Below are 54,017 nucleotides of genomic sequence, written 5' to 3'. Positions count from 1 at the left end.
CAAGCAATAGCGCCATCGTCGAAAAGACGCAAAGGCCACTGGATTTCATTTGACTCTCCTTGTTGACCGCCCGACGAACGCTCGAGCCTTTCAAAACGGTACCGAACACATGAACCGGAAAGTTCGGTACCGACAAGGACAGTCTGCGGCGAGAGACCTTAAGCCGTCGTGAAGCGAAAACCGACGTGGATGTCTTCGCACTTACAGGTAGAGGGTACAACTGGCAAATCGGGCGTCGGTTACTACCCAACTTTGACAAGCATCGGACGAGGCCTGCATTGCTCGTCGCAGGTGGTCATGTGTGTGGATGCCAGCTCGGCTCGAGGCGCGCACTTGATGACCGCGCCGCAGGCGGACTGTCTGCAGGAGCACGGCGCAATCCGCTTACAGAGACCTTGAGCCCTTGCCCATCCGTTCGATTGAGCACAGAGAGCTCAGCGTGATGCTTTGCCGCCACCTTTGCTGCGATGGCTAACCCCAGCCCGCTGCCCTGTCCAGTTGTATTTCCTGCACGATAGAACCGGTCCAACACGCGCTCAAGGTCGGCCGTCGGTATGCCAGGTCCGTTGTCGACAACCTCCAGCGTTACTTCGGCATCGCTCGCGCAAAGTCGAACATCGACTTGCCCGCCAGGTGAGGTGTACCGAATGGCATTGTCGACGAGATTTGTGAGCATCGTTGTCAGTGAGGTCTCGTCTCCATTCACGACGATTGGGCTTTCCATCGCCGCAGGACCAGTACATTCCAGACCCAGGTCAATTCCCTTGTGTTCTGCCAGCACGGAGAGTTCGCCGACTACATGGGCAGCCACACGACGAAGGTCGACATGTCCCGCGCGCGCGCTGGCCTCGGCATCCTCACGCGCAAGGGTCAGCAACTGCTGGACGAGATGGATTGCGCGATTCACCCTTTCCTCCAGTTTGCGCAGCAGGTCCTCGTCGCTCAGTTTCGCGTGGTCCCGTCGTGCAACCTGAATCTGGAGCTTCAGCGCCGTCAACGGAGTTCGAAGTTCATGTGCCGCGTCCGCAACGAAAACGCGCTGCGCATGCAATGCACTGTCGAGACGTACCAGTAGGTCATTCAATGCCTCAACCAGCGGCTCGATTTCAATCGGTATGGCATTGGCCATATCGATGGGTGCCAACGTTTCAATCGAACGAGTTGCCAAAGACCTGGAGATGATATTCACAGGCCGCAACGCTCGCTTCACAACCAGCAAGACCAGGGCGATTTCAAGTGGCAGAATCGCCAACAATGGCCAAAGCGTCCTTGACGCCTGTGTCAATGCCGACTCGTCACGGACGGACATGGGCTGTCCAACCTGAACAAAACGGGAAGCCTGCTGTAGACCGAAAACCCGATAGTGACGCTCACCCACTTCGATGGACTGAAATCCCGCGTGCTGGCGTGGCAGCTTTGCGCTTGGGAGCGATTCATAGGTCAGATGGTTTGACGCGTCCCAAATCTGGATGACGACGCGGTCATCCTGTAATCCCTCGAAGTCGCCAGACTCTCTATTCGCCAATTCTGTATCGGCCACCGACTGCGGCAAAGAGATGGCGACGGAACGCAGTTCGTAGTCAAATAGCTCGTTCGCCTCTTCCAGCGCGCTTCGGAAGATGCCGTATCCCGCAAGAGCGCTCATTGCACCGAGCCCCAAAATCAGGCCAACCAGGAGTTGTGTGCGCACCGACCTCATACTGTCCCCGCCAGTCGATAGCCGATACCTCGAATGGTTACAATCTGCTCAGCACCGAGCTTTTTTCTGAGATTGTGGACGTGTACCTCGATGGTATTGCTCTCTACCTCCTCGTTCCAGCCATAGAGCTTCTCCTCCAACTCTGCTTTGCTATATACCTTGCCTGGCTCCTCGATAAGCGCGCGCAATAAACTGAATTCGCGGGAGACCAGTGGGATGGCTGCGCCACGAAGCGTGACCTCGTGCGCGACCTCATCCAGTGTGAGCGCACCGTGAACGTACACGGGTCGGGATTTCCCGGCGCGTCGCCTAAGCAGGGCACGCACCCGAGCAGCCAGCTCATTCAAATCGAATGGCTTGATAAGATAGTCATCGGCACCAGCGTCCAGCCCCGAGATTCGGTCGGTCACCGCATCCTGCGCCGTCATGATGATGACCGCGGCGCTTCCGCCGCTGGCTCGATAGCCTCTCAGAACGGTCAGGCCGTCCTGCTTCGGCAGTCCCAGGTCCAACAGGACGAGGTCATACACGTCGTTTGCGAGTGCCAGTTCCCCTGCTCGACCATCTTCTGCCCAATCGACTGCATGACCGAGACCCCGCAATGCGTCAAGAACGCTCTCGGCAATCATCGTGTCGTCTTCGACTATTAGTAAGCGCATGTGTGGTCTCCTCGACTGAAGAGTGTGCATCACGCGAGCTTAAGGTTTTCTTATGCGGGGGCGGAGTCGGACGCATGCAGCCTGTCTGCCCAAACGGTCCCGAACGCAGAAACTGTCGGGGATTCGACAGCCGGGCTGTCGTAGGATGCCCAGGCGCGGAAACGCGCATCGCTCCGTCCGATACAACGGCGAGCAGCGTCAGCGAAAGATCGGAGTTTCATCAGACTTCGAGGCAATTTTTCGCGGCACCTACAGCATGCGTCGGAGCAGGCGGTCCTTGAATCCGATTTGATGCACGAGAACAGCGAACACGTGCAACCCAATCAGTATTAGAAGAACCGTGGCGCTTGCGCTGTGCCACTCGCCGATGGACGCACCCAATGAGTCTGGCGTCGCAAGCTGTGGCATATCCCACACGCCGGCTAACCTGACGGCCCAGCCTCGGCCGCTCGCGTTTAACCATCCGAGCAGGGGAACGAGCAACAGAAGCGAGTACATCAAAACGTGAACCGCCGCCGCCAGAAACCGGAGTGCGCCATGCTGGTCAACGGGGCCTGGCGAGCGGCGCATTGCAACCCATACAAGCCTTGCGGCGAATATGGCCAGAAGCGACGTCCCGATGCCAATGTGCCATGCGACCAGACCAGCCGGGGTCTTCACTGAATCAGCGTCCGGCATCAACCATCCAAGGCTGAACTGCGTCACCAGAAGCAGCAAGCTGAGCCAATGAAGTACCCGCGAAACCGCGTCGTAGCGGGCCGGCGTGTCGCGGAAGCTTACTGTGTTTTGAGTATTCATTTTTTGACTGAATCAGAACCGGGAAAAGAAGGCGTCGCGTCGGACGTTCGAACAGCGGGTTCTTCCTGCACGAACGCACGACAGAATGGCCGTGACACGGTGAATGGGAAGTGCGCTTCGCCGACCCGCCTGGAAACTTAGTCACAAGAGCTTGTGATAACCAACCCGCCAATTGTTCTCACAGCATCGAGCACAGGCGACACCATCACGCTCTTTCCGCTGGCGTGAGGTCACGCCCACAGGATGCTGCATGCATTGGGCTTAAGGGATACTTAAAGGATTCGAAAAAAATCTGCTGTCGCACGATGAGCGACGTGTTCAGCTGAAAGCGTCTGCTCTCGGCGACGGGCAGATATCGTCTGGCGCTCAGAGATAGCGTTGGCCTCATTGGCATTCGACGCGAGGAAGGCCGTCTTGCGTTGTGAGCTTTCGTGTCCCCAGAACCTGTCAGCGCAAAGGCAGAGGTGCGGGAGCCGGCCCGCAGTCAGACGGCACATGCGACGACATCACCTTCGCTATCCATTCGACATCACCTGATGCGTTAGCGTGCGTCCAACGCCGAATTCGCGTTAAGGAGGAGTTAAGGATATCTGCCTATTCTGAACGCAAGCACTAGACGAAACGTCAGAGCCCGCCACAAACAGGCATCACGTTGCAAATGATGCCTCTCGCTGCCGTCAAGGCTGACGGACAGACAAACATTTCAAGAGCCGATGGTTCCGTCACAGGGACCATAACGAAACATGGTGCACCGGTCCGTATGAAAACTGGTCACTCGCAAGCTTTGGGAGAAGTTCCCCCCGCCAAGTTTGTCGTCCAGACAACGACATGCGCCCAAGCCTGCCGACCGACCAAATATTTTTGGAGAACCATCAATGAAAACGCTTGTATCTGCCATCATCTTTGCGTCCGCTCTCGCCATTCCGGTAATGTCATTCGCTCAGCAAACGAACGGCCCCTTGACGCGTGCAGAAGTACGCGCCCAGCTCGTCACCGCCGAGCAGGAAGGCCTGATACATCAATCAAATTCGCAATATCCAAAAACGGCTCCTGCGTCGTCAAAAACCGCAACGGCATTCGACATCTCGGGGTACGGCCCAACTGCCAGCGGTTCGTCGCAAACAGTCAGTCCGGCGATGGCTTTGAGACCTTCGTTGTATTCTCATCACTAACCTGCGGGTGACTGCGCGCTCGACGTTCGCCACAAAAACGTACCCATTGCAGCAAGGGAGTGTCCGCATTGCTTAATCGCACGCGGCACGGCGCGCTCAATCGATTTGTGGCAGGCCTTGCCCACTATAGCGTGGCATGACGTCATTCGTCCTGTCCGCATTGAGGCCCTCTGTCGCAATCCGAATACCATATAGAAATCCGAAAATCTGAAAAACATGCTCAACGCAGGGGCCGTTTTAAGGCTGGCTTAATTTTGCTCTGCGAGCATTCCAAAATATCCCCCCTGTTGAGCCGTCAGAGTACCGGCGGCGTTTTTTTGATGCAGGACGGACACCGCCGATGCGGCCTGTAGATGCTATGCGCGCCTGCCTGCAATAGAGCGCAGCAATCTCAAGCTTTCGACCCCGGCGCTGTCGTCCAATGTTCGCGCGCCTAAAACCGCACATGCGTCGCCAGCCATATCCGCAACGCCCGTCGGCGAGCTGAGAATAATCAAGGTTCGGCTACTGGTTGCCCGTTTCGACCACTTGCCTATCGTCCAAGAACAGCCAATTCGTGGCGGCAGAGCTTGAGATTTCCTTACGTGACAGGCGTTTCGAAAATGGTGCACGGATACGGGCGCCCGCAAGAGGACTACCGCGACCACGCACATTCCGGGGACTTCGTTGAAACTCCTACCATCATGATGCCAGCTGAACAGCGGACTTCAACGCTAACTGATACACGTCACAATCGACAGGTCTCCACGGGTCGATTGGTATGCCTCGCCGCAATCATCGGAGCATGCACGTTTGCAGCTCATTGAAGGTGCGTGACGCGGATGCGGAGCGACACGGGTAATCGCGCTGCCGGATTCGATGAGGACATGCGATGCACAAGCCGAATCAGGACCCCGGCGACCCGTTCGCCTCGTTGCGAGCAATAGCCAGTCGATACGACGACGTGCACGAGGGCCCAATGTTCTGGTGTCCGGGCTTCTTTATGGGCACAACGATGGTCGCCGGCGTCTACGACAACCAGATACTGCTCAGGCTACCGGAAAATCGAGTAACCGCGCTACTGGAAACCCCTGGCTGCTCCCAATTCAAACCATACGACCGGGAGCCCATGCGGCAATGGCTGGTATTTGGCGTAAGCAGCCCGGCGTACCAGATGCTCCCGGAACTCTTCGAGGAGGCAGTGTCATTCGCATAGGTGACGTCCCACAGCAGCAAACGGCGCCGCAATGTGCCAAAAAGAAAATAGTTTCGCCAGCAATCCTGACGTCAATTTACGTCGCTCCATCACCGACGCAATAACCGCCACAGCATCCCGCATGGTATCCGCAGGGGCCGATGGCAGCGTCAGCCGTATCGGCAGCAACATAGCCGACTGCCGACACGACCCATGCGAAGCCGGCTGTGTAGCGCGACGCAGTCAACAGGGTGCCCCGAGTCTTGCTGTTTTGCTGGCTATCGCAACGCGAGCGGCGCAACCATGTTGGGTCTTGAATGTCGAATATCGAACTAGCGCTTATCGCTGGTTAGACAGAAATGCTGACCACTGCGCGCATGAAGAAGTGTGCTGGGCCGGGGATTCGGACTCCTGCCCGACGAGTGGCACGAGGGACGGATGCTTCCGCTACCCACAGCGACAGGTCAACCGTCCCTTTGACTTGCTGCCGCCCGGCCAGGAAGGCCGTTGGTTTATGGCTGGATATGCGATGAGTTCCAAAGATTCAGATGTCGTCAGCGTGATTCCTAGCGCGCTTAGCATCGTCGCCATGGCGTATGGCACTTATGGACTCGCGTCGCATCAGCATCTACATATCATGTATCTGATGCTCGCAGCGCTCGGCATAATCGCCTGCACGCTGTTTGAAGACAGATTGCCGCCTGAATCTTAGCCAATCGACTCGCGGGCGAATTGAACGGGCGGCAACATTTCGTATTGCTTGCACACGACCCGCGAGTGCAATCGCAAGGCCGTCCAAAGAATGCGTCCAGATACTGCGCGCAACCCGTTACTGCCGGACCAGCGTGCGTGCCGGCAGTAACGGGTTGCCTGAGCACCCGATGCCGTAGCACTTCTTTCAGCTTGAGCGCGCTCTCCCCGCGTTTACACTGATTCCCGATTTAAGTCTGCTTTAAGCCTACTTTCATAGATTGGACTACAACCCGACGAAAATCACGATGTGTCGCAGCGCAACGTAGCGCGGTAATGCTGCGGGGTTGGACCTGGTCAGATTCCGCGGATGCGGCCTGGTGAATATACGTGTGATTGCGGCGCATGCATTCAAGCTGAAAGTGGACGCAGTCAGGCGTGTTCAGCCGTCCGTTCAAACGGGAGAGCAGGTCCGAAGTTGGGGGAGTCGAACCTTGCCGACCGACAAGGTGCCGACAGTTGGGACCCGGTTCCCGCCGGGTCCGCTTTTACTTTCGGCGGTACGTGCAGCAAGGGGGGTGAGTATCCGGTCTACAGAAACAATTGGAGCGAGCGATGGGGTCTTGTGAGCCGCAATTCAACGTCATCCGGCACTAACGTCGTTGTCCCTTGGCCCCGCGACATTCTTTCATTGCTCGCAAGCGGCCGGGGACCTCACCATCGCTTATTCGCAATCATCGAAATTTACGCATCAGTTGACGGAAGCCAAATTGTCGGCGCGGTGCTCGCAAACAACGATGCATGTCCGTCATACAGGAAAGCAGTTGCTACTGAGAGAATGCCATGAAAGCCCCCCATACAAGAGATGCTGCGAGCGCGAGTCCTTACACACTCCAGAACGTCGACGCCGCAATCGCCGATATTGAGCAGGTCTTATGCGCAGAAGGCGCCGACTCTCTTTTTGTTCAGGCTTACTGGCGCGGCCGTGCTCTTCAGGCATGTGCGACGCCGGGGCTCGCGCCAACGCAACTTGAGCGGCTACAGCGCTTGCTTGGCCGCCTCCCGACCAACTCAAAGGTATCGAGTGCCGGTAGCACGTTGCCCGAAAAACATTCGTCCGAACCGCCTAAAATATAACCGACACGGCGCGGCCGCTCGACGTCCGAAGTCTGTAGCAATCGTTTCAAGGGCGTGCGCGAGTATGTGCGCCGATGTCACGTATTCAGAGCTTACGCCTGGGACTTCAGGTCGCGCACTTTTTGTCCCTTGCTAACCAGCCGCGTGTGCCGTTCAACGAACCGAACGCGCAATGTCGGTTGTCCGCGGAAAATGTTCATAACATTTGCGGGAAACTGTTCGGCATTGCACGAGCGTTTGTCACCCAAATTGCAGCAAGGCAAGCAGCCTCTTAACAGGAGAGCAAGGGACCGGGCAGCAACCGGTGAGCGGGAATTTCTCGTTAGCGAACGTGAGATGTCGGCAAATGCTGTAAGACCCGCGGCTCGACAGCGGACATGTCTGCATGCAGGCCGAACGACTGGAAGCAAGGCAATAGCCTACTTCCAGAGAAGGAACAAAGGCCACGGCTCCCCGACAGAACAACAACCCTCGACGCATGCACAGCAGCAACTCAGGTTGGCTGCCGTCTCAGCTTCACGCGCTCAACCAGCTCGAAGATGGCCATGCCTGCTAGCATCGCGACGACAAAGCCCCACGCCTTGGGAAAGCCAGCACCCAGCGTGACTAGCGCTGGTCCCGGGCAAAACCCCGCAAGCCCCCAGCCCACGCCAAATATCGCGCTTCCCAGCACAAGTCTGCGCGTTACGGTAGTACCGGCAGGAATCTGCACGGGCAACCCAAGCAGCGATTTTTTTCGCCGTTTTGCAAACCGGAAGGCAATGGAGGCGACCGCTATCGCACCGAGCATCACAAATGCGAGTGACGGGTCCCATCGTCCAGCGATGTCGAGAAATCCCAGCACCTTCGCCGGATTGGCCATGCCGGACACCATCAGGCCGACGCCAAACAGGAGCCCGGACAGTAACGCGGTGAGCAAACCCATCTCAGCCTCCCAGCAGATGTCTGGACACGAACACGGTCAGAAAACCGCTTGCCATGAATGTTGCCGTCGCGACAAGCGAACGGATGGACCCGCGCGAGATGCCGCAGACACCATGGCCGCTCGTGCAACCGCTCGCGTAACGCGTGCCGATGCCAACAAGAAGTCCCGCGGCGAGTATTTCGCCCCACCCAGCCTGGATATCGGGCGCTATCGGATTACCAAGCAAGCCTGCCAGCACAGGTGCCCCTACAAGCCCTGCAAGAAAAGCGACACGCCATCCCGCATCTTTCTGTGGCGTGCCCAGCAGGCCGCCGAGAATACCGCTGATGCCAGCGATACGTCCATTGAAGAAAACAAGCACAGCGGCGGCGGCGCCAATCACCAGGCCGCCAGTCAGTGACAGGCCCGGCGTGAAACTCGCGATATCAATCGACATGAGCCCTCCTCGTTTTCATTGGGCGCAAAACTGGTCGTACAGCACGTTCATGACCGCAATCGCTTCCTTGCTCGCGATGGAATAAAAGATGCTTTTCCCCTCTCGCCGGGTCTCGACGAGTTCGTTATCGCGAAGTACGCCGAGTTGCTGGGAGAGCGTGGGCTGACGTATGCCCAACTGTTCTTCCAGGTCGCTCACACACAACTCGCCCTGGGACAACTGGCACATCAGCAACAACCGGTCAGGATTGGCCAGAACCTTCAGTAGCGCACAGGCTTTCTCTGCCGAGGCCTGCATCACCGAAAGGTCGATTGGGGCGGACCTCTTCCTCATCTCATCATCCTATAATTTACACACACATATTATATTGAATAATAGATTATTTATGAATAGAATGGGTAGCATCTGAGGAGGTCAGGATGCAGCCCATCGTTCAACCGTTCTTCGACCCGGTCACCGGCACGGTCACGCACGTGGTTTTCCAGTCCGGGCATCCAGAATGCGCAGTCATTGACCCGGTCCTTGACTACGACCCCAAAGCAGGACGCACTTCAACGACGAATGCCGACAAGGTCATCGAGTTCGTTCGCCAGCGCGGCCTGCGCGTGCAGTGGATTCTGGAGACCCACGCGCACGCAGACCACCTGTCGGCGGCGCATTATTTGCGGGGCGAGCTCGGTGGGAAGATTGCGATTGGAGAGCACATTCGCACCGTTCAAGGGGTCTTCAGGAAGCTTTTTAATCTCGAGCCCGGATTTCATGCAGACGGGTCCCAGTTCGACTATCTGTTTCGCGAAGACGAGGAGTTTTCCATCGGTGGCCTGACGGCAAAAGCGTTGTATGTGCCGGGCCATACCCCCGCAGACACGGCCTACCGGATTGGCGACGCGGTCTTCGTGGGCGACACGCTGTTCATGCCGGATGTCGGTACCGCACGCTGTGACTTCCCCGGCGGCGATGCGCACAGGCTATACGGGTCGATTCGAAAGCTGCTGGACCTGCCGGGCAACACCCGGCTCTTCATGTGTCACGACTATCCACCCGAGGGCCGGAAACCCGAGTGGGAAACTACGGTGCTCGCGCAGCGTGCGCATAACATCCATGTGCACGACGGCGTAACGGAAGAGCAGTTTGTCAGCATGCGCGAAGCACGCGACGCAACGCTAGCGATGCCCGTTCTTATCCTGCCATCTGTGCAGGTGAATATACGGGCTGGCGATTTTCCACCTACCGAGGAAAATGGCACCCGCTACCTGAAGATTCCCTTAAACGCACTCTGATTTGAACGCTATTCAGCACCGACTCGTCAGCGGCCCGAGTGTTCAGTTTGAGCTACGGAGACAACGCCGCAGCGCCGGTAAAAGCACGAAATTGCGCGGCCTGGTTAAAGTGTCGCGGCCAAAGGCTTTCTGAAATCGCATCATTTTCGCTTAAGCATCCGTACTTTACCCTGTAGTCACCGTTTGCGAACAGGGCTGTTCGCAACGCGAGAAACTGTGGAGGTACGAATCATGAAATCACTTCAAGCTGTCGTTATAGCCGCCGTGCTGGCGACACCGGTCGCTTCTTTTGCTCAGCAGTCGAATGCACCGGTCACACGAGCAGAGGTACGCGCCGAACTCGTGCAGTTGGAGAAGGCCGGATACAACCCGGCAAAACGCGATAACGCTACCTATCCGGCCGACATTCAGGCTGCCGAAGCACGCGTCGCGGCTGAAAATTCCTCAATGCAGGCCGCTACGCAAGGAGTGGGCGGAGTCACAAGCGGTGCGGTGCAGTGGGGCCAACGCACTTCCGCCTCTACCACTTCGGGCCTACTGTACAGACACCACTGATGTGGTCCGGCTCGTCTGATGGCTGCGTGCAGCTCATGGGGAATTAACGACGAGCCGTAGCCAATTGGCTGTCAACAGTCTCTACGCACTGCGCGAAGTGACCGTCAGCACACGGCAGTGGCGTAGTTCAATGTCGAAATTGCGACAGGTATCGGACCGATGTGGCCTTGACCAACGCATATGTAGCGCTGGTCAAGAGTGCCCCCGTCACGTATCTCACGGTTTCCTGCTCTTCGGCGCCCGGCTTGCGTGTTGCACAAAACTCCGCTTTGCGGCGGTCATTTCAGCTTCGACCTTTCGGAGCGTGGAAGTTCGCGATGCAGTGAATGCGCCTCGCCAGCCAGCTTCTCCAGAATCGGACAGTCAGGACGTGAATCGCCTTTACAATGGGCTGCCAGGTGCCCCAGCGTATCGCGCATTTCCGCCAGTTCCTGAATGCGCAGGTTCAAGTCGGCAATATGCTCATTTGCGAGCCGTTTGACCTCGCTGCTGGACCGGCTACGGTCCTGCCAAAGAGCCAGCAGCATCGCAATCTGCTTCGTGGAAAAACCAAGATGCCGAGCCTGCTGGATGAAGTGCAGCAACTGAACATCCTTGGGCGTGTATACCCGATAGTTCGCCCCTGTCCGCGAGGCAGCCCGAATCAGGCCGGTTTCCTCGTAATGGCGAATCATCTTGGCGGACATGCCCGACGACTTCGCGACCTCGCCAATATTCATCGCTTTCTCCCGTCGACACGGCCATACAACCGGTACAGATTATTTTTGACCTTCCCGTCGTGGAAAGGTCAAGGAGTTTCAATCGGCGACCGCTTTCGCGGTGATAGACTCGCCGGACAACCAGAATCCGCCACAACACGGACGCGCTTCGCACGCTAATCGAACACTGTAAGCCCCGCCGGCACCTTCCAGGCATGGTTTTTATGGCCCTGGCGGCTTAAGAGCTTCGGGCACATCCGTCAAGGCATCCGGTAAGTCGAAGGAAATCAAATCAAGTGGGCGGCAACGCGTCTCGCAGCTCATCGCTCGCAACGGTAGTCGCGTCCATCGCGGAGCAACACCAGATTTCCAAAGGAACAGACTACGCGTTCCTCTGGAAGCCAAAACTGCGCATCCCCGACATTTACGAGCATCCAGCGAACCAACGTGCCTTCGCCAAATTGCTCGACTCATGCGACCCATTGAAGCGATTGCCAAATCGCTTTATGCCATCGGGATACGGCGGACGTCCTGTCCGCCGTCGTTTGGTTCAGGGAGCCGCTTCTGAGGCAGTGCGCACCCGGAAAAAATGCTCTACCGGGAGGACAGCGACGATTCCGTCCTCTCCCGAGACACCCTTTGCGACGTCCATAATTTCCCGCACCAGTGCGTCAACGCTTTCGCTCTGAGTGAAGACTTCAATCTTGATGTGCTCGGTCGTCCAGTCGTCCGAGAAGAGGTTCGGATGCGCTCCGAATCCCTTGACCCGGGTGACGGTAAGGCCATGAATATGGACTGCCGACAACCGCCGCTCCAGCACCTCAAGAATACCGGGCCGAACAATCGCAACAACGCATTTGAGTTCCATGTTCTCCTCCGTGACCAATTGGGGCGATGCTGCAGTCGTCTATCCTTTCGGCGCCCACTTCGCATCAACCGCTGCCTGAATCTTGCCCGCGTCTTGAACTCCAGCCTGCGTCATCTGATACGCAATCTCCGCGGTTCCCTGACAGACCGCACACGTCACCGCCATCTGGTCTTCGAAGCACTGGAGATTGGAACGATGCACACCGCGATTTTCGCAACCGCACCAGCAGTAGAGCTTATTGAGAGTCGCAGGAATCTGCGTTGCGACCCAGTACGCGTGCCTGACATCCTTGTCGGCGAACTGATTCGGATTCAACACGTGAGAGGCATCTGACCTGCCACTCGGGATGATACGCAATCCATCCGAACGCAGCATTCCGACGCGCCAGGCGGATGTCTGCTGTGCTTGACCGGATGGTCCCTCCGCCTTCACTGCCGACGCGGTCTCATACCGCACAAGAGACGGCCCCCAGACCATGGCCAAAGGTATCGCGACAACCATGGCAAGCAGGAACAGCAGGTGCAGTAAAGTTTTTCTGGGCGGCTTGACGCGCTCAGCGGACCTGACCGCTTTCTTTTCGGGTGTATGACGATTCATTCTGTATCTCCCAATTCGCAAACGGGTGTCACGGCTGGAGATGCATCGCCTGGCTGCACGAATGCAATCCGTGCATCATGCTGACATGCATCGCCGTCATGCCGGCCGCACCAAGTACGGCGATGAGGCCGATGACCGCAAAGATGCCGATGATGAAGTTCAATATCGGCTTTCCGCTAAACATGGTTCGCTCCTACGCTGCAGGAGCACGGCACAACGACCATCCATGTCGCACCGGCCCCACGCGACGCCATCAGAAAGATGGCTGAATTACGACTTGCTCCTGTCCACCACGTGACCTGGCTTCTCCTGACTATCGGTGTGCGACTGCATCGCGCGCATCATGAACAGCATCGAAAGCGGGCAAATCAGCGCGCTGGCTATCACGATGAATGTGCCGAGTGCTCCTCTTAACTGAGGAAGCGCCCAGTACCCGAGCGCCAGAACCAATGCGAGAGCAAGGGCAGTCGCCACCATCGTCTTCGTGTTGCACTTCATGGTTGAATCCTTATGGAAATTGGGATGGAGGTTCGTCGTTGAGAGACGAGTTCATTACTTCGATGGTGCCGTTCCAGCCTGGTCGGAGTACTTGAGCATGATGTCGCCCATCGCCCGCATCATCTCGCCATGCATGCGCATTGCTGTCTTCGGGTCCATACCCATGTTTCCGCCCATCATTGGACAGCTGCCCATCATTCCGCCCATGCCCATCATGCCGCCCATCATCGAACCATGTTCCCGGCTCTGTGCAGATGCGCCAGGGTAGTTGCTGGTGCCGCCTCCCGTTGCAGCCACGCTGACAGCGCTGGTTGCCAATAACAGTGTGGACAAGGCTGCCGCACGTAGAAATTTCGTGTTCATGTAACTCTCCGGATTCGGTTTAATCGTGTCACTGCAAAAAACAGCTGAGGACGTACAGCTCGACGGCCGTCACGTTTGCAGCAGGCGTGCGCGAGCCACGGTGAGTAACCGGTCGAACCTGTTCGATTCAGGAGTTACAGCAAGCGCGGCGGCGGGGCCGGCAGTTCAGGAATGAACTGTTCGGTAAGGGAGCGGACGACAGCCCGATAGACAGATGAGGAAGGTGCCGTGATAAATGCATACGTCACGGGTATGGCAGGCGCGCCGCAGACAACGCCACCCATGTTGCCATGGCATACGGGCTGAGCAGTCACAGTGTGGTGGTTCGCACCTTGCTCGCACGCGACCATGTCCGGCACGTGCGAGGCATGCGTCTGCTGATGCTTGGCCGTCGACGACATTGCCGGGCAAAGTGCCGCCTGCGCCGGGTAGCCGAGCAGCGGCAACCACGCAATCAGAAAGCACGCGACGAGTTTGGCCCAGACTTTCATAAAATCCAGTATAGGCGGTGCCGCAGGACGCTGCTACGGTTTGCCGCAAGACTTGTGCGTTGCATCACGTTACCCTCCCCATTGTTTCAGGTGTGCGAGGAACGCGTCTGCGCCGACGAATCCCGCGAGTTGGGCATCGGGCTGCTGCCGGCCGTCCCTGTCATAGAAAATCAGGGCCGGCGGCCCAAAAAGCCCAAAACGCCTCAGCATGGCAGTGTCCTCTGCCGCGTTCCTGGTCACATCGATGCGCAGCAGTTTCCAGTGAGCAAATTCGCTGACTACGCGCGGGTCGGTGAACGTAAAGTGCTCAAGCTCCTTGCAGCTGATGCACCAGTCCGCATAGAAGTCGACCATCACAGGTCGCCCTCTCGCTGCCTGGAGCGCCTGGTCCAGTTCGGCATTTGACCGTATCGTCTCAAACTGTGCGGTCGACTTCCCGTCCACATTGCCGCCTGTCGATGAAGCTCGCATCACGCCACCGAGTGGTGTCAGAACGTCGAAGTTGCCCGATGCAATACCAATAAATTCAGTAACTCCGGCGACCAGCAGGAGCACACCTAAGGCCTTTCCCACACGGAAAATTCCAGGCGCATCGTGCGGTAACGGGTCAATCGCCCGGAGCATCATGCCGCAGGCGGTCAGCAAAAGCGCGACCAGCATCATCAACAGCCAGCCTGGCAGCAGCGAATAGACGAACCACAAAGCCGCGGCGAGCAGCATCACGCCGAGCGCGTTCTGAATCGCAACCATCCAGTGGCCAGACCTGGGCAGGATGCGCGCACCGAAGGTGCCGACGAGCAGCAGCGGAATGCCTATTCCAAGGCCCATCACATACAGGGCCAGTGCTCCGCCGACCACATCGTGGCTGTTGGCGATGTAGAGCAGCGCACCCGCGAGGACCGGTGTCGAACACGGACCGACAATCAGTGCGGAGAGCATACCCATCACGAACACTGGAAAGATGCGTCCGCCGGGCAGACGATTACTCCACGTCGCGATTCGGGTTTGCCAACTGGTCGGCAACTGTACCCGGAACACGCCGAACATACCCAGTGCAAAGACGACCATGAGCAGTCCAAAACCGGCTAGCACCCACGGCTTTTGCGTTACGGCGACCAGCGGAATGCCGATTAGAGCTGCAATGGTGCCGGCGGCCGCGTAGGCAATTGCCAGCCCCTGGCCATAGGTGAACGACAGCAAGAAGCCGCGCCATAAGGACGCCTGCTCCCGCGTTCCGCCGATTACTGCGGTCACTATCGGGATAAGCGGATACATGCACACCGTGCCTGCCATCAACAGACCGGCGAACAGAAAACCCAGCAACTCAGATAGTGAAATGCCATTCACGGGATGCAGATTGATTCCCAATGACGTCGCCGTGGGCGACTGGCTTTCGCCGACGCTCGGGAATTCGGCAGTGTTGCCGGCTGTCGCCACGGGCATAACAGAGCCGTCGGCAGCCACACGATAGCTTCGTGTTTGCGGCGGATAACAGACGCCCAGGTCTGCGCATCCTTGCGATGTGACGGACAGTACGACGCTGGCCGCTATCGCACGAGGCAACGCAATGCGGATTTGCACCGGTCGGTGGTAGACCGTGACCACGCCGAATGTCGGGTCATTTTTCAGCTCGCCGGGCGGCATCTGGTCCGGCTTTATCGGTACGCCGTCAGCAGCAAAGCTGAACCTGTCCCGGTACAGGTAGTAGCCCAGGTGTGTATCGAAATCGAGCACGACCTGTTGTGTCGCACTGAGCGTAACCTTCAGCGGAAATGCCTGGTCAGGCGGCAGTAAATCGGACTCGTCCACCGCGTGGGCGGCGAGTGACGTCAGTACGAATAGCAAGCCGACTGCGATGCGCAACGCGCGATTGAGCGTATCTCCCAGGCGGTAAATGCCCCGCTGAGCGGTGAGTCGTATCGTTCGCATTGCTGGCCTCTATCCTTGCAGCCGACTTGCAGGCCCGCCGTACACGGCAAGCCGACAAGTTCGGTATCAATAATGCATCAAGACTGCTTTTCGAGCTTCACAATCGTCAGCGTCCCGTTGACGTTTTCGACGCGGACCTTGACCTTGTCGCCCTCGTGAACCCGCTTGACCATCGCGGCATCCTTCGCCTTGAATGCCATGGTCATCGGCGGCATTCCTACGTTTTCTAGGGCCCCGTGTTTGAGCGTGACCATACCGGTCGCGGCATCCACCTTTTTGACTTCCGCGTCAGTCAGCGCTGCGTTGGACGCTGACGTCTTCATCGACATATTCATGCCGGCCATGTCATCGACGGCGAACGCCGGCCCAGAAAACGCACCAATTGCGCAGAGAGCAACAGAGGTCATAAACAGCTTCTTCATGGAGTTTCTCCAGTTTGGGTAGAGGGCACTTTCATGCCGTGAGGGACTGCATGGGACAATCGGGTTTGGTCCAGCTTTCTGGCGCGACGACGCTGCAGCAGGAACCAGGCTGCAGGGATAACAAACATCGAGAGGATGGGGGCCGTGACCATGCCGCCTACCATCGGCGCTGCAATGCGCTGCATGACTTCCGAACCGGCGCCGTGTCCGACCATGATGGGAATGAGACCAGCCAGCACGACAGCAACCGTCATCGCTTTCGGCCGCACGCGCAACACGGCGCCTTCGCGAATCGCATCGAACAGAAGCGCCTCTGTTAGCGGTTCACCATCTTCCAGCCTGCGATTGAGCGCACCCTTCAGGTAGAGCAGCATCACGACACCGAACTCGGCTGCGACACCAGCGAGCGCGATAAACCCGACTGCGGTTGCGACCGACACCGCGTGGCCCAGAATCCAGATGAGCCAGAACCCGCCGACCAGAGCGAACGGAGCCGTCGACATCAGCAGGAGTGCATCAGCCGCGGAGTTGAAGGTCAGGAAGAGCAGCACAAAGATGACGACGAGCGTCACGGGAATGACCGTGCGCAGCTTTGCCGCTGCGCGCTCGAGGTATTCGAACTGGCCGGACCACGCAATTGAATAGCCCGGTGGAAGCGTCACCTTCTCCGCAACAGCGCGTTGCATTGCCTCGACCGCTGACTGCAGGTCCGTATTGCGGATATCGACATAGACGTAGCCGGAGAGCCGCGCGTTTTCGCTGCGAATCATCGGTGGACCGTCGGCAATCGTGATGTGCGCGACATCGCCGAGCTGGATTTGCGCACCACGGTCCGTGACGACCGGCAACTGTCGAAGCTTCTCGAGTGAATCCCGGATTTCGCGTGGATAGCGGATGTTGATGGGGAACCGCTCGCGGCCAGCAATCACCTCGCCGACGTTGTCACCGCCCACTGCCGAGGACACGACTGACTGGATGTCCGCCACGGCGAGCCCGTAACGTGCTGCCGCCAGCCGGTCGATGTCGACGTCAATGTAGCGGCCACCGTTCAGCCGTTCGGCCAGTGCGGACGTGACGCCCGGTACATTCTTCACGGCTGATTCAACTTGTGCCCCGATTCTGTCGATTTGAGAGAGGTCGCTGCCTGAAATCTTGACGCCGACCGGCGTCTTGATGCCCGTCGACAGCATGTCCAGTCGATTGCGGATGGGCGGCACCCACACGTTCGACAGCCCCGGCACCTTGACGGTGCGGTCCAGTTCGTCGACCAGCTTCTCCGGCGTCATGCCGGGGCGCCACTGGCTACGCGGCTTGAACTGAATCGTGGTCTCGAACATCTCGAGCGGTGCCGGGTCAGTGGCAGTGTCGGCACGGCCAGACTTACCGAAGACGGTCTCCACCTCTGGAACCGTCTTGATGAGCCGGTCAGTCTGCTGCAGCAGTTCGCTCGCTTTCTCGGCCGAGATTCCCGGAAGCGCCGTCGGCATATACAGCAGGTCACCTTCATCGAGCGGCGGCATGAATTCGCCGCCGAGCTGAGACAGCGGAATCACCGAAGCGGCCAGCGTGACCAGCGCCAAACCAATGGCAACCCACGGCCGCCGCAGCGTGGCTTCCAGCAATGGTCGGTACAGTCGAATCAGCACGCGATTGATGGGGTTCGAGTTCTCGTGAGGAATACGACCTCGAATCAGATAGCCCATCAGCACGGGCACCAGCGTCACCGACAACCCGGCAGCAGCGGCAATGGTGTAGGTCTTGGTGAAGGCCAACGGAGAAAACAGCTTGCCTTCTTGCCCCTCGAGCGAGAACACCGGGATGAACGACAGGGTGATGATGAGCAGCGAGAAGAACAGTGCGGGCCCCACCTCCGCTGCCGATGTCGCGATAAGGTCCCAGCGCTGTGCGGTCGTGATTGGTTCGCCCGGATATTCGTGGTCGTACGCCTCCAGATGCTTGTGGGCGTTCTCAATCATCACGATGGCCGCGTCAATCATCGCGCCGATGGCGATTGCGATGCCTCCCAGCGACATCAGATTGGCGTTGACACCCTGATAGCGCATCACGATGAATGCGACCAGCACCCCAAGCGGGAGCGACAGAATGGCGACAAACGCACTGCGCAGGTGAAACAGGAACACCGCGCAGACCAGCCCAACGATGATGAATTCCTCGATAAGTTTGTCCTTCAGGTTGTCCACCGCACGTTCGATGAGCTGTGAGCGGTCATAGGTCGTCACAATCTCCACGCCCGCCGGCAGCGACCGTTTCAGGTCAGCGAGTTTCGCCTTCACTGCATCGATGGTCGTCAGCGCGTTCTTGCCGGAGCGCATGACGATGACGCCGCCTGCGACTTCTCCCTGGCCATTCAGCTCGGCAATACCCCGCCGCATCTCGGGCCCGATTTGAATCCGGGCTACGTCGCCGAGCAGAACCGGCGTACCGGCATCGTTCGTGCGCAATACGACGTTGCGAAAGTCGTCGAGCGTATGCAGGTAACCAGACGAACGGACCATGTACTCCGACTCGGCCATCTCAATCACCGAACCGCCCGACTCCTGATTGGCCTTGCCCAGCGCGTCGGCCACCATCGCCTGGGTGATGCCGTACGCTCGCAGCTTGTCCGGGTCGAGCACAACCTGGTACTGGCGCACCATGCCACCGATGCTCGCGACTTCAGACACGTCCGGCACTGACTTCAGTTCGAACTTCAGGAACCAGTCATTCAGTGCGCGCAGTTGCCCAAGGTCGTGTTGCCCGGTTGTGTCGATGAGTGCATATTCGTACACCCAGCCCACCCCCGTTGCATCCGGTCCGAGTGAAACAGTCGCTCCCTGCGGCAGGCGGCTTTGCACCTGATTCAGATATTCGAGCACGCGTGAACGTGCCCAGTACTGGTCGGTCTTGTCGTCGAACAGCACATAGACGAACGCATCGCCGAACGAGGAATACGCGCGGATGGTTTTCGCCCCCGGCACGCCAAGCAGCGTCGTGGTGAGCGGATACGTGACCTGGTCCTCGATGACTTGCGGGGCCTTGCCCGGATACGACGCCTTGATGATGACCTGCGTATCGGACAGGTCGGGCAGCGCATCGAGCGGCGTTTGCGTGACCGAATAGACACCCCACGCCGTAACGAGCACGGTCGCGAGCAGCACCAGAAAGCGGTTATGGATAGACCACCTTATAAGGCGTGCAATCATTTGGCGCCTCCGACTGGCTCGACCTTGGTCAACTGGTATCCGTCACCCGACTGCCTGAAGACAAAATGAACAGTCTGGCCAGGCTTCACGTCCGGAAACGCCGTCGGCGACGGTTTGCCGAATGCCATCGTCATCGCGCCCCAGCCCAGAGCTGGAACGGGTTGATGTGAAAACGTAATGTCTCCGGCCGTCACCTGTTCGACCTTACCTGTGGTGTCGTAGGTCTGTGGTGCAGCAGCAGGTGCTGGAACCGGCGCGCTCGCACCGGTCGGCGCGGTTGCTTCGAGCTTCGGCAGAACGGATTTCAGACTCGCTTCCGAGTCAATGAGGAACTGGCCGGATGCGACGACCTGCTGGCCTTCGGTCAGGCCGTTGGTCACCTCGGTATCGTCGCCGGCATCGTTGCCAACGGAGACCGAGACAGGTTGTAACCTGCCGTCCGAATTCCTGACGATGACGACCGACCGCTTACCCGTGGTGATGACGGCTTCCGAGGGAACCAGCAACCGCGATACCTTTTTTGCGGCGCCGATGCGCGCCCGCATCAGCATTCCCGGCGTCAACCTGAAGTCTGCGTTGTCGATTTCGAGGCGTGCCTGGAGCGTGCGACTGCTCGTGCTGATGCCCGGCAGGATTTCGCGGATGTGTCCCGTGAAATGTTGTGCCGGGTCGCCGGCAAACACAGCGTCCACGCTCATGCCAGGTCGAACCTGGAGGGCAAGTGCTTCGGGTACCTCGACCACGAGCCACAGCCTGTTGAGCCCGGAGACCTTCGCGAGCGTCTGCCCGGGTGACACCATCGCACCATCGCGAACGTTCAGTTCGGTCAGCACACCGGTTTCCGGTGCAGATAGCGTGATGTGCGTCTGTGCCTTGCCGGTGCGGTCGAGATTTGCAATCACGCCGTCCGGAATCGACATGGCCCGCATGCGCGCACGTGACGCCTCAAGCATGCCGTCATCCATGCCGCCACGTTTCAGCGCCAGATACTCTTCCTGCGGCGCCAACCAATCTGGAACGAACAGGGACGCAATCGGCGCGCCTTTCGTTACGCGCTGCATCGGGGCGCTCGCGTAAAGATGGTCGATGTAGCCGGTCACCCTCGACTGGACGACATCAGCTTTCGACTCATCGAACTGCGTAGTGCCTACCGCGTCGAATCCTTCCGTTGTTTCCTGCCGCCGCACGGTTGCGTAGCGAATGCCCAGGTTCTGCTGCAACCCCGGGTCAATCTTGATGCCGTTCGAGCCGCCTTCATCGGCGTAGACCGGCTCTAACTGCATGTCCATGAAAGGTGATTTGCCCGGCTTGTCGAAGTGCTGGTTCGGCACCATCGGGTCGTGCCAGTACAGTACCTTCCGGCCAGTCTTCGGGTCGATTTTGTCGCTGGAGGGTGTTGCCGCAACAGCGCTCTCGCCACCCATCGCCGAACGATGTGTGCCGGCCACATAGCCGACACCTAGCAACGCCGCTGCGGCAAACACCATAAGCGCCGCACGTGCCAGTTGTTTCTTTTGCATGTTGTTCTCCATCACTGACTCACGGACATCGAGGCGGGCACGACCTGGTATTCCAGTTGTGCCCATGTCTGGGATACGTCTCGCTGCAGGTCAAGCACCTGAAGCTGAGCGTCGAGTTGCGCGCGCCTGGCAGCGAAGGTGTCCGCAAGCGAGCCTGTGCCTGCCTTGTACGCTGCAGTCGCGAGTTCAGCGCGCTGGTCCGCGGCGGGCAGCAGGGAATGACTGAGATTCGCGATACGTTCGCGACCGCTGGCCAGGGTTGCCGCCTGCGTGCGGATATCCGCTTCTACCTGCCGCTGCGCGTCCTCGTACATCAGGCGCGCCTTGGTGCCGAGTTCCGCTTTTTCAGCCGCGTCCCGGTTCTGGCGGTTCTTGCGGTTGATGGGCAACGGGATGCTGACTCCAACCGAAACCATGTTCGAGTACGCCCCGCCCCGCTGCTGGTAGGAGACCTCCCACGTCCAGTTGGGACTGCGGTCGCTGTTGGCAACCGCGGTATCGGCGTCGGCTACGGCGATGTCCCGAGAGGCCGCGATGAGCACCGGTTGCACCTCGCGCAACTCTTCGGGCGGCAGGGACGATACGTATGACTGTGGCGCCGGCGGGTCACCGGTCACATCAGAAACGGGAGTTGCCGTCCATCGGGACAGGCCGATGAGTGCGGTCTGAAACGTCTGCTGAGCCTTGAGCAGCTGGTCCCGGGTCTGCGCCAGCATCGCCTGGGCCTGCATCACGTCGGCCGCAGTCGCTTTCGCCCCCCGATAGGAAGCTTTCGTCGCATCCAGCTCATGGGTCATGTGGCCAACGAGCTCCTGCTGCAGCGAGGCGGCTTTCTTCGCATAGACCGCGTTCAGCCACGCCGTGGCCGTTTGCTGGCGCGTGTTCGCGAGCTGGGCAAGATAGCCGGCCCGCTCGCGGTCCACAACGTCGTTCGCCAACGCAGACCGAAGCCGCCGCTTGTCACCCGATACCCATTCCTGCTCGATGCCGATGCGGCGCATCGTCATGAAGTCCTGCCCGATGGTGAACCGTTGCGGTCCGTTCACCGGCAGGTTGTCCACACCCGCCTTCAGCATCGGGTCGGGCAACTGGCCGGCCCGGACGGCCGCCTCTGAACTGGCGCGGACTGAAGCCTGCGCAGCCCCCATGGCGGAAGAACGGTCGGTAGCGGACTGGAGCGCTGCGTCAAGCGTGACGGGTGCTTCCTGAGCGTGAGCGACGCTGCTCGCCAAAGCCAGCGCGATAAAAAGCGTGCGCGCACGCAGTGGTGCACGCCGGTATGACGGCCTGCCAATAGTTAAAAGCATGTTCTAACCCCAACGGCGGAATCCCAAAGGGAATCCACGTCCTGGACGCAGGACGGACCTCACCGCAAACGCGATGAACCTGTCACAAAGGGATTAGATGGCGCGAGGAGGTCGCCAGAAACCGCCCGGTTCACGGACGGACAGGGACTGCGCGTAATGGAAAACAACTGGGCTGGACAGCCCGGCGGGACGAGAAACTTCGGTGCGGGATACCGGGTGATACAGGCTACCGAGCTGGCATTGCGCCGTTACCTTGCAGAACAGGCCTTTGGCTTTCCCTGGCTGCGACGATTTCATGGTTTCGCAGCCAGGCATTTCCGAAGACATCGCACTGCCATCGTCGGAGCCCATGCTCATTTGCATCGGACAATCTCCCGTCAAGCCGCTGGCCGCCAGCCCACTGACGGGAAGCGCGGCGCAGAGCAACAGGAGGAGCAATGCCCGAAGAAATTTCATGGCTGGGATTATAGCCGAGCCATTTTATCCAGGTCCCGGGGAATTTTCCGCCAGCGTCGCTCACCGCACACTGCAGACCGACTGGCGATTGGGCGGAAGGAACGCAAGCGCCCGGCGCCGGCACGGCGCGCGGAGCATTCGCGTCGCACGCTATCGCGGCGGACAGCTCGGTATTTGCACGTGCAGGTTTTGACACGGATAGGAAGTCGGCAATTGCGGCGTCTTACCCGAGGGTGAATCCGGGTCTTGCCCGCTATCGACGACCGGCAGAGTCGACGTGGCGGCGCTCGCGCAGCCAGCAAGCGCGACAACAACTGCTGTCATTGCGATGATGCGCACATAGGCTACGGAAGGCATCTGCATCTTCGGACCAGAAAAGGTATTTCGGCATCTCCGGCTGGGGCTCCCCGGTCTGCGCGTCGCCAGACCTACTCGCGACGTTGCCGTCATCGGAATAATTGCTTTACTGCCGATTAGCCCATGTCGGAGGGTTGGCCCTTATGCGGGCCCGATTGCGCTCAATCGTCGCCTGACCTGGCGGATAGTCGGTGTGACCCGCAGGGACCAGACCATCGCGTCTCGCCTGAATCAGCTCCTGCACTACCTGCTCTCTGGTATTTCCTTGCCGCTGTGGCTGGATGGTCGGAGCCGTCGCATTGGACGTCGACTGACTGGCGCCGCTCGCGGACGGTAACGTGGTCGAAGCGGTAGATTCAGGGTAGTCGTGGTCGGCATCGGCAAATGCGGACGTGGCGAGCGTTGCAGCGATGAGCGTGGCGGCGATAGTTTCGAGCTTCATGTACTCCTCCAGAGCGATGTGAAATCGATAAGAGTCGATTCCGAACGGTTTCTATTCTGGACATTGACGTCTGAACGAGCCGTGACGCAGAAATGACTTTTTAGCCATCCGAACGACAGGTTCAGAGCCATGCATGTTGGCTTCAGCTCGGAAGTCACGAACGCGAATTCCGCTAACGACGACGCACGGGAATTGACGTCCTCCCGCCCTGAAAGACGGGGTCTGCCCGTGTTATCGGATAAAAAAAGGACCCGACGTGCTGTCGGGTCCCATAAAAGATGGCCTTTGCCTGAAGTCAATCGAGGTAGGATGCAGCCTTTGTTGACCCTGCGGCGGTGACCATCTGCGTGGACGTGAGAAACAAACGGTACCGAACGGACTACGACGTACCAGGTAGTGGACTGGAGACGAGCACCGCAGCGGCGACCAGTACCCCTGCCAGTACCACCGATTCGATATGCAACACGGCGGCAAAGCGTTTTAGAGGCTTCACGGGTGACGTCGAGGACGCATTCTTCAACGATGCGAGCAGCTTGGGCATCTCGAAGAAACGGTTGTGTCCGCCGAGGACTGCAGCCACGAACACCAGCGCGAGTTTCAACAACAGAATCTGGCCATAGCCCGATTCCAGAAGGTCGCCTGGCGACCTGACACCGCGCCAGCCGTTATAGGCGCCTGTGGCAAAAAGAATAACCAGCGCAAGCGTTGCGGCATCCGACAAAGACTGGATAAATGCAGCGCTATTTACGCGCTCGCTGCCCGGAGCGCTGCAAAAACGCGGCGCAACAACGTACGTTGTAACCAGCACAAGCCCCACCCACGAACTGATGGCGAGCAGATGTACCCAGTCCGCCCATACCGGCAGGCTGAACAAGCCAGCATCGACAGGATGTCCTCCGTTGCTGCGCGCCAACGCGACACCCCCCAGGGCAAACCAGATAGCCAGAGAAAACCTGATTGATTTCCCAGCCTGGATAAAAGAAAGAATGACCACGCATAGCATCAGCCCGGCGCCAACCAGCCATGCGTGACCAAAGCCGGTCTCGACCAGCATCGAGCGGACAGCGGGCCCAGCCTCAGGAAGGGTGGACTCGCTCATCAACGCACAATGAATCCAGAAGGCGCACGTGCTCGACAGCAGCGCGCCGACGGACGCGATACGCAGGGCGCTAACAAGCCGCTGGCTGACGCCCACCTGCCACGGCGACTTTCGGCGCGCGAGCCACCGGTCACTGAGCATGACGCCGACGGCAACCGCAAAGCTGAGGTTTTGCAGGGCAACGAAAGCCAGCCGCAGGATGCCAAGGAGACCGTCGTTCATCACTTCACCTGGAAAGTGTACGTGCCCTTGGTCTTATGGGCATCATGTGTCATGACAGCCCACCGGACGGAGTAGGAGCCGGACGGCAGCTTCGGAAGCGCAATCGTGAGCATGCGTGGATTGGAAGCGTCGACCTTGGCCATTTCTTTGGTCACGGCGGCGCCGTTCGCATCGGACACTTTCACCGTGCTGAACGTGGACTCAAGGTCTTCGTTGAAAGTAAGCCGAAGCGCATCCGGTGCCGCATCGAGGGTGCTACCGGCCGCAGGAACGGCGTTTTCGAGCTTGCCGTGTGCGAACGCGGCAGCCGGCACCAGTGCGATGGCGGCCGCCATAGCCAGTCCCGTGAGCTGCTTGCGAGTGAATGTTTTCATGTTCTTGTGCATCCTGAATAGTCAAAGTGGTTGTTGCCTGCGTTTTGTCGCAACACCCCGTGAACCCTTACTTCTTCTGCAGCTTCGTCACCGTCAGTGCGCCGTCAATTTCTTCGGCCACGAAATCAATCCTGTCGCCGACCTTGACCTGCGAAATCATTGCCGGGTCCTTGACCTTGAAGACCATCGTCATGGCGTCCATGCCTAGGTTTTCCAAGGGGCCGTGCTTGATGGTCAGCTTTCCGGCCGCGGCGTCGACTTTCCTGATTTCCCCGTGCGACATGCCAGCCTTTGCTTCGCCAGCCTGCTTGGCGCCGCTGCCACCCATGTCCATGTTGCCCATTTCGCCAGCCGCATAGGCCGAGCCCGAAATTGCCAGGGCGCAGCTAACTGCAATCGATGCAAATACGTTCTTCATCACTCTTTCTCCTGCGTTGAAATAAAAAATTGAGCCGGACCACAAAGTCCGACGAGACGGAAAATCAGCTGTCCGGCATCTCACCGGTGTATTCGTAGGCAACGGTTCCTTTGGGGTGTTTGAACCAGCCCGGGTCGCGGTAGTCCTTGCGGCCCAGTCCCTCGCGCACTTTCACGACGGTGAACATGCCGCCCATTTCCAGCGGGCCAAACGGACCTTTACCGGTCATCATCGGCAGCGTGTTGTCGGGCAGTGGCATCTCCATCTCGCCCATCGCGCCACCTGTGCTGCCCATCGCCATGTAGTCCGGTACGAGTTTGTTGATGCGTTTCGCGAGGTCCTTCTGCGGCACGCCAATCATGTTGGGTACGGAGTGCCCCATCGCATTCATCGTGTGGTGGGACTTGTGGCAATGGAACGCCCAGTCGCCGGGCCGGTTTGCAGTGAATTCGATGGCGCGCATCTGGCCGACCGCGACATCAGCGGTCACCTCAGGCCAGCGCGCGGCCGGCGGAATCCATCCGCCATCCGTGCCCGCGACCTCGAAGTGATAGCCGTGCAGATGGATGGGGTGATTGGTCATCGTCAGATTGCCGAACCGGATGCGCACGCGGTCCCCGGCACGTACCGGCAACGGGTCGATGCCCGGAAAGACCCGCGAATTCCAGGTCCACATGTTGAAGTCAGTCATCTCGTTGACGCGCGGCGTGAAGCTGCCCGGGTCAATGTCGTACGCGGACATGATGAACACGAAGTCACGGTCGACCTGCATGACGCTGGGGTCTTTTGGATGAACGATGAAAGTCCCCATCATCCCCATCGCCATCTGGACCATCTCGTCGGCGTGTGGGTGATACATGAAGGTGCCGTGCTTCTCAAGCTCGAATTCGTAGACAAACGTCTTGCCTGGTGGAATGTGCGGTTGCGTCAAGCCGCCGACGCCATCCATGCCCGACGGCAACAGCATCCCGTGCCAATGAACGGTGGTGTGCTCCGGCAGCTTGTTGGTGACGAAGATGCGGACCTTATCCCCTTCCACTGCCTCGATGGTTGGGCCCGGGGCCTGCCCGTTGTAACCCCACAGATTCGCGTTCATGCCCGGAGCCATTTCGCGCACGACAGGCTCAGCAATCAGGTGAAATTCTTTCCAGCCGCTTTTCATGCGCCACGGCAACGACCAGCCGTTCAGCGTGGCAACGGGCGTGTACGGGCGGCCATTGGGAGGCGCGAGCGGTGGTTGCATGGTGGCCTTGGCCATCGTGGGCGCCTCAGGCAACGACGCAGCACCCGCCTTGCTCACCAATGCTGCTCCTAGCAGCGCGGCCCCCGAGCCGCCGAGAAATTTTCGACGTGACACCATTTCATTTACCTTCGGAATCTGTGGGCGACGCCGGTTGCGTCGCGGGTGCGGATGGCGTCTGCGCCGTCGCAAGCTGAGGAAGACGGCCGCCGACCGCCTGCTGCAGGTCGGTTTCTGCAAGCCAGTAGTCCTTCAACGCGTCGATATAGCTGTTCACCGCGCCGACCTGGTCACGCGAATCGGACAGCAGCTCGAACACGCTCGCGAGCATGCCGTTGTAGCGAAGCAGCAGTTCGTCGGAAATCGTCTTGCGGATGGGGACGACTTCGTCGCGATAGTGCTTCGCGACGTCGTAGTCGGTCACGTAGGCCGAATACGACTCCCGGACTTCGGACCGCGCGTTAATCGCGGTCTCGGCGACGCGGTTGACCGACTGCATGTAAATCGCTTCGGCGCGCGCAACCTTCGAACCGCCCCAGTTAAAAATGGGAATCTCGACGCTGATTTCATAGCCCTGTTCATGGCCGTCGGAAGTCGTGAAATTGTTCTGATACCCGACGTCCAGCGCGTTGATGAAACGCGTCGCCTTGCTGAGACCCAACGAGCTTGCGACACTCTGCGTCTGCAGCTTCGCGGCCTGGATGTCCAGCCGGTTCTGCATCGCGAAGCTCTCGAGGTCATTCAGCTCTGGGCGGTTCCTGGGCAAGTCTGGCAGGCGTTCGGGAAGCGTGTACTGCGTCCCGGCGCCCCACAGGCCCATCGTGCGCGTAAGCTTTTCCCGCGCAGAAACCGACTGCTGCCGCGTTCTTGCGAGTTGCGCCACCGCGTCTGCGTAAAACGCCTGCTCGCGAGCGTAGTCGAGTTTGCTGAAGTTACCGGCCTGTTGCATACGCAACGCCAGTTCGGCACCAGCCTCCGCCGAATCCTTCACCTGCGCGGCATATGCCGTAGATTGCCCGGCAGCGACAGCGTTGACGTAGGCTCGTCGCGCGTCGGCGGCAACCTTGAGCATCGCGTCTGTCGCCAGGAGCCTGGTCTGCTCGAAGCGGCGACTCTCGATGCGCGTCGCCAGCGGCAATGTGAGCACGTTCAACAATCCGAGCGTGAACGTGCGATTGATGCTCAGGTCGTTACCCCCGTGAGTGCGGCTAAAACTAAAACCGGGGTTCGGCAGCCGTCCGGCCTGAACCAGGTCCGCCTCAGATATGCCGAGTTCGCCATACGAAGCCTGCAGGCCCCGGTTGTTCAGCAAAGCGATTTGCACGGCGTCGTCCATGCTCAATGGCCTGGAAAGCAGTTCCTGCGTGCGCTTTGCAACCGCGTCCCGGTCCTCGTCGGTCTTCACCAGTACGGCATCTTTCCCCAGACGCTCGGAGGCGGTGGTTGAAACGGTATTGAAGCCACCGTCCTTCGAAAAGGTCGTACAGCCTGCAAGGAAAACCATCGCGCTGGCGACCGCAAGGATGCGGCCGCCCGAAAAGAAATGCCGCGTCATTTCGCCGGTTCCTCGTGTCTGGAGCTGTGTTCGTTCTTCTTGGCGTCGGTGCTGCCGCCCGGCGTGTTGCCGTGGCTCATCCCTTTCATGCCGGATGAACTTGTCACGGAACGGTTGAGCTCCTGCCAGGTAGGCGCCTTCTGGTCGCGGTATGGCTGGTAGCCCGCAAAGGCGGACGGCACGCTGACAGCCGGAACCGATGCGGCAGCGCCGGTCGGGTCTGGAAACGTAGTGGTGGCATGCACAAGCGCTGGCAACAATGCCGCCGCGCTCAGCAGCGCCGCGATAAACATTCGCATGGATTTTTCTCGTCGTCAGTCACCTGGATGGCCGGAGCACGGCCATCAGGGCGAAATTGCACATCGCAGCCAGAGGCCGCGACAAAGGGCTAGGCGAGAGAGGCTTTGGGAGGTCGTTCGATGCCACTCGTCAGAAATGACGCGACATTGACCGAGGGAGGGAGCGGAACCGCAAAATGAGCCATGCCGGCGGGCGTTGCCACCGTAGGAATGGCAGATAATGCTACGCCGAAGCAACAGGACGCGCACGTCGCGCAAGAGTGCGCATGATACACGCCTCCATGCTGATGGGGGTGGTGAGTACCGTCAGCCATCGCCATACCGCGCATATCATGACCGTTAACCGATTCAGGCTCATGTACGTGTTGCGCGGACGTCACTTCGCCCTCGAAATGCGAGGACTCGCATTTCATGGAGATGGCCGCGAACGACTGAACCGGAAGGCTCAGTATCAGCAGCACGATGACGAAAAGTTTGCGCCAATACGACATGGTTGCGAAGTCTAGCACGCAGGTTACTGACGTGTGCACCAAATAGTGCGTGATGCGTTATATGGTCATGAAGACAAAAACTGATGCCCGAAAGTTGGACGGAGCCACGCAGGCACACCTGAGAAACATGGTGGTGCAAGCGGTTCGTGGCGGCATGACGCAGACCGCAGCGGCGAAGACGTACGGTGTGAGCCTGCGAGCGGTGAGCAAATGGATGAAGTTGTCGCGGGAAGGCGGACCGAGCGCGTTGAGGCCTGGCAAGCGTGGCCGCCGGCCGGGAAGTGGCCGGTTGAGTCACCGGCAAGCGGTGAGAATCCGCAAGTTGATCATCAAACAGATGCCCGATCAGTTGGCGCTGCCGTTCTACCTGTGGACCCGCGAATCGGCGGCGCAACTGATCGAGCGAGAGTACGGCATCACGATTTCGGCGACTACGGCTGGACGCTATCTCAAGGCGTGGGGCATGAGCGCTCAGAAGCCGGTCCGGCGAGCGTACGAGAGAAACGATGCTGCTATCGGGCGCTGGCTGAACGAAGACTATCCGCAGATCGCGAAAGAGGCGAAGCAGGAAAAGGCAACGATCTGCTGGGGCGACGAAATGGGGCTGCGTAGTGATCACGTCAGCGGAACGAGCTTCGCTCTCAAAGGGCAAACGCCTGTCGTGCGCGCGACGGGACAACGTTTCGGCTGCAACATGATCTCGGCCATTACCAACCGTGGGGAGCTGAGCTTCATGGTCTTTGAGGGGACGTTCAGGAATGCAACGTTCATCGAATTCATGAAACGCATGCTCAAGCAGGCCACGCAGAAGATCTACCTGATCGTCGACGGGCATCCGGTGCATCGTTCCGTCGCCGTCAAGCATTTCGTTGCCGACAACGCTGAACGTCTGCGTCTGATTCGACTGCCGGGTTACTGCCCGGAACTGAACCCGGACGAGCTGTTGAATCAGGACGTGAAAACCAATGCGCTCGGCAAGAGCCGACCGGCCAGCAAGGTGGAAATGATCCGCCATATCCGGAGCCATCTTCATCGTCGGCAAAAGGAGCCTCACGTGATTCGTAACCTGTTCAAGGAAAAACATGTTCGATATGCCGCTTGATCAACTGCGCACTATTTGATGCACTCGTCAGTAAGTAGACTGTAAGGTTAGGAATGTGTCATTGCGTAACCCCCGCTCTCTAAGGGAGCAGAGACTCGCCGGGTACATGCCCCGAACCTTATCGCCGCGTACGTGACGAAGGGGTGGCCGGGACATGACCAATTTTTCAGGTTGGCTGAAGATGAAAAAATTGTCATTTTCCCGTCATTTTCGATACACCTTCCCGCCACTACGCTGGGTACACTGATTGAATGCTCATAACCGGCGACGACCACCAGGCCGACCTCTCCCATGCGGATACTGATAGTCGAAGACGAGCCAAAAATGGCCTCCTACCTGCACAAGGGACTGACGGAGGCCAGCTACACGGTCGACATCGCCGATAACGGCAAGGACGGCCTCTTTCTCGCTTTGCACGAAAACTTCGACCTGGTCGTCCTCGACGTGATGCTCCCGGAGCTTGGCGGTTTCGAAGTGCTTAAGCGTCTCAGGGCACAGAAGCAAACCCCGGTACTGCTACTGACCGCCAGAGACACGGTCGAAGACAAGGTGGAGGGACTTGAGCTCGGCGCCGACGACTACCTGTCAAAACCGTTCGCCTATGCGGAGTTTCTGGCGCGCATTCGCTCGCTGCTAAGACGTGCGCCGCGTGGCCCTCGCGACGTGCTGACGATTGCTGACCTGGAGGTGGACCTCATCAGGCGCAGGGTTCGGCGAGGTGAGACCCGCATCGACCTTACCGCTCAGGAGTTCGCGCTGCTTCAGTTGCTTGCGGAGCGGCAAGGCGAGGTCCTGACCCGCACGTTCATCACGTCGCAAATCTGGGACATGAACTTCGACAGCGACACGAATGTGGTCGATGTTGCCGTCAAGCGCGTGCGTGCGAAGATTGATAACTCGTTTGATAAAAAGTTGCTGCACACGGTTCGAGGCATGGGTTACGTGCTCGAGGACCGCTCGTGACGACCGGTACGTCCTCGTATTCCCTGCTCAAACGATTGACCCTGGCGTTCTCGACAGTCGCCATCCTGGTCTTCGCGCTGACAGGCGCATTCCTGTACAACGCGCTGTCAACCGAGTTGCAGCGACGCGATGACATCGAAATCAGCGGCAAGCTTAGCCAGTTTCTTCAACTGGCACGAGATGCCGGTTCAGCGCAGGCCGTGCGCGATAAGCCCTCTGTGTTCCACGAGGTGCTGCTGTCTCACCCCGGCGTTTATCTCGCCATATCCGACCGGCAAGGCACCGTGCTGCTTCAGCATTCGGACAGGTCGCCGGTCGACCTGACGGGTACGCCCGCTGCCCACCGCCCGAACACCCCGTATACCTGTGAGCCGCCCGGCATTGGTCCATCCCGCTGTGTCTTTGCCGATGAAACGTTACCGTCCAGCGATTCGGTTCGGGTATTGCTCGTTCGCGCGGCGGCCGACCGACATTCGTTGCTGGAAAGCTACCGGATAGATATCTGGCTTGCGGTGGCCGTCGGCGCGGCACTGGTCGGGGCGCTGGGCTACGCGGTCGCCCGGCGGGGTTTTTCGCCGGTTAGAAGCATTGGGCGTCAAACTTCACGGATTGAAGCTCACAATCTGAGCGAACGGCTCGACATCGAGGGAGGCCCAATCGAGCTTCAGGATATCGCGTTTTCGGTCAATCGCATGCTCGACCGGCTCGAGCGCGCCTTCGTCCGTCTTTCGCAGTTTTCGTCCGACCTTGCGCATGACATGCGTACGCCTCTCGCCAACGTTATCAGCTCATCGCAGGTCACGCTGTCACGTACCCGAACCACCGAAGAATACGAAGCGCTCATCGACTCCAATATCGAAGAGTGTGAGCGACTGCAGCGAATGATTGAAAACATGCTGTTCCTCGCACGCACAGACAACGCGCAACAGCTCATCAAGGTCGCAGAGTTCGACGCGGCAAACGAATTGCGCCGGCTCGCGTCCTACTTTCAGGGGCTCGCCGAAGAAGCGGGTGTGCACATCGCTGTAGAAGGGAATGCCCGGATAGTTGCGGATGGGACCTTGTTCCGGCGCGCCGTCAGCAATCTGGTGTCGAACGCGCTCGACCATGCGTTCGCCGGGTCTTCCGTCGAACTGTCGTCGTTCGACTCGCCGAAATATGCCGTCATCGAGGTAACCAACCAGGGACAGCCTATTGCACCGGAGCACGTCCAAAGGATTTTCGAGCGGTTCTATCGGGTCGACGCGTCACGGCACGGTTCAGCCCGAAATGCGGGCCTCGGCCTTGCTATCGTGAAATCCATCATGGAACTGCACCGCGGGAAAGTCGACGTCGCAAGCAACGGCGAACGGACGACTTTCACCTTGTATTTTCCGCGTCCGGTCGCGGTCTAGGCGGTTCGGACGCGAATCAGCAGCCAGCGCGTCACGCAGGCGCTTGACCTTCCTGCCATGGGAAGGTGCATGCTGAGGGTTCTGATTTGCTACTGGAGGCAAAAATGGAATTCGAGGTTAAGGATATGTCATGCGGCGGTTGCGCCAACACAATTACGCGCGCGGTCACCAGTGTTGACCCGGCAGCCAGGTTGGACATCGATGTCACCACCAGAATCGTGAAAATCGATTCAGCCTTGCCGCCAGAACGTCTGGTCGCTGTGATTGAGGCGGCAGGATTTCACCCGACGGTCAACGCGTAACTACATCGTCCCACGGAGATAGCTGAAATGCGGTTCCCTATTGGCGCCTTACTTTTGACGTTCGCGTTTCAGCTTCCCGCTCATGCTGAAAACGTTATTGTGCTGAATTCGGCCGACGCGAGCGTGAGCCTGATTGACGAAGCAACGCAAAAGGTGGTCGATACCTTCCCGGTGGGGAAGGAACCCCACCATTTAATGGCGACCCCCGACAATCAGTCGCTGATTGTCGCGAACTCCGTGGCCAACAATCTCGTCTTCCTCGACCCGAGAAGCGGCAAGATTCAGCGATGGATGCCTGACATCGAAGACCCGTACCAGCTCGGTTTCTCATACGACAGGAAGTGGTTCGTCACGAACGGCCTGCGGCTCGACCGCGTGGACATCTATCATTACGACGGGAAGAACTTCGCGCTGGCCAAACGCGTGCCGCTTGCAACGATGCCCAGCCACATGATTTTTTCGGCTGACAGCAAAATCGTTTTCGTCACGCTGCAGGTCTCGGGTGAAGTTGCCGCGATTGACTTGGCAACCCAGACTGTGCTCTGGAAGATGCCGGTTGGGAAAGCACCTGCCGGCCTCTGGCTCACGCCGGGTGACAAATATCTACTGATTGGAATGACAGGCGCTGACTACGTGGCCGTCGTCGATTGGCGCGCGCGCAAAATCGTGAAGACCATTCATACGGACAAGGGCGCGCATAATTTCCGGTCGCTCGTCGACGGACAGTACATTCTGGTGTCGAACCGGGTCGGTAACACCATCAGCATCCTGGACCAGAACAATCTCACCAACGTTGGGACCATCACCGGTCTGCTGCCAGGCCCCGACGACATGGAGCTGACGCCTGACAAGCGATACCTGTGGGTGACCTTCCGGTTCACCCGTTACGTCGGCGTCATCGATATGAAAACGCTGAAACTCGTCAACACCATCAAGGTCGGAAAGTCCCCTCACGGCATTTATTTCCATAACCGTGCACCGCTCGTGTAGGAGTTCCCACGCAGGAGATTGCCATGCAGATTGTCACCGCTCTCGGTCATGCGCTGTGGATGGCCTTCACGATGTTGTGGCAGATTTTCTGGGGGCTGAGTCTCGGCTTCCTGTTCTCAGCCGTGATTGAAGTCGTGGTCTCGAAGTCCGAGATGTCGAAGCTTCTGCCTGATGCATCGCCTCGCTCGCTGACGGTTGCCAGTCTGCTCGGCGCCGCGTCTTCCTCCTGTTCCTACGCCGCCGTCGCGATGGCGCGGTCGATTGTGCGCAAGGGCGGCGACTTCACGTCCGCGATGGCGTTCCAGTTCGCAGCGACGAATCTCGTGCTTGAACTCGGCGTGCTGATGTGGGTGCTGATTTCCTGGCAGTTCGCTGCCGCTGAGTTCATCGGTGGCCCAATCATGATTGTCGTCCTGACGCTGCTCTTCCGGTTCTTTCTTAAGGATTCGCTGGAGAACGAAGCTATCGAGCAAGCAGACAAGGGTATCGCCGGCAGCATGGAAGGTCATGCGGCCATGTCGATGGGCGAACAGCACGGGACCTGGAAGCAACGCCTCACATCCAGAGACGGGTGGATAGCTATCAGCCATAGTTACATGATGAACTGGGCGATGCTGTGGCGCGACATCGGTATCGGGTTACTCATCGCTGGCGCGCTCGGCGCCTGGGTGCCGGACAGTTTCTGGCAGAAATTCTTCCTCGTCAGCCATCCAACTGCCGCGATGATTTGGGGTGCGTTTGTCGGTCCCCTGATTGCGGTTGCGTCGTTCACCTGCTCCGTTGGAAACGTGCCGCTCGCTGCAGTACTGTGGAACGGCGGCATCAGTTTCGGCGGTGTCGCCTCCTTCATCTTTGGCGACCTCATCATCCTTCCCATCCTCAACATCTACCGGAAGTACTATGGCGGCCGGATGACGGTGTTCCTCGCTGTGACCTTCTATCTTGCAATGGTCTCAGCGGCACTCACGGTCGAAGCGCTGTTCCAGTCGCTCGGTTGGGTTCCGCCGGAACGGCATACTGCAGTCGTCGACGCAGCCATTACGTTCAACTACACCACCGTGCTTGATATTATCTTCGGTGCAGTCTTCATCGTCTTGACTGTTGCGTTTTTCAGGACAGGCGGTCCCGAGATGATGCGCATGATGGAGAGCGACGGGCACGAACATGGCGCTCATGGACATCACGCCGCGCATGACGACGCGCATCATCAACACCATCACGACCCATCCAACTGATTTCACTGTAAGGAGCTTTAGCATGAAATACCTACATTTCCTCAATGTCATCTCTGTCTGTGCTGGCGTCGCCCTCTCGGGCGCGTCGCTCACGGCCCACGCGCAACAGGGTGCTTCGATGCCCGCGATGAATATGTCCGGGTCGAACTCCGGTGAATCGAATCCGTCAACGCAGGCTTTCAAGGAGGGCAGCGACCAGATGATGAAGAACATGAGCGCGCCTCCCTATACGGGCGATACAGACAAAGACTTCGTCGCCCACATGATTCCCCACCATCAGGGTGCGGTCAGCATGGCAAAGGTCGAGTTGAAGTACGGCAAAGACCCCGCGATGAAGCGCTTGGCAAGAAACATCATCAAGGCGCAGAACGAGGAGATTGCCTACATGAAAAGCTGGCAGGCAAAGCATGGCAAGTAACGCCGTGCGACGCGGGCAGCCAGCGTGAAGCGGAGAAGACCGGCGCGCCTATCCGTTGCGGTCGGGATGAACGCAACGTGCGTGCTCGCATTCGAATGCGAGCTGAGGTATCTCTGAATGCCTGAGTTCCAGTCAAGTAACCTGAGCGCGTGCCTCAATTCTGTTTGACGGACAACTCCGGGGTTGCGAATTTCGACGACAATTTGGTCTTGTCATCGAAGGCGCACACGTCAATGCATGGGGACTTGATTGCCATGCGTCAGGCCGACGCTGGCGCAGGTTGCACTTCAACGGTGACATGCGACAGTCCTTTGAAGCGCTCGAGCACGGTATGGTAGAAGCGAGAATCCCGCTGTGACTCACTGGTAGCAACCGACACTACGGCGCTCATGTGGCCCGGACCTACGCGCCATACGTGCAGGTCAACAACCTTGTCGCCCCGGTCCTCGATAGCATGACGCACATTCTCCGCCATGCGTCGGTCGGGATTCATGTCGAGCAAAATCGCGCCCGTGTCGCGCATCAACCCGTAGGACCAGTTCGCAATCACGAGTGCTCCGATAACACCTGCGAGCGGGTCCATCCAGAGCCAGCCAAACGCTCGCGCCAGTACCAGGCCAATAATTGCCAGCACGGATACCGCCGCGTCGGCCATCACGTGGATGTAGGCGGAGCGGATGTTGTGGTCCCGGGTGGCTGCGTCGTGCACGTCGTGGCCGTGCTCGTGCTCCTCGAACTCAACCTCGTACTCACCGTCCACCATCCGCACGATAGCCTTGAAGGTATGTGGCTCTGGAATCTCGTCCATTGATTCAAGATAGCCGTCGCGGTCTGCGAATGCAAAGACCTGGCGCGCGCCGTCAGGTCGCACCGTTGTCACCAAAACAGTCGACGCGTCCAGTCGCGAACGGTCTGGTGCAGGCGTAATGCGAAAAACGGGGGGCACGCCATCCTCGAAGATTGAAACGGCGAACACGCCGGACGTAGCAAAAATCTCCTGCGCGTCTTCTTCGTGAGCGTGGTCGTCATGACCATGGCTATGTCCGTGACTATGGCCATGGCTGTGTCCGTGGTGGCCGCCGCTCAGCAGCCAAACGCTTGCCAGGTTAACGAGCAGACCGACTACCGCGATGGGAATCGCTTCGCCGAAGTGGATGGGCACCGGCGACAGGAAACGCGAGATAGTCTCGTAACCAATCAGCAGCGCAATCATCGCAAGCACAATGGCACTTGTGAATCCTGCGAGGTCGCCCAGCTTGCCCGTACCGAACACGAACCGCGAATCAGTGGCGTGCTTGCGGGCATAGGTGTAGGCGAGCGCCGCAATCAGCATGGCACCCGCATGGGTCGACATGTGCAGACCATCAGCGACGAGCGCAAGCGACCCGAACATGCTGCCGCCGACGATTTCAATCAGCATCATCGCGCTGCACAGCCCAATCACGGCCCACGTCTTTCGCTCGTTTTGCTCGTGACCAGCTCCAAGAAAGATGTGGTCATGCCCTGCGCCGAACGCGGCGTTTTTGAAATCACTCATTTCCAACCCATCACTTGAAATAGCTGTGAACAACTTCGATAAGCTGTTCGGTCGCACTATCACCCGGCTCCTCGCCGCTTTCCGCGTCGACAAGATGGTTCCTGATGTGGTCCTCCAGCACAACGGCAAGCAGACCATTCATCGCGCCTCGACAACTCGTAATCCGCTGCAGAATGTCTGAGCAGCCGTGCTCTTCCTCGAGCGCCCGCTCAATGGCTTCCACCTGCCCCTTGATACGGCGAACCCTGTTGAGAAGCTTCTGTTTTTCCTGAACGGTGTGACTCATCGCGTCCTCCACATACCCCCACTGGGTATATAATCGTTCAGAGTCTAACATAGGGGGTAGGGGTATTGCACGGTCACGCAAAACTCTCCTCGCTCGCGGATTTCACTGGATACGTCCTGAATCTGGTTATTGTTCGTAACCCTCAATCCATGCACGCACGTCACAACGCCGCTTTCACCGCACTTCTTGCCGCCGCGCTATTCGGCGCAACGACGCCTCTCGCCAAGACCTTGCTCGGCTCTCTCTCGCCGTTCATGGTCGCGGGTTTGTTTTATCTTGGTAGCGGCGTCGGTCTTGCTATCGGAATACTCTTCCAGCGACTGCGCCGCACTGCCGGCGAACGAGAAAACGAAAGCCGGATTCAGCTCGCCGAGGTGCCCTGGCTCCTTGGCGCAATTGCAGCAGGCGGTGTCGCCGGACCTGCGCTGCTGATGTTCGGTCTTAGCACGACACCTGCCGCAACCAGTTCCCTGCTACTGAACCTCGAGGGCGTTTTCACCGCGGTCATTGCCTGGGTGGTATTTCGCGAAAACGTTGACCTGCAGATATTCCTCGGAATGGTCGCCATCGTGGCGGGCGGCGTCACGCTGTCCTGGCAACCCGGCGCCGTCGGCGTGTCGCCCGGTGCACTACTGGTGGTTGCAGCCTGCGTTTCCTGGGCGGTCGACAACAACCTTACGCGCAAGGTTTCAACGAACGACGCGATGGTTATCGCGTGCCTGAAGGGGCTGGTTGCGGGTTCCGTCAATTTGGGCATCGCGCTCTTTACGGGTGCGCACTTACCTGGCGTTGGCAGGATGGCGGCCGCCATGCTGACCGGCTTCGCCGGCTATGGCGTGAGCCTGGTCCTGTTTGTCGTCGCACTACGTAACCTCGGGACGGCCCGAACCGGCGCCTATTTTTCAGTTGCGCCGATATTCGGGGTGGCGCTGTCGCTCATCCTGTGGCCAGAAATGCCATCGCTGCTTTTCTGGCTATCGGCTGCACTCATGGCTGTTGGAATCTGGCTGCATATCCGTGAGCGGCATGAACATCCCCATACTCATGAAGTTCTGGACCACAACCATCGACACAGGCACGACGAGCACCATCAACACATCCACGACTTCGAATGGGATAGCGATAAGGCACACACGCATCCGCACCAGCACGTGCCCATTACTCACACGCACGCGCACGTCCCCGACATTCATCATCGGCATACGCATTGACGCTGCAGCGACAATATTGCGTTCAGCGTACGCCAATGGTCGTGCCGGGCATCATCAGGTCCCCTGTCATGGAACTGCATACAGTACGGAACCGGGGACGCAAAATGGACAGCAAAGGGCATTGGGACGGAATCTATCGCTCCAAGGCGCCTGACGCAGTTAGCTAGTACCATCCGCATCTCGAAACCTCGCTGGGCACTTGTTGGTGCCATATGAGCAGTACGTACAGCAATCCCCGGATTTTGGTTTGAGCATCGTCTTGCAATTTGCGCATTCGAAAAACCAGACACAGGTGTCGGTGGGCATGGTTTCACGCTTCATGTGTCCGCACACGGGACACGTGATGGTAGATTCCAGGACCATCGCATTCATCTCGTTGGACCATTTGATGCCGGGCGGCTATGAAAACGCCTGTATAACAAGTAGTCCAATGACCATTTTCCGGCGCCTCGGCACAGCAGGACCAGCAGCATCGCAGCCCACTCAATGTGCGTAGGCCATGCCTGCGGATACACGAACACCTCGATGACAGTTGTCATGCCGAGCAGGACCAACGCTACGGGTCGCGTCGCCAGGCCGAGCACAAGTAGAACCGGTGTCGTTAGTTCGATTGACACCGCCAGGTAGGCCGCGAATTCGGGAGCAACGAACGGCAGTCGATAGTCTTCCCTGAACAACTCGAGTGCGGCGTTCCAGTCAGCCAGTTTGGTCATCGCCGAGTTCCAGAAGACCGTTGCAACAGCCATCCTCAGTGGAACCGCGAGAACCGTATGCGGCACTCGCTCCAGCCAGCCAACGGCGCGTAGGATGCGGTCAGTCAGTATCGACCGGGGACGAGCGGATTGAGATTCCGGCATCATGTGACTTGCCTCCCAATTGTTTGGCTGGACGCTTCATTCGACAGGCAGACGTCGACGAAGCATCCAGATGCAAGAAGGTGTGCGAGCCAGACGGATGTCTCCGCGTCCGACGTGTCGACCAGGACATCGTGCAAGAACCGCCCCGCAAGCAAGGCAGCCGTGAACCGGTATTGCCAAGCTGCTATCCGGTCCACCTCGACGCCCGAAGCCCCTCGGTGGACATACAGCCAGACCGGGCCAGCGGCAAGATTGATATCTGCTAATGCACTATCGTCCCGGGACAACACCGCTTGCCAGATGGCGTCGACCGGAAACGACGACTCAACTACCCGCGCGGCAGGACTCGGCAAAAACCGTACGGCTTGCATGTCTGCTTCACCCAATTGCTCAAGGCGCCGTAGGTCAAGCAGCTGCGCATCTGGTGCATGCAGCGCCTCATTCACAGCCCATTCAAGTCGCGCCGTATCTGGCAGATAGGCAAGAGACGCCGCTTCCGGCATCTGTGCCAGAAACTCTGGAAACGACTCGCCGTAGCTGTCTAGCAACGCGCTCGACGGTGGGCATTGCTCAATGAACAGTCGAGCCGCGCCTTCGAAGAATTCGGACCCGACCAGAGCCTGCACTGCCGGAAAGCTCAGCCGCAGCGCCGTTAGCAGTGAACTGTTTGCCGTGTCTCGATAGATGGCGAGCCGTGCCTGCGGAGCCAGGCCGTCGGGTTCGACGTACCCGGATGCGTCGCCACTGGCAACCCCAAGCCAGTCCCGGCGGACCGCGGATTGCAACTCAAGGAGCGTTGGTGCACAGGTTGTCATTTCGCTGCCTCTCAATAGCGGCCTCTGCAATCGCGGCTTCTTCCATCAGAACCCCAAGCGCCGGTACATCAGTGTCCCATTCAATTAGCGTGGGAACCGGTCCAAAACGTTTGAGGGCCTGCTCAAACAGGTCCCACACGGGAGGCGCGACGCGCGAGCCGTGGTCGTCAATGCGAATTGTCCGGCCCTGGTCAAGCTGTCGGATGCTGTGCCCGGCCAGGTGGACCTCGGTAACCGACTTCGCCGGCAGAGCGTCAAGATAGGCCAGTGCATTCCAGCCGTGATTGCTGGCACTGACATAGATGTTGTTGACGTCGCAGAGAATGCCGCATCCCGTGCGCTGCGCGACCTCTGCAAGAAATTCCCACTCCGGGATGGTTGAATGCCGGAAGCGCAGATAGGTCGACGGATTTTCTAATGAAATCCGCTGCTGCAGGCAAGTCTGGGCCTGGTCGACATGAGTGCAGACAATGCCCAGCGCTTCTTCCGTCATCGGCAGCGGCAGCAGGTCGGCGAGGTAGATGCCACCGCTGATGCTCCAGGAAAGATGTTCAGAAACCAGCCCGGGCTCAACTCGCTTCATCACATCGCGCACACGCTCGAGATGTCGAACATTTATGCCTTCGCCGCTGCCCAAAGAAAGTCCCACCCCGTGGAGCGAGATTGGATAGTCCCGTCGAATGGCGTCCAGATAGGCCGGAGCGCTGCCCCCGCCCATGTAATTCTCGGTATGCACCTCGAACCACGCGGCCGCCGGCTGCTCTTCGACGACCTCCTGATGGTGCCGAAAGCGCAGCCCGACCCCGGCGCATGCCGGAATCAGGTCATGCGCAAATTGCAACGCAGCAGAAGCGGCATCCATGAAATCCCCGCCTGCTCAGGCTGGCTTCAGCTTGCCGCCCTGGATTTTGCTGCAATCCCCTGCGGGCAACAGAACGAACGACTTCGCGTCGCGTGCCTGCGTCGCTTGTCCGGCGCAGGAGTGTGCGCCTTCAGCGCAATCGTTTTTCGATACGGCGTTGACTCCGTAACACTTCTCCAGTTTGTTTGCCGCCATCCTCGCCATGTTGTCTTTCACAACTTGCGGCATGTCCTTCATGGTCTGAGCCTGGAGCGGTACCGTCTGCATGGCAAGTGCCAGCCCGATTGCCGACGAAAAGGCCGAGGCGGCCATAACACGTTTATTCATCACGTTTCCTCCTGAGGGTTGCGGCCCGGCATTCCGGCCGTCTAATGAAGTTCGGTCGGTCGCCGCAAAAGGTTACGGCCCAATCAAACTTTTTCTGCGTGACAAACTATCGACCGCGCAGCAAAATTTCCTCATGCTTCGGCACCCACCCCCGCCCCATCCACTTCCAGGCTCCGAGAGAAAGGGCCGAGGCTCGTCCACGCCGACCCGGCAGACTGAGCCTCTAGCCAGTCGTGCGGATGGCAAGCTGGACTGGTCCCTGACCATGGCGCAGGCGCAAACCGGCGACCAGGATGCCTATCGTCGGTTGCTCGAAGACATCACCCCCTATCTTCGTGCGCTCGCGGCACGGCACATCCGGAATGCCGACGACATTGAGGACACAGTTCAGGACGCGTTGCTAACCGTGCACTCAGCGCGCAACACCTACGACCCGTCCCGCCCGTTCGGCCCGTGGCTGGTCGCCATTGCAAACAGACGCATTGTCGACGGTCTGCGTCGGCGTGGACGCGTTTGCTCACACGAATCTTCAATGGAAAAAGAGCTGGAAACCTTTGTTGCTGATGCAGCGAACTTACAGGAAGAGGCGGTGGACGCCCGCCTGGTACGGGAAGCTATCGAACAATTGACGGGCGGCCAGCGTGACGCGATGCGCATGCTGAAGCTGGAGGAAATGTCACTGCAGGAGGCTGCTGCCACAAGCGGAATGTCGGTTGCGGCATTGAAAGTAGCCACTCACCGGGCAATGAAACGACTACGGGAAATGTTCCGGCAGAAAGGTAGCGAATCATGACCCGAACCTCCGACCTGATTGATGTCCTGGTCGCAGACGCAACACCTGTCAGGCGTCTGCGTGCTCCTGCGGCAAGAGCCGCATGCTGGTTGCTGTTTGCGGGAGCTGTGATGCTCTTCGTCGGTATCGCGCACGGGGTACGTGCCGACATCGCAGTCAAACTGCATCAACCTCCTTATGTCGTCGGCGTCGCTGCAGCCATGACAACAGGTGTTATGGCCGCGGCGGGTGCCTTTCTTGCCAGCGTGCCAGGCATGTCGCGCCGCTGGCTTCTTTTACCTGCCCCGGCCTCGCTCGTTTGGGTCGCCACGATTGGCTACGGCTGCCTGACTAACTGGGTCACAATTGGCCCGGAAGGTATGTCTATCGGCGAGACGGCCAAATGCTTTGCCACGTTGGTATTAGTCGGGATGCCACTATCGCTCGTGATGCTCATCATGCTGCGCCACGTTGCCCGACTATCGCCTGGCCCGGTCATCATGGCAGGAAGTCTCGCGGTCGCTGCAATGACTTCCGTGGCCTTGTCGATTCTCCACCCGCTCGACGCCACCGCGATGATTTTGCTGTGGAACCTCGGTGTCGCCGGGCTTTATCTGTCGTTGAGCGGCCGGTACGGCGAGCGACTCTTGAGCTGGATGACGCAGCGTTAGCGCGCGGGTAATTCGAATAGTTGCTGATTCACGAATGGCTCCAACTGGGCATGCACCGGTTTCGTGGCCAAATGGCTTCACCTATCATGGAACTGCACCAAGGTGCGGCGTTCAAGGATGCGAGATGGACAGCAAAAGTCACTGGGAAGACGTGTACCGGTCCAAAGCCCCGGATGCAGTCAGTTGGTACCGCGCGCACCTTGAAGTCTCACTGAAACTGATTGTCGAAGTTGCGTCGGACCGGAATGCAGCCGTGATTGACGTGGGTGGAGGAGAGTCGACGCTGGTCGATGATTTACTTTTGCGCGGGTACCGAAACCTGACCGTGCTCGATATGTCCGCCGTCGCTCTCGATACGACAAGGAAGCGTTTGGGTTCTATCGCCGGGCAGGTAACGTGGGTCGAATCCGATATTACGATGGTCGACCTGCCTGAGCATCGATACGACGTGTGGCATGACCGCGCCGTCTTCCACTTCCTGACGGAGTCATCGCAGCGAGATGCCTACGTCCACCTGCTGACGAGAGCGCTCAGGCCGGGTGGTCACGCTGTGATAGCTACATTCGGACCACTGGGACCAAACAGGTGCAGCAGGCTGGACGTGAGGCGATACGACGCTGAGCAGCTTTCCGATGAATTCGGTGCAGGGTTCGAGTTGGTAACAAGCACACTCGAAGACCACCACACACCGGCTGGCTCCAGCCAGCAGTTTCTTTACTGCTGCTTCCGGAAACGGTGACTGTCGGGTCTACTCGTCCCGGCGTTGCGCCTGGCCAATTGCGTGAACATGGTCAGGCGCAGCAGGAGCCAGACTGCTGTATAGGCGGGCACCTGTTGGTGCCGTACGAGCAATACACGCAGCAATCTCCGGGTTTCGGGTTGACCACTGCCTTGCAATGCTCGCATTCGTAAAACCACACACAGGCGTCGGTGGGCATCGTCTCGTCTTTCCTGTGCCCGCACGCCGGACACGTGATGCTCGAATCCAGCACGACTGTAGCCATCACTGCACCTGCTTTACGTGAGACGGATAGCCGGCATCGGTCGTGGCGTTCGTCAACGCGTCGACCGAAGCCTTCTTCGGGTCAAATACCACCTCCGCGCGTTTGCTTGCGAAGTCGACCTTTGCCGAGGTCACCCCGGGCACTTTCTCAAGTGCCTTGCGAACCGTAATCGGACACACAGCGCAATCCATGTTCGTGACGTCAAGCGTGACCGTGCGAAGCTCCTCCGCGAGGGCCGTGAATGCGCTCAGCGCCGTCGCGACGAACACAGCAATCAGTTTCTTCATGGCAGGTACTCAATAGAAGAGCGGCGCATACAGGGGGAACGACATCAGTGCGAGCGCGGCCGGCATCACGACCCAGAAAATGAAGCGCTGCCGATGGCGCGCCGAAGGCACCGCGCAGGCTTTGCCCACCGCACATTCTTCGGACCTGGCGTAGAGCCTGCGGAAAGCGACCGCGAAAAAGGCGATGGATATGACAACAAACAGGGGTTGGACCGGCTGCAACGCGGTCAGGCGCGAGCCCCAGGCGCCCCCGAGGCCCAGCACGACTAGGAGCAAGGGGCCGGCGCAACAGGCGGATGCCCCGAATGCGGCAGCAGTTCCGGCTAACAAGGAGCCGGTAGTGGCCCAGCGAGGTCGCATGGCACTTCCTTTTCGGACGGGTTGAGTCTAGTCTAGGTGCGTACCTAAGTACGGAGTCAAGCGCACCATGCAGGAAATGACCATCGGACAACTGGCTGAAGCGGCAGAGGTTAACGTCGAAACAGTGAGGTACTACCATCGTCGCGGGTTACTGCCGGCGCCACCCCGTCCGATAGGCGGCATCCGCCGATACCCGGCAGCCATACTGACAAGGCTTCGCTTTATCAGGCGGTCCCAGTCGCTTGGCTTTTCGCTCGATGAGGTGGAGGCGCTGTTGTCTCTGCAGGATGGTCAGGCGTGCAACGCCGCGCGCGCTATCGCCGAACAAAAGTTTGTCGATGTGCGGCAGCGCATCCAGGATTTGTCCATGCTGGAAGTCGCGTTGGCAACACTGGTACAGCGCTGCTCGACGTCGAAAGGCAAGGTGTCGTGCCCGCTCATCGACACGCTCATGAACGGCGATGAGCTGACCCGGTGAACGCTTTAACGCAAGGCGTGCCCGTAGCACACATCACCACCGACACAACCGGGACAGGGCTCACCAGTGAGACGGGTCTGGCGGTCAACAGGCAACCCGAACTTTACCTGCAACCACAACCCAAGAGGCGCAATCATTTCGTCTCTGGGACGTCTAACAATAACGCTGTGCTTATCTCTGGGTAAACCACAATGCTGAAAGTTATTCGCAGATACCTGCTCGTGTCGAGCTTGTTACTGGTCGTCAGTGCTGCTTTCGCTGGCGAGCAGCCGTTCAACCAAGCCCAGTTCGACAGGCTGAACGCCGACAGAAAGCCAAACATCGTCTACTTCCATGCGACCTGGTGCCCGACCTGCAAGGTCCAACAACCCATTGTGGACCGCCTGGCAGCGAGCCCGGAAATGAAAGATATGACCATTTTCGTGGCCGACTACGACAAGGAAGTTGCCCTGAAGCGGGCAATGAAAGTGACCCAGCAGTCGACCTTCGTTGTGTTCAAGGGCGGCCACGAGGTCGCGCGCTCCACGGGGCAGACACGCGAGCAGGACATCAGGAACACGTTTGCCAAGGCCCTGTAATGGATTTGACTCCGGGTACGTACGCGCTCGGGTTCCTCGCCGGAACCCTGACGACGCTGTCACCGTGCGTGCTCGCCCTCCTTCCCGTACTCGCTGTGTCTGCATTGGCGGTACATCGGCTGGGGGTAGTTGCACTTGCAGCCGGATTGGGTGTGTCGTTCTCAGTCATCGGCATTTTTGTAGCGACAGTCGGTGTGTCGCTGGGACTGGATAACGAGGTGTTCCGTCGCGTGGCCGCCGTGCTGATGATTCTGTTTGGGCTTGCAATGATTTCCCAGCGACTGCAGGCCGTCTTGAACCGCGCGACCGCTGGGATAGGTGGTCCCAGCCAGAACTGGCTCAGCCGGATAAAGGGCGACACCCTGTCTGGCCAGTTCGCGGTCGGACTGCTTCTCGGAGCCGTCTGGAGCCCCTGCGTCGGCCCAACATTGGGCGCGGCAACCACGCTCGCCTCGCAAAGCAGGAGTCTCGGTGGTATCGCGCTGCTGATGGGCATATTTGGCATCGGAGCCGGCCTTCCGCTTGCGATTCTTGGTTCCCTTTCCCGGGCCTCCATATCGCGGCTTCGAGGTCGGCTTGGCTCCGCGGGAGCCGTTGGAAAAACCGCTCTCGGAACGGTGTTCATCGCCTTTGGCCTGCTCGTGCTTACCGGGCTCGACAGGGCCATGGAAACGGCACTGTTGACTGCTAGTCCGGCGTGGTTGACAGCCGTCACGACGTCGCTTTGAGCAGCGCGAGATGGATTAACAGAGGGACCACTCCTCCGAAGGCAACTGACTCCAGTCCACCGACACTGTTCGATGAGGCATTGCGTAAGCGTCGTGGCCACGGGCCTGGGTACATCCCTTGGAGTGCATTAACTGACGCGCATGCGGACACGGCGTTCGCCTTCATTCCCCGGCCATGCAGGCCTGGTTCCGACCGCGTCGTTTGGCGGCGTAAAGCCCCCGGTCCGCGGCCGCAACCAGGCTGCGCCCGTCGTCGCCTCCGTTCGGTTTATGAGCCGCCACACCAAGGCTCACCGTGACAATGCCGGCGCTGCTCGCCGGGTGCGGAATCCGCAGGCTCTCAACGGCCTGCCGGATGCGCTCGGCGACGACCAGCGCACCCTCCTGGTTGGTATCCTTCAGAATCAACGCGAATTCTTCGCCGCCGTACCGGGCCACTACGTCTGTCGGGCGCCTGGCTGATGACGCAATGGCTTGCGCAATGATGCGCAAACAGTCGTCGCCCGCCTGATGGCCGTAGTGGTCGTTATAGCGTTTATACGCATCGACATCGACCATGACGACCGCCACGAAGCTGCCGCTGTCTGCACGAACCTCTTGCCGCCATTGAAACTCCAGCTCGCGGTCGAAGTGCCGACGGTTAAAGAGGCCCGTCAGGCCGTCCTGGAATGCAAGCCCATGGAGTTCCCTTCGCTCGTCTGCGAGGCGTTGCTCCGTCACTTTGCGCGCCGTAATGTCGTGGGCCGTAGCCGTGAGCGCCTCCGGTTTGCCCGAAAACGGGTCGACGACCGGGCGAAGGTGAGTTTCCATCCACAGAATCTGACCATCCGCGCGGTGAAAGCGGCTGACCTCCGAAGCCTCGGCGACATCCGTTGCCAGGTTCTCGATGGCCGCAGCCAGTGCATCGCGGTCGTCGGGCAGCACAAGGTCCGGGTAATACACGCCGATAAGGTCGTCAGGAGCACAGTTCATTACCGATTGGGCTCGTGGCGAAACGTATGTGAGCCGACCGTCGAGCGACATACTCATGACGACGTCGGTCGCGTTCTCCGCAAGTATCCGGTATCGCCTCTCACCCTCACGAAGCAGCGCAATGAGGCGGTTCCGCTGCGCCTGAATGGCACTAATAGGTAACGCAATACCAAGCGCAGCAAGGAGGAAAAGTTGCAACGAAAAGATGCGGCCCTCCATACTCTGATAGTGAAAAATCCAGAGCGGTCCTGACCCGCGCATGGTGAACGACACCGCAATCGCGAGGCACAACAGCAATCCGACCAGTACGCCGGCAAGGTCGGCCTGAAATGCCAGCAGTACGATAGGCGGGAGCGCCCAATACCGCAATGGAAACTGGCTTTGCCCGAATACGCCAGTCGTAACGATGCAAACCAGTAGCAGCAGAAAGGACGTTTTCCTGCGACGGTCGGCACGCAGAAGTTGGCGCACTTCCCCAGTCCAGAAGACGACAGCAGCCGGTGTGAAAATGGCGAGGCTCAGGGCATCCGAGACGAACCAGTTACAAAGGTTCGGCAGCATATGGCCGGTCAGTTGCCCCCGCAGCAGGGTCGTAGCGACCAACCCGGATGCGATGGGCGCAAGCGATACACCACCGACCAGGAATCGGATGAGCGGCCTCGGGCGCACCAGTTCGGTGACCGTCGAGACATGTGGCGCAAAGGCGAACGCAATCACCACCTCGAGGATATCGGCAGCAGTATATGAGAGCGACACCGCCAGACTTTCACCGAGAAGGTTGGCCGCGATATTGCCGAGCACCCCACCTGCAAGTACCCAATATCGCTGCCTGGATGGCGCCACCATTAACTGTGCGAGGAGGACCGCATTGGTCAACCAGAGAGGTGCGATTTCACCCGCCATGGTCTTGAGCGCCCCGCTGGCCATGCAGGTGAGCATGGTCACGGCCACCGCGAGCAGCAAGGACCAGATATTTGAGGCCCAGCGACGCAAACGCGACGTGTCGATGAACGCCCTTAACTCCCGAGTCGGTCCTTCAGGTGACTTCCCCATTTGTTCACTCTCGCTTTTTTTTGATTCGAGTTCGTGCGCGCGTCGTGCTCGAACTTAAGCTCTCTTGCTCCGCCGTGGACTACAGCGCCGCAGCCTGCGATTTCTTTTCGGCGCCACCGCAACCAGCTTCCGACTTGTTGGGTTGCATGTACCTGCGCCGACGGAAATTCTAACCGCGAACACTGGGGAAGATGGGTTTCAGCGAGAATAGTGGCGCGGGGATGCATGAGGTGCAGCAATGCGGTTGGGTTTATCAAGGCAAACACGTCTCGCTGCCTGGGCGGGACGTTGAATGACCTCGAAGCGTGGGATGCCGCATTCTTTAGCGACAGGCATGAACGGCCTCAGGACCCACGTTTCGCTGGCTCAGTCGAAGTTATGCGCGCCAGGTATCACGAGTCACGGAACCCGATGTACGGATAAACGGTGGACGGCCATGTTGCAGGACGCCAGCAGGTCAATTTCAGACCCGGTTGACATCCGTTCGTGAGGGTGAAGAGCACCCTGCCCACCAGCGCGCGGCCGCCGTGCACTTAACGACAGAAACTGTATTGTGAATACGCGCCTGCCATCCGAATGAAACCGTATAACGCGCGGGACGTGCCCTGCTCCAGACACGTCTTTGCCAGCGCTGCATCACGGCTCCTGGGGCGTCTTCATCCTCTAGGCTCAGCGACCACAGCAGGACTCCACGCGCATAAGATTGCGCGACAGAGACTTCGAACGCAATCGTAACGACTGTGATGCCCGCATAGTCTCGCCTTAAGCATGCGTACCTTATCCTGCACTGACCGGTCGTGAACACGACTGTTCGCAACGGGAGTCACCGTGAAGGTACGAATCATGCAATCACTTCAAGCCATCGTTATAGGTGCCGTGCTAGCGACACCACTGTCCTGTTTCGCTCAGCAATCGAATGCACCAGTCACCCGGGCACAGATGCGCGCCGAACTCGTGCAGTTGGAGAATGCCGGCTACTATCCGGCAAAACGCGACAGCTCTACCTATCCTTCCGACATTCAGGCTGCTGAAGCACGCGTCATGGCAGGAAATTCTTCAAGGCAGGCCGCCATGCAAGGCGTGGGCGGAGTCACAAGTGGTGCGGGACAGTCGGGCCAACGCACTTCCGCGTCTACCACTGCGCGCCCAGTATTCGAACACCACTGATGTAGGCCGGCTAGTCTGATGGTTATTTCCAGCGCGTGCAGATTCAACGGCGAGCCGCGCCTGGCCATCCATTCCATAAATGGATGTGTTTGGAACTCGCACAACCGATGCGGCGACAGCGATACTGAACGTCGCTTCGTTTGAGTTCGTTTATCGCTCTTGGCCGTCCGCGGACAGCTCACTTACGGGATAAAGCTCCTGCACTCGCCGTTTCATCGTCCCGGCTTCGCAGTTTGTTTTTTCCGGACACGCTTTCGAGATGGCGAAAGAAGACCTGTGTCGAAGAAGGGAGCGTCGAATCCCCTTGTCGCCCTCAGACACTATCGGCGCGCAGCTAACGTTGAATCAGTCATCATCGTCGTCATGGTGATGATGCTCCCATCCACGATGGCGACCGTGGTCATGCCACCGGCGCTCATCACCGTAGTCCTCTTCATAGCGATATCCATAGCCGTAAACCGGGGCCGGCGCATAGACCACGGGCGGCGGCGCCTCATACGCGACTGGGGGTGGTGCGACATAAACGGGACCGGGCATACCCAGAAACACGCCGATGTCCGCGTGTGCGAGAGCCGCGCTGGATGCGCACGCAGCGCAAAGGCCCACTGTCAGAAAAAGGGTCGCGCGTTTCATTGGATTCTCCTGCTCTGTCCGTTTCTGGCGGGCGCCAGACAATGGCGAACGATGCGGATTCTAGGCGTGACGCGCGCAAGCAGGTGAGCCTGAAATGTCAGTTCTGTAACCGGCAGTAACCCGCTCCGAAGTACTGCGGGTTCCGGGCATGATTACGACGCAGTCAGGGAGTCGCCCGAGCCGTGGACGTGCTCACCGACCTGTACAGCCGGCTGGGCCGGGTGTTTGAAATTCCGGTGGCTGCCGCGCTGCATCCCGACCTTCACCTGGTAGCTCGTATCCTTGCGCACCACATGCTCGATGCCGTTGCCCGCAAATCCACCTCCAACCGCTCCCGCAATTGTGGCCAGAACACGGCCGCGCCCTCCGCCGACCTGACTTCCCAACCGCCCGCCAGTGACAACTTCGCCAGCATTCGGGTCAGCGCGGCTGGCCTTGGTGCGCGTTGCCGCCCGTGCTGATAAGTTTTGTTGTTCGCATCCCTCGGAGCCTGCTCAACCGGGACGCTAAGGTGATGATGGATATGGGGCTGTACGGGCGCTTCCTACCGCGTGACGCGTTGCTGGATGTCTGCTTGCGGTACTGCGACCGCATTCAGGCGATTTGCCCGGCGAACGGCACAGCAAGCGTCGAAGGCGCGACCGTTGCCTGGACGTGGGAAGAATGCCGGTCATCGCCGCGATAGCGGTCGCACTGGCCGGGATGACTGCCATAGCTGCACCGGCAACCAGAGGGTGGATACGACCGCGTTGCGGTGTGCTGGAAGTCAGGTTGTTGCCCATATCACGCTCGCCTCGTCGACGTGTGTCAGCGAAAACGCCGGAGTCGATAAAACGGTGGATATAGCGAAGTTTGTAAGCACGTGTAGCGCTTCCCGACGATTTTTCGGCCGGGTTGTGTGTATCGCCTCGGATATCAGTCCGTGGGCGAACAGTGCCGACTTTCCGCGACCAAACCAGACCCAGCGTAGCCATCAGCTTTGACTTCCAGCGACGCGGTATTAGTCCGGATTGGAACCCTCCACTGAGTTTTCCAAAACGGCACCATCCTGAGCGTCAACTCCGACTTCCCGCTTCACTTGTCCGTTGCGGATAACGAAGGAATATCGCAATCCGCTGCCGCCCGCTTCCTTTTCCAGCTCCTCGTCGACGATTTTGCCGGGATGTGCCTTGAGCGCGATAGAGCGCGCCTGCGAAATGCTGACCTTCACATCTTTCTCGAACTGCTGTCCGCTGAATGCATGAGCACCGTCACTTGCAATCAGTAACCCACACACCAACCCGATTCCAAAAAATTTCCGCATGTCAGCCTCCATCGTTACGTTCCTTCATCACGAGGCTGACACGTTGTGCCTTAAGAGCTCCTTACCATGGACACAAACGGTTGCGTAAGTACCCGAAAAAGCTGGAACGTCGGCAGAAGTCGCGGCGACGGATGCCTTGGACTGAGGTCAACGACGACCGTGCCGTATCGGTGTTCACGGCCACCGGCACGGCGCTGCACGCATCGCGTGCGATAGTGGGCATCAGCGCGGGAAGACGAACGATGGGCCCGGTGAATGCCGCGAACGCGGGCGGGCAAGCCATGTGATAAAGGCACCGGCTTTGAGCAGCGCTTCCGGTGTTCACGACTCGGCACACTTCGGCCCTCCTCAAGCCAACCAGCACCCATACCGAGCTGGGTGCGCTTCCCTTGCAGCACCCGCGATGCACTTAAGAGTTACGGCCTTCCGCGAGGTCGTGGCTTCTGCCATACTGTCGTCGTCACCACTGCGGCTGGCGCCGCAAAGTCACTGTCGCGTGGACATCACAGTTGCCCGCCTTGTTTCCGCCAGCGTGTTAGCCTATCATTAGGTTCTGCATGAATGCTCTCTATCCTGCACAACAATTCTTTCGATGAACGTAATGCTCGCTGAACGGATGGGCAGTCCACTGATGGGCGAGAAGTCTGTACCGGTCGCAAAGGCAGTATCGTCGCTCGCGAGCCATGACAGCTTCGATGCAATTTCGGTGGTCTCTCCGAGATGGCATACCCGAATGTTCTGGATGATTGCATCTGTTACTTCGGGATGAAACCCGTCTTCGAATTTCAAATTTATCTTTTGCGGCCGTCTGCTCCTTTTCGAGTACTCCAGCCAAAGAACTGCCCGGTGTGCCCACTGGAGCGAGCGTTCAGACATCCAGGCTGCGCATCCTCGATTCGTCAGGCAGAAGAGCTCAAAAAAACGCACTAGCGATGCCCGTACGGTCTCGATGGCCACGGGTTTCTGCCAAAACTCGTCCCACAGTTCTGTATCGTCGTGCTTCAGGGGGGCAGCGCTAGTGAGAATGAGAGGAATCCGGACAAGCTCGCTCTCCAGCTTAAGTTGCCGGCAAAACTCAACGCCATCCATTATTGGCACCGACCGGTCTGTGATGATGAGGTCGGGCCTTTCCTCCCTGGCGATGACAAACCCAGCATAACCGTTGCTGGCGGTCACGACTCGACAGCCTTCCAATCGCAGGATGCGTCTCCAGGCGTTCACGACGCCGGCTTCGTCGTCCACAAGGAGGATAGTTTTCATTTTTCCTTGCTGCCCAGGCGAACGGCGAGCGGCGGCATCGCATTCGTCAACCAACTTCCTACGCATCTTTCGACCTCGTTCGTCTCGATTCCACTGTATCGAGCGGGCAAATTTACGGCGTGTTTGTATGTAACGAAACGTGTCGCTTGAAACATCGTTGGAGTTGGCCAGTATCAGTCGCAGCGCGCGTCAACGCGTTGTCCGAAGCTGTCTTCGGACCATGGGTGACCCACGTGCCACGGGCGCATTAAATGCTGCCCGGTCGTCGGCCAGTTAATATCGGTTGCCGTATACGGCTCGGCCTGTTTCCCGCTGCGGGGCCCAGCAATCTTCATCAACAGATGCAAAATCAGCTGGCTCCGTATCCAGGTGCCACTCCGAATACGACGAGATGGTCGTGAGATACCCGCTGTGGTTGTCGTCGCATGACCCGACGCCGAGCTGGCAAGTGATAATCATTGAAAGGCCTCCTGGCCGCCCAAAGAAGGGGCGGCCAGGGTCTACAGTTGAGATGCCAAGCTCAACCGACCCGTTCAGGAGGCTGAAATGAAGTATAGCGGCATCGATCTGCACTCGAACAATGCCGTAGTCGCCGTGATCGACGATCAGGACCGGGTGCTTTACTGCAAGCGACTGGCTAACGACCTGTCATCAATCATCGCGGTCCTCGCGCCATTCCACGAGGACCTGCAAGGGGTCGTGGTGGAATCAACCTATTATGACCAGAGACTCTCCAAATCGTCATCGACGAGCAGCACCGTGGACATCGTGCAAGGCATGCCATGTTAGGTACGCGAGATGCGCAATGCGCGCGCCACGACCACGGACTGCGACGCCTCCATTCGTCCTGGAGAATTGTGCATGGCCGCCGTGCGTCCCCGGTTCCTCCCACTGGTCATCGCGGACGCGTTGCAGCTCCCTTTGTCTGGCCCTTGAAATCTCGGAACGTACGGTGACTGACCGCGTTGGGCGGCGACAATTATCTTGGCCGGCGTGTTGCCTCACGAAGGAATGTTACCCGACGGATTGTTGTCGTTTCGCTTTCCTTCTTCTTTTCTTTCGTGGTTTTCCGGGCGCG

At 58.9% G+C, this 54,017-nt stretch carries 62 protein-coding genes and 2 pseudogenes; 23 read left to right on the top strand and 41 right to left on the bottom strand.

Features of this window, described 5'->3' with window-relative positions; all coding sequences use genetic code 11:
- Positions 1–295: 295 nt before the first annotated feature.
- The 3 genes from HWX91_RS17400 to HWX91_RS17390 form a co-directional block, all read right to left on the bottom strand.
- Positions 296–1,699, bottom strand: coding sequence for an ATP-binding protein (locus tag HWX91_RS17400; RefSeq protein ID WP_042275415.1), 1,404 nt, complete (start codon positions 1,697–1,699; stop codon positions 296–298).
- A complete protein-coding gene (locus tag HWX91_RS17395) occupies positions 1,696–2,358 on the bottom strand; it encodes a response regulator (protein ID WP_028197468.1) in 663 nt (220 codons plus the stop codon). The genes HWX91_RS17400 and HWX91_RS17395 overlap by 4 nt, the downstream gene beginning before the upstream one ends.
- A 249-nt stretch (positions 2,359–2,607) precedes the next feature.
- A complete protein-coding gene (locus HWX91_RS17390) occupies positions 2,608–3,156 on the bottom strand; it encodes a cytochrome b (RefSeq protein ID WP_028197467.1) in 549 nt (182 codons plus the stop codon).
- Between the two features lie 875 nt (positions 3,157–4,031).
- Between HWX91_RS17390 and HWX91_RS17385 the strand changes: the two genes are divergently transcribed.
- The 3 genes from HWX91_RS17385 to HWX91_RS17375 all read left to right on the top strand — a co-directional run bounded on the left by HWX91_RS17385 (position 4,032) and on the right by HWX91_RS17375 (position 6,214).
- Positions 4,032–4,328, top strand: a complete 297-nt coding sequence (locus HWX91_RS17385; RefSeq protein WP_025496695.1) for a DUF4148 domain-containing protein — start codon at positions 4,032–4,034, stop codon at positions 4,326–4,328.
- An 871-nt stretch (positions 4,329–5,199) separates the two neighbouring features.
- Complete coding sequence (locus HWX91_RS17380) at positions 5,200–5,523, top strand: hypothetical protein (protein WP_052660753.1); 324 nt, start codon at positions 5,200–5,202, stop codon at positions 5,521–5,523.
- 508 nt (positions 5,524–6,031) lie between these two features.
- Positions 6,032–6,214, top strand: coding sequence for a hypothetical protein (locus HWX91_RS17375; protein WP_028197466.1), 183 nt, complete (start codon positions 6,032–6,034; stop codon positions 6,212–6,214).
- 1,608 nt (positions 6,215–7,822) lie between these two features.
- Here HWX91_RS17375 and HWX91_RS17370 read toward each other — a convergent pair.
- The 3 genes from HWX91_RS17370 to HWX91_RS17360 are packed head-to-tail and all read right to left on the bottom strand — an operon-like array spanning position 7,823 to position 9,023.
- Positions 7,823–8,254, bottom strand: a complete 432-nt coding sequence (locus HWX91_RS17370) for a YeeE/YedE family protein (protein ID WP_025496692.1) — start codon at positions 8,252–8,254, stop codon at positions 7,823–7,825.
- Between the two features lies 1 nt (position 8,255).
- Positions 8,256–8,690: a YeeE/YedE family protein gene (locus HWX91_RS17365; protein WP_028197465.1), complete on the bottom strand. Its 435-nt coding sequence runs from the start codon at positions 8,688–8,690 to the stop codon at positions 8,256–8,258.
- Between the two features lie 15 nt (positions 8,691–8,705).
- Entirely contained in the window at positions 8,706–9,023 is a 318-nt protein-coding gene (locus HWX91_RS17360; protein WP_028197464.1) for an ArsR/SmtB family transcription factor, read from the bottom strand.
- 86 nt (positions 9,024–9,109) lie between these two features.
- On the opposite strand from HWX91_RS17360, the gene HWX91_RS17355 reads away from it, so the two are divergent.
- Both HWX91_RS17355 and HWX91_RS17350 read left to right on the top strand, forming a co-directional pair.
- Positions 9,110–9,970, top strand: coding sequence for an MBL fold metallo-hydrolase (locus HWX91_RS17355; protein WP_028197463.1), 861 nt, complete (start codon positions 9,110–9,112; stop codon positions 9,968–9,970).
- A gap of 231 nt (positions 9,971–10,201) precedes the next feature.
- Complete coding sequence (locus HWX91_RS17350; protein WP_028359581.1) at positions 10,202–10,525, top strand: DUF4148 domain-containing protein; 324 nt, start codon at positions 10,202–10,204, stop codon at positions 10,523–10,525.
- Positions 10,526–10,803: 278 nt separating this feature from the next.
- On the opposite strand, the gene cueR is transcribed toward HWX91_RS17350, so the two are convergent.
- Complete coding sequence (gene cueR, locus HWX91_RS17345) at positions 10,804–11,244, bottom strand: Cu(I)-responsive transcriptional regulator (RefSeq protein ID WP_042275411.1); 441 nt, start codon at positions 11,242–11,244, stop codon at positions 10,804–10,806.
- Between the two features lie 125 nt (positions 11,245–11,369).
- Here cueR and HWX91_RS40725 point away from each other — a divergent pair.
- Positions 11,370–11,702, top strand: a pseudogene (locus HWX91_RS40725) (type II restriction endonuclease); the annotation flags it as partial.
- A gap of 71 nt (positions 11,703–11,773) precedes the next feature.
- Here HWX91_RS40725 and HWX91_RS17340 read toward each other — a convergent pair.
- From HWX91_RS17340 to HWX91_RS17255, 19 genes are all read right to left on the bottom strand, one after another.
- A complete protein-coding gene (locus HWX91_RS17340; protein WP_025496007.1) occupies positions 11,774–12,091 on the bottom strand; it encodes a P-II family nitrogen regulator in 318 nt (105 codons plus the stop codon).
- A 39-nt stretch (positions 12,092–12,130) separates the two neighbouring features.
- Positions 12,131–12,688, bottom strand: a complete 558-nt coding sequence (locus tag HWX91_RS17335; protein ID WP_028197462.1) for a PCYCGC motif-containing (lipo)protein — start codon at positions 12,686–12,688, stop codon at positions 12,131–12,133.
- Between the two features lie 28 nt (positions 12,689–12,716).
- Positions 12,717–12,851: a hypothetical protein gene (locus HWX91_RS41085; RefSeq protein WP_255246790.1), complete on the bottom strand. Its 135-nt coding sequence runs from the start codon at positions 12,849–12,851 to the stop codon at positions 12,717–12,719.
- Between the two features lie 107 nt (positions 12,852–12,958).
- Positions 12,959–13,186, bottom strand: coding sequence for a DUF2933 domain-containing protein (locus HWX91_RS17330; RefSeq protein WP_025496754.1), 228 nt, complete (start codon positions 13,184–13,186; stop codon positions 12,959–12,961).
- Positions 13,187–13,240: 54 nt separating this feature from the next.
- The gene (locus HWX91_RS17325) at positions 13,241–13,549 is read right to left on the bottom strand and encodes a hypothetical protein (protein ID WP_025496753.1); all 309 of its coding nucleotides are present in this window, start codon (positions 13,547–13,549) and stop codon (positions 13,241–13,243) included.
- 134 nt (positions 13,550–13,683) lie between these two features.
- Positions 13,684–14,040, bottom strand: coding sequence for a hypothetical protein (locus tag HWX91_RS17320; protein WP_025496752.1), 357 nt, complete (start codon positions 14,038–14,040; stop codon positions 13,684–13,686).
- Between the two features lie 69 nt (positions 14,041–14,109).
- The gene (gene dsbD / locus HWX91_RS17315) at positions 14,110–15,903 is read right to left on the bottom strand and encodes a protein-disulfide reductase DsbD (RefSeq protein WP_244144080.1); all 1,794 of its coding nucleotides are present in this window, start codon (positions 15,901–15,903) and stop codon (positions 14,110–14,112) included.
- A 143-nt stretch (positions 15,904–16,046) separates the two neighbouring features.
- A complete protein-coding gene (locus HWX91_RS17310; RefSeq protein WP_025496536.1) occupies positions 16,047–16,391 on the bottom strand; it encodes a copper-binding protein in 345 nt (114 codons plus the stop codon).
- Positions 16,388–19,594 (bottom strand): efflux RND transporter permease subunit, encoded by a 3,207-nt coding sequence (locus HWX91_RS17305; RefSeq protein ID WP_028197460.1) that lies wholly within the window; start codon positions 19,592–19,594, stop codon positions 16,388–16,390. The genes HWX91_RS17310 and HWX91_RS17305 overlap by 4 nt, the downstream gene beginning before the upstream one ends.
- Positions 19,591–21,114, bottom strand: coding sequence for an efflux RND transporter periplasmic adaptor subunit (locus HWX91_RS17300; protein ID WP_028197459.1), 1,524 nt, complete (start codon positions 21,112–21,114; stop codon positions 19,591–19,593). The genes HWX91_RS17305 and HWX91_RS17300 overlap by 4 nt, the downstream gene beginning before the upstream one ends.
- Before the next feature lie 11 nt (positions 21,115–21,125).
- On the bottom strand, positions 21,126–22,421 hold the full coding sequence (locus HWX91_RS17295; RefSeq protein WP_042275405.1) for a TolC family protein: 1,296 nt from the start codon (positions 22,419–22,421) through the stop codon (positions 21,126–21,128).
- 93 nt (positions 22,422–22,514) lie between these two features.
- The gene (locus tag HWX91_RS17290) at positions 22,515–22,877 is read right to left on the bottom strand and encodes a hypothetical protein (protein WP_028197458.1); all 363 of its coding nucleotides are present in this window, start codon (positions 22,875–22,877) and stop codon (positions 22,515–22,517) included.
- A 463-nt stretch (positions 22,878–23,340) separates the two neighbouring features.
- Positions 23,341–23,676 carry a DUF4148 domain-containing protein gene (locus tag HWX91_RS17285; protein WP_028197457.1) on the bottom strand — a complete coding sequence of 112 codons (336 nt, stop codon included), beginning with the start codon at positions 23,674–23,676 and terminating at the stop codon, positions 23,341–23,343.
- A 379-nt stretch (positions 23,677–24,055) separates the two neighbouring features.
- Positions 24,056–24,997 (bottom strand): copper resistance D family protein, encoded by a 942-nt coding sequence (locus tag HWX91_RS17280; protein WP_028197456.1) that lies wholly within the window; start codon positions 24,995–24,997, stop codon positions 24,056–24,058.
- The gene (gene copC, locus HWX91_RS17275; protein ID WP_028197455.1) at positions 24,997–25,371 is read right to left on the bottom strand and encodes a copper homeostasis periplasmic binding protein CopC; all 375 of its coding nucleotides are present in this window, start codon (positions 25,369–25,371) and stop codon (positions 24,997–24,999) included. Before copC ends, HWX91_RS17280 begins: the two co-directional genes overlap by 1 nt.
- Positions 25,372–25,438: 67 nt before the next feature.
- The gene (locus HWX91_RS17270; protein WP_028197454.1) at positions 25,439–25,789 is read right to left on the bottom strand and encodes a copper-binding protein; all 351 of its coding nucleotides are present in this window, start codon (positions 25,787–25,789) and stop codon (positions 25,439–25,441) included.
- Positions 25,790–25,853: 64 nt separating this feature from the next.
- Positions 25,854–27,149 carry a multicopper oxidase family protein gene (locus HWX91_RS17265; RefSeq protein WP_028197453.1) on the bottom strand — a complete coding sequence of 432 codons (1,296 nt, stop codon included), beginning with the start codon at positions 27,147–27,149 and terminating at the stop codon, positions 25,854–25,856.
- Between the two features lies 1 nt (position 27,150).
- Complete coding sequence (locus HWX91_RS17260) at positions 27,151–28,584, bottom strand: TolC family protein (protein WP_028197452.1); 1,434 nt, start codon at positions 28,582–28,584, stop codon at positions 27,151–27,153.
- Entirely contained in the window at positions 28,581–28,883 is a 303-nt protein-coding gene (locus HWX91_RS17255; RefSeq protein ID WP_028197451.1) for a hypothetical protein, read from the bottom strand. Before HWX91_RS17255 ends, HWX91_RS17260 begins: the two co-directional genes overlap by 4 nt.
- A 558-nt stretch (positions 28,884–29,441) precedes the next feature.
- Here HWX91_RS17255 and HWX91_RS17250 point away from each other — a divergent pair.
- From HWX91_RS17250 to copM, 7 genes are all read left to right on the top strand, one after another.
- Positions 29,442–30,476: an IS630 family transposase gene (locus tag HWX91_RS17250; RefSeq protein ID WP_028197449.1), complete on the top strand. Its 1,035-nt coding sequence runs from the start codon at positions 29,442–29,444 to the stop codon at positions 30,474–30,476.
- Between the two features lie 291 nt (positions 30,477–30,767).
- The gene (locus HWX91_RS17245) at positions 30,768–31,439 is read left to right on the top strand and encodes a heavy metal response regulator transcription factor (protein WP_028197448.1); all 672 of its coding nucleotides are present in this window, start codon (positions 30,768–30,770) and stop codon (positions 31,437–31,439) included.
- Positions 31,436–32,833, top strand: coding sequence for a heavy metal sensor histidine kinase (locus tag HWX91_RS17240; protein ID WP_028197447.1), 1,398 nt, complete (start codon positions 31,436–31,438; stop codon positions 32,831–32,833). The genes HWX91_RS17245 and HWX91_RS17240 overlap by 4 nt, the downstream gene beginning before the upstream one ends.
- A gap of 104 nt (positions 32,834–32,937) precedes the next feature.
- Positions 32,938–33,135 carry a heavy-metal-associated domain-containing protein gene (locus HWX91_RS17235; protein WP_028197446.1) on the top strand — a complete coding sequence of 66 codons (198 nt, stop codon included), beginning with the start codon at positions 32,938–32,940 and terminating at the stop codon, positions 33,133–33,135.
- A gap of 27 nt (positions 33,136–33,162) precedes the next feature.
- Positions 33,163–34,125 carry a YVTN family beta-propeller repeat protein gene (locus HWX91_RS17230; RefSeq protein ID WP_028197445.1) on the top strand — a complete coding sequence of 321 codons (963 nt, stop codon included), beginning with the start codon at positions 33,163–33,165 and terminating at the stop codon, positions 34,123–34,125.
- Positions 34,126–34,148: 23 nt separating this feature from the next.
- Positions 34,149–35,360, top strand: coding sequence for a permease (locus tag HWX91_RS17225; RefSeq protein WP_028197444.1), 1,212 nt, complete (start codon positions 34,149–34,151; stop codon positions 35,358–35,360).
- A 22-nt stretch (positions 35,361–35,382) separates the two neighbouring features.
- A complete protein-coding gene (gene copM, locus HWX91_RS17220; RefSeq protein ID WP_028197443.1) occupies positions 35,383–35,778 on the top strand; it encodes a CopM family metallochaperone in 396 nt (131 codons plus the stop codon).
- 259 nt (positions 35,779–36,037) lie between these two features.
- On the opposite strand, the gene dmeF is transcribed toward copM, so the two are convergent.
- Together dmeF and HWX91_RS17210 are read right to left on the bottom strand one after the other, a co-directional pair.
- Positions 36,038–37,315 carry a CDF family Co(II)/Ni(II) efflux transporter DmeF gene (gene dmeF, locus HWX91_RS17215; protein ID WP_028197442.1) on the bottom strand — a complete coding sequence of 426 codons (1,278 nt, stop codon included), beginning with the start codon at positions 37,313–37,315 and terminating at the stop codon, positions 36,038–36,040.
- A 10-nt stretch (positions 37,316–37,325) separates the two neighbouring features.
- Positions 37,326–37,601, bottom strand: a complete 276-nt coding sequence (locus tag HWX91_RS17210) for a metal/formaldehyde-sensitive transcriptional repressor (protein ID WP_028197441.1) — start codon at positions 37,599–37,601, stop codon at positions 37,326–37,328.
- A gap of 149 nt (positions 37,602–37,750) precedes the next feature.
- Between HWX91_RS17210 and HWX91_RS17205 the strand changes: the two genes are divergently transcribed.
- On the top strand, positions 37,751–38,812 hold the full coding sequence (locus tag HWX91_RS17205; protein WP_028197440.1) for a DMT family transporter: 1,062 nt from the start codon (positions 37,751–37,753) through the stop codon (positions 38,810–38,812).
- 159 nt (positions 38,813–38,971) lie between these two features.
- On the opposite strand, the gene HWX91_RS40715 is transcribed toward HWX91_RS17205, so the two are convergent.
- Genes HWX91_RS40715 through bufA1 form a run of 5 tightly spaced genes read right to left on the bottom strand, consistent with a single transcriptional unit; the run spans position 38,972 to position 41,673 of the window.
- Positions 38,972–39,175, bottom strand: coding sequence for a GDCCVxC domain-containing (seleno)protein (locus HWX91_RS40715; protein WP_407668180.1), 204 nt, complete (start codon positions 39,173–39,175; stop codon positions 38,972–38,974).
- A gap of 5 nt (positions 39,176–39,180) precedes the next feature.
- Positions 39,181–39,672 (bottom strand): DoxX family protein, encoded by a 492-nt coding sequence (locus tag HWX91_RS17200; protein ID WP_028197439.1) that lies wholly within the window; start codon positions 39,670–39,672, stop codon positions 39,181–39,183.
- Positions 39,669–40,484: an HvfC/BufC N-terminal domain-containing protein gene (locus tag HWX91_RS17195; protein WP_028197438.1), complete on the bottom strand. Its 816-nt coding sequence runs from the start codon at positions 40,482–40,484 to the stop codon at positions 39,669–39,671. Before HWX91_RS17195 ends, HWX91_RS17200 begins: the two co-directional genes overlap by 4 nt.
- Positions 40,456–41,346 carry an MNIO family bufferin maturase gene (bufB, locus tag HWX91_RS17190; RefSeq protein WP_030101829.1) on the bottom strand — a complete coding sequence of 297 codons (891 nt, stop codon included), beginning with the start codon at positions 41,344–41,346 and terminating at the stop codon, positions 40,456–40,458. Before bufB ends, HWX91_RS17195 begins: the two co-directional genes overlap by 29 nt.
- A gap of 15 nt (positions 41,347–41,361) precedes the next feature.
- Complete coding sequence (bufA1, locus tag HWX91_RS17185; RefSeq protein WP_028197436.1) at positions 41,362–41,673, bottom strand: BufA1 family periplasmic bufferin-type metallophore; 312 nt, start codon at positions 41,671–41,673, stop codon at positions 41,362–41,364.
- Between the two features lie 265 nt (positions 41,674–41,938).
- Between bufA1 and HWX91_RS17180 the strand changes: the two genes are divergently transcribed.
- From HWX91_RS17180 to HWX91_RS17170, 3 genes are all read left to right on the top strand, one after another.
- Positions 41,939–42,466 (top strand): sigma-70 family RNA polymerase sigma factor, encoded by a 528-nt coding sequence (locus tag HWX91_RS17180; protein ID WP_028197435.1) that lies wholly within the window; start codon positions 41,939–41,941, stop codon positions 42,464–42,466.
- A complete protein-coding gene (locus HWX91_RS17175; protein WP_028197434.1) occupies positions 42,463–43,116 on the top strand; it encodes an NrsF family protein in 654 nt (217 codons plus the stop codon). The genes HWX91_RS17180 and HWX91_RS17175 overlap by 4 nt, the downstream gene beginning before the upstream one ends.
- A 124-nt stretch (positions 43,117–43,240) precedes the next feature.
- On the top strand, positions 43,241–43,855 hold the full coding sequence (locus tag HWX91_RS17170) for a class I SAM-dependent methyltransferase (protein WP_028197433.1): 615 nt from the start codon (positions 43,241–43,243) through the stop codon (positions 43,853–43,855).
- A gap of 52 nt (positions 43,856–43,907) precedes the next feature.
- On the opposite strand, the gene HWX91_RS40710 is transcribed toward HWX91_RS17170, so the two are convergent.
- From HWX91_RS40710 to HWX91_RS17160, 3 genes are read right to left on the bottom strand one after another with little or no spacing between them, the layout of a single operon-like run.
- Positions 43,908–44,120 (bottom strand): GDCCVxC domain-containing (seleno)protein, encoded by a 213-nt coding sequence (locus HWX91_RS40710; RefSeq protein WP_081833110.1) that lies wholly within the window; start codon positions 44,118–44,120, stop codon positions 43,908–43,910.
- Positions 44,120–44,407: a mercury resistance system periplasmic binding protein MerP gene (gene merP / locus HWX91_RS17165; protein WP_028197432.1), complete on the bottom strand. Its 288-nt coding sequence runs from the start codon at positions 44,405–44,407 to the stop codon at positions 44,120–44,122. Before merP ends, HWX91_RS40710 begins: the two co-directional genes overlap by 1 nt.
- Before the next feature lie 9 nt (positions 44,408–44,416).
- Positions 44,417–44,767 (bottom strand): mercuric transporter MerT family protein, encoded by a 351-nt coding sequence (locus HWX91_RS17160; protein WP_028197431.1) that lies wholly within the window; start codon positions 44,765–44,767, stop codon positions 44,417–44,419.
- Between the two features lie 67 nt (positions 44,768–44,834).
- Between HWX91_RS17160 and merR the strand changes: the two genes are divergently transcribed.
- The 3 genes from merR to HWX91_RS17145 all read left to right on the top strand — a co-directional run bounded on the left by merR (position 44,835) and on the right by HWX91_RS17145 (position 46,551).
- Positions 44,835–45,245: an Hg(II)-responsive transcriptional regulator gene (gene merR, locus HWX91_RS17155; protein ID WP_028197430.1), complete on the top strand. Its 411-nt coding sequence runs from the start codon at positions 44,835–44,837 to the stop codon at positions 45,243–45,245.
- Between the two features lie 191 nt (positions 45,246–45,436).
- The gene (locus tag HWX91_RS17150) at positions 45,437–45,823 is read left to right on the top strand and encodes a thioredoxin family protein (protein WP_028197429.1); all 387 of its coding nucleotides are present in this window, start codon (positions 45,437–45,439) and stop codon (positions 45,821–45,823) included.
- Complete coding sequence (locus tag HWX91_RS17145) at positions 45,823–46,551, top strand: cytochrome c biogenesis CcdA family protein (protein ID WP_028197428.1); 729 nt, start codon at positions 45,823–45,825, stop codon at positions 46,549–46,551. The genes HWX91_RS17150 and HWX91_RS17145 overlap by 1 nt, the downstream gene beginning before the upstream one ends.
- 162 nt (positions 46,552–46,713) lie before the next feature.
- On the opposite strand, the gene HWX91_RS17140 is transcribed toward HWX91_RS17145, so the two are convergent.
- On the bottom strand, positions 46,714–48,576 hold the full coding sequence (locus HWX91_RS17140; RefSeq protein WP_052660752.1) for a sensor domain-containing diguanylate cyclase: 1,863 nt from the start codon (positions 48,574–48,576) through the stop codon (positions 46,714–46,716).
- A gap of 843 nt (positions 48,577–49,419) precedes the next feature.
- On the opposite strand from HWX91_RS17140, the gene HWX91_RS17135 reads away from it, so the two are divergent.
- Entirely contained in the window at positions 49,420–49,743 is a 324-nt protein-coding gene (locus tag HWX91_RS17135; protein ID WP_081833109.1) for a DUF4148 domain-containing protein, read from the top strand.
- Positions 49,744–50,088: 345 nt separating this feature from the next.
- On the opposite strand, the gene HWX91_RS17130 is transcribed toward HWX91_RS17135, so the two are convergent.
- The 3 genes from HWX91_RS17130 to HWX91_RS17120 all read right to left on the bottom strand — a co-directional run bounded on the left by HWX91_RS17130 (position 50,089) and on the right by HWX91_RS17120 (position 51,679).
- Positions 50,089–50,376: a hypothetical protein gene (locus HWX91_RS17130; protein WP_081833108.1), complete on the bottom strand. Its 288-nt coding sequence runs from the start codon at positions 50,374–50,376 to the stop codon at positions 50,089–50,091.
- Between the two features lie 152 nt (positions 50,377–50,528).
- Positions 50,529–50,762: a glycine zipper 2TM domain-containing protein gene (locus HWX91_RS41200; protein WP_028197426.1), complete on the bottom strand. Its 234-nt coding sequence runs from the start codon at positions 50,760–50,762 to the stop codon at positions 50,529–50,531.
- A 614-nt stretch (positions 50,763–51,376) separates the two neighbouring features.
- The gene (locus HWX91_RS17120; protein WP_028197425.1) at positions 51,377–51,679 is read right to left on the bottom strand and encodes a PepSY domain-containing protein; all 303 of its coding nucleotides are present in this window, start codon (positions 51,677–51,679) and stop codon (positions 51,377–51,379) included.
- 131 nt (positions 51,680–51,810) lie between these two features.
- On the opposite strand from HWX91_RS17120, the gene HWX91_RS17115 reads away from it, so the two are divergent.
- The gene (locus HWX91_RS17115; protein ID WP_156034532.1) at positions 51,811–51,966 is read left to right on the top strand and encodes a hypothetical protein; all 156 of its coding nucleotides are present in this window, start codon (positions 51,811–51,813) and stop codon (positions 51,964–51,966) included.
- Between the two features lie 259 nt (positions 51,967–52,225).
- Here HWX91_RS17115 and HWX91_RS17110 read toward each other — a convergent pair whose 3' ends face one another.
- Complete coding sequence (locus tag HWX91_RS17110) at positions 52,226–52,939, bottom strand: response regulator (protein WP_052660751.1); 714 nt, start codon at positions 52,937–52,939, stop codon at positions 52,226–52,228.
- A gap of 546 nt (positions 52,940–53,485) precedes the next feature.
- Between HWX91_RS17110 and HWX91_RS17105 the strand changes: the two are divergent.
- Positions 53,486–53,656, top strand: a pseudogene (locus HWX91_RS17105) (IS110 family RNA-guided transposase); the annotation flags it as partial.
- Between the last annotated feature and the right edge of the window lie 361 nt (positions 53,657–54,017).

Origin of the sequence: Paraburkholderia fungorum, assembly GCF_902833645.1 — a bacterium.
Classification (GTDB): Bacteria; Pseudomonadota; Gammaproteobacteria; order Burkholderiales; family Burkholderiaceae; genus Paraburkholderia; species Paraburkholderia fungorum.
Note: the sequence above shows the minus strand (reverse complement) of the source record. Positions and strands in the feature narration are given on the sequence as shown.

Excerpts from the sequence above, each read along its gene's own strand:
- HWX91_RS17360 (WP_028197464.1), bottom strand. The coding sequence starts at position 9,023 with ATGAGGAAGAGGTCCGCCCCAATCGACCTTTCGGTGATGCAGGCCTCG.
- HWX91_RS17390 (WP_028197467.1), bottom strand. The coding sequence starts at position 3,156 with ATGAATACTCAAAACACAGTAAGCTTCCGCGACACGCCGGCCCGCTAC.
- HWX91_RS17225 (WP_028197444.1), top strand. The coding sequence starts at position 34,149 with ATGCAGATTGTCACCGCTCTCGGTCATGCGCTGTGGATGGCCTTCACG.
- HWX91_RS17385 (WP_025496695.1), top strand. The coding sequence starts at position 4,032 with ATGAAAACGCTTGTATCTGCCATCATCTTTGCGTCCGCTCTCGCCATT.
- HWX91_RS17265 (WP_028197453.1), bottom strand. The coding sequence starts at position 27,149 with ATGGTGTCACGTCGAAAATTTCTCGGCGGCTCGGGGGCCGCGCTGCTA.
- HWX91_RS17285 (WP_028197457.1), bottom strand. The coding sequence starts at position 23,676 with ATGAAGCTCGAAACTATCGCCGCCACGCTCATCGCTGCAACGCTCGCC.
- HWX91_RS17255 (WP_028197451.1), bottom strand. The coding sequence starts at position 28,883 with ATGCGAATGTTTATCGCGGCGCTGCTGAGCGCGGCGGCATTGTTGCCA.
- HWX91_RS17395 (WP_028197468.1), bottom strand. The coding sequence starts at position 2,358 with ATGCGCTTACTAATAGTCGAAGACGACACGATGATTGCCGAGAGCGTT.
- HWX91_RS17205 (WP_028197440.1), top strand. The coding sequence starts at position 37,751 with ATGCACGCACGTCACAACGCCGCTTTCACCGCACTTCTTGCCGCCGCG.
- HWX91_RS17230 (WP_028197445.1), top strand. The coding sequence starts at position 33,163 with ATGCGGTTCCCTATTGGCGCCTTACTTTTGACGTTCGCGTTTCAGCTT.
- HWX91_RS17280 (WP_028197456.1), bottom strand. The coding sequence starts at position 24,997 with ATGAACGACGGTCTCCTTGGCATCCTGCGGCTGGCTTTCGTTGCCCTG.
- HWX91_RS17365 (WP_028197465.1), bottom strand. The coding sequence starts at position 8,690 with ATGTCGATTGATATCGCGAGTTTCACGCCGGGCCTGTCACTGACTGGC.
- HWX91_RS17210 (WP_028197441.1), bottom strand. The coding sequence starts at position 37,601 with ATGAGTCACACCGTTCAGGAAAAACAGAAGCTTCTCAACAGGGTTCGC.
- HWX91_RS17380 (WP_052660753.1), top strand. The coding sequence starts at position 5,200 with ATGCACAAGCCGAATCAGGACCCCGGCGACCCGTTCGCCTCGTTGCGA.
- HWX91_RS17160 (WP_028197431.1), bottom strand. The coding sequence starts at position 44,767 with ATGCGACCTCGCTGGGCCACTACCGGCTCCTTGTTAGCCGGAACTGCT.
- HWX91_RS17235 (WP_028197446.1), top strand. The coding sequence starts at position 32,938 with ATGGAATTCGAGGTTAAGGATATGTCATGCGGCGGTTGCGCCAACACA.
- HWX91_RS17170 (WP_028197433.1), top strand. The coding sequence starts at position 43,241 with ATGGACAGCAAAAGTCACTGGGAAGACGTGTACCGGTCCAAAGCCCCG.
- HWX91_RS17245 (WP_028197448.1), top strand. The coding sequence starts at position 30,768 with ATGCGGATACTGATAGTCGAAGACGAGCCAAAAATGGCCTCCTACCTG.
- HWX91_RS17300 (WP_028197459.1), bottom strand. The coding sequence starts at position 21,114 with ATGCAAAAGAAACAACTGGCACGTGCGGCGCTTATGGTGTTTGCCGCA.
- HWX91_RS17355 (WP_028197463.1), top strand. The coding sequence starts at position 9,110 with ATGCAGCCCATCGTTCAACCGTTCTTCGACCCGGTCACCGGCACGGTC.
- merP (WP_028197432.1), bottom strand. The coding sequence starts at position 44,407 with ATGAAGAAACTGATTGCTGTGTTCGTCGCGACGGCGCTGAGCGCATTC.
- HWX91_RS17330 (WP_025496754.1), bottom strand. The coding sequence starts at position 13,186 with ATGAAGTGCAACACGAAGACGATGGTGGCGACTGCCCTTGCTCTCGCA.
- HWX91_RS17290 (WP_028197458.1), bottom strand. The coding sequence starts at position 22,877 with ATGAAATTTCTTCGGGCATTGCTCCTCCTGTTGCTCTGCGCCGCGCTT.
- HWX91_RS17145 (WP_028197428.1), top strand. The coding sequence starts at position 45,823 with ATGGATTTGACTCCGGGTACGTACGCGCTCGGGTTCCTCGCCGGAACC.
- HWX91_RS17195 (WP_028197438.1), bottom strand. The coding sequence starts at position 40,484 with ATGACAACCTGTGCACCAACGCTCCTTGAGTTGCAATCCGCGGTCCGC.
- HWX91_RS17270 (WP_028197454.1), bottom strand. The coding sequence starts at position 25,789 with ATGAAGAACGTATTTGCATCGATTGCAGTTAGCTGCGCCCTGGCAATT.
- HWX91_RS17115 (WP_156034532.1), top strand. The coding sequence starts at position 51,811 with ATGCCTTGGACTGAGGTCAACGACGACCGTGCCGTATCGGTGTTCACG.
- HWX91_RS17305 (WP_028197460.1), bottom strand. The coding sequence starts at position 19,594 with ATGATTGCACGCCTTATAAGGTGGTCTATCCATAACCGCTTTCTGGTG.
- HWX91_RS17400 (WP_042275415.1), bottom strand. The coding sequence starts at position 1,699 with ATGAGGTCGGTGCGCACACAACTCCTGGTTGGCCTGATTTTGGGGCTC.
- copM (WP_028197443.1), top strand. The coding sequence starts at position 35,383 with ATGAAATACCTACATTTCCTCAATGTCATCTCTGTCTGTGCTGGCGTC.
- bufA1 (WP_028197436.1), bottom strand. The coding sequence starts at position 41,673 with ATGAATAAACGTGTTATGGCCGCCTCGGCCTTTTCGTCGGCAATCGGG.
- HWX91_RS17340 (WP_025496007.1), bottom strand. The coding sequence starts at position 12,091 with ATGGAACTCAAATGCGTTGTTGCGATTGTTCGGCCCGGTATTCTTGAG.
- HWX91_RS40710 (WP_081833110.1), bottom strand. The coding sequence starts at position 44,120 with ATGGCTACAGTCGTGCTGGATTCGAGCATCACGTGTCCGGCGTGCGGG.
- HWX91_RS17320 (WP_025496752.1), bottom strand. The coding sequence starts at position 14,040 with ATGAAAGTCTGGGCCAAACTCGTCGCGTGCTTTCTGATTGCGTGGTTG.
- merR (WP_028197430.1), top strand. The coding sequence starts at position 44,835 with ATGCAGGAAATGACCATCGGACAACTGGCTGAAGCGGCAGAGGTTAAC.
- HWX91_RS17135 (WP_081833109.1), top strand. The coding sequence starts at position 49,420 with ATGCAATCACTTCAAGCCATCGTTATAGGTGCCGTGCTAGCGACACCA.
- cueR (WP_042275411.1), bottom strand. The coding sequence starts at position 11,244 with ATGAATATTGGCGAGGTCGCGAAGTCGTCGGGCATGTCCGCCAAGATG.
- HWX91_RS17350 (WP_028359581.1), top strand. The coding sequence starts at position 10,202 with ATGAAATCACTTCAAGCTGTCGTTATAGCCGCCGTGCTGGCGACACCG.
- HWX91_RS17325 (WP_025496753.1), bottom strand. The coding sequence starts at position 13,549 with ATGAACACGAAATTTCTACGTGCGGCAGCCTTGTCCACACTGTTATTG.
- HWX91_RS17180 (WP_028197435.1), top strand. The coding sequence starts at position 41,939 with ATGGCGCAGGCGCAAACCGGCGACCAGGATGCCTATCGTCGGTTGCTC.
- HWX91_RS17200 (WP_028197439.1), bottom strand. The coding sequence starts at position 39,672 with ATGATGCCGGAATCTCAATCCGCTCGTCCCCGGTCGATACTGACTGAC.
- copC (WP_028197455.1), bottom strand. The coding sequence starts at position 25,371 with ATGAAAACATTCACTCGCAAGCAGCTCACGGGACTGGCTATGGCGGCC.
- HWX91_RS17175 (WP_028197434.1), top strand. The coding sequence starts at position 42,463 with ATGACCCGAACCTCCGACCTGATTGATGTCCTGGTCGCAGACGCAACA.
- HWX91_RS17120 (WP_028197425.1), bottom strand. The coding sequence starts at position 51,679 with ATGCGGAAATTTTTTGGAATCGGGTTGGTGTGTGGGTTACTGATTGCA.
- HWX91_RS17150 (WP_028197429.1), top strand. The coding sequence starts at position 45,437 with ATGCTGAAAGTTATTCGCAGATACCTGCTCGTGTCGAGCTTGTTACTG.
- HWX91_RS17110 (WP_052660751.1), bottom strand. The coding sequence starts at position 52,939 with ATGAAAACTATCCTCCTTGTGGACGACGAAGCCGGCGTCGTGAACGCC.
- HWX91_RS17130 (WP_081833108.1), bottom strand. The coding sequence starts at position 50,376 with ATGAAACGCGCGACCCTTTTTCTGACAGTGGGCCTTTGCGCTGCGTGC.
- HWX91_RS40715 (WP_407668180.1), bottom strand. The coding sequence starts at position 39,175 with ATGGTCCTGGAATCTACCATCACGTGTCCCGTGTGCGGACACATGAAG.
- HWX91_RS17140 (WP_052660752.1), bottom strand. The coding sequence starts at position 48,576 with ATGGGGAAGTCACCTGAAGGACCGACTCGGGAGTTAAGGGCGTTCATC.
- dmeF (WP_028197442.1), bottom strand. The coding sequence starts at position 37,315 with ATGAGTGATTTCAAAAACGCCGCGTTCGGCGCAGGGCATGACCACATC.
- HWX91_RS17335 (WP_028197462.1), bottom strand. The coding sequence starts at position 12,688 with ATGAATCGTCATACACCCGAAAAGAAAGCGGTCAGGTCCGCTGAGCGC.
- HWX91_RS17370 (WP_025496692.1), bottom strand. The coding sequence starts at position 8,254 with ATGGGTTTGCTCACCGCGTTACTGTCCGGGCTCCTGTTTGGCGTCGGC.
- HWX91_RS17295 (WP_042275405.1), bottom strand. The coding sequence starts at position 22,421 with ATGCTTTTAACTATTGGCAGGCCGTCATACCGGCGTGCACCACTGCGT.
- HWX91_RS17310 (WP_025496536.1), bottom strand. The coding sequence starts at position 16,391 with ATGAAGAAGCTGTTTATGACCTCTGTTGCTCTCTGCGCAATTGGTGCG.
- HWX91_RS17260 (WP_028197452.1), bottom strand. The coding sequence starts at position 28,584 with ATGACGCGGCATTTCTTTTCGGGCGGCCGCATCCTTGCGGTCGCCAGC.
- bufB (WP_030101829.1), bottom strand. The coding sequence starts at position 41,346 with ATGGATGCCGCTTCTGCTGCGTTGCAATTTGCGCATGACCTGATTCCG.
- HWX91_RS17375 (WP_028197466.1), top strand. The coding sequence starts at position 6,032 with ATGAGTTCCAAAGATTCAGATGTCGTCAGCGTGATTCCTAGCGCGCTT.
- HWX91_RS17250 (WP_028197449.1), top strand. The coding sequence starts at position 29,442 with ATGAAGACAAAAACTGATGCCCGAAAGTTGGACGGAGCCACGCAGGCA.